Consider the following 57671-nt stretch of genomic DNA (forward strand, 5'->3'; position numbering starts at 1 on the left):
ATTCAAAGTCACAGAATTTGCAAGTGTTCTGGGCAAAATCCAATTCTAAATTACACTCAAGGCAAAACATGGAATCGATGGTGGTCTGATTCTTCTCTGCCATGTTCGACTGAACCATTTCTAAGTAAGCCAGGTCCTTTAATTCGATTTGCGCCTGCTCCTTCAACCAGAACTTCAACAAGATCTTGGCATCGTTACTGGCCATGATCAGCATCCCCTCGATGGCTTTCAGTCTAAAGAGAACCTCACTCTCCTCATAATCACCCTCTTTAAAAGAGAATGCGGCTTGGGCCTTCCCGAGTTTTTCAATCAGGATTTCTGCCTCTTCGATGTGATTCATGCCCTCTCCTTTATCCATTCAGCCACTTCACGGCATCATCATAAGCCTGTTCAAAACCTTCTCCGAATCTCGACCACAGGGCCTGTTTGTACCTGGCCGGAAGGGCCTTATAACAACCGAGACAAAAAGCATTCCTGGCTTTTTTTTCGGCTCCGCACTGGCATTCTTCGCCTTTGAACTGATCGATGTACCATTGCCGGTCCGGGATCAGGGCAGGGGGCGGCCACGGGACATTGAAAACTCCTTGCTGCCCTTTGTAAGGATGAAAAGTCACGGTTTCCGGATCCTCAAAAACATAGCCTTTGGGGCCGCAAAACCATGGTGAGGTATGCTCGGTCACGCAGTCCACCATGTTCACCTTGCCGACGATCCCGCCGCGCAGATCCTTGGAATCCAGGACCGGCTTTTCCAGGTGCGGGAAGTTTTCGATGATCCAGTCAGCTCCGTCATTGTCGAAGGTCAGGGAGGCGTGAATCAGAACCGGTCCCCGGTGGTTCCAGGGCTTGGGCCGGTTCTCTACCGGTTTGTGTCCGAGTACGAGCATGGATGCCCATGGCTGATGGGATGATATTGCTTTTAAAGTAGATTTGTTGTTCATTAATTCCTCCGGATGTATCGCTGTTTTTGATGGTCCCTGCAGCCATCACCATTTTCGACGGGCCTGCAGGATTCCATGGTTTTGTTCAGGGCCTGGAAAATAGCGTTTCTTTCCAGGATAGGGGTCCGGGCCAGGCGATTGACCCAGCGATCCCTTTTCCGCTTGATCCTCTCCCGGTCCCGAAAAGTCTCCCCCAGGTAGGAGTAATCGTGGAGTTTTTCCGGGACCGGGTAATTGAACCAAATCCATTCCGTTGCCGTGCCCTGCCGGGTCTGGGCCTCAAAAGAATAGGTGTTCCACCCTGGGAGCATTTCCTGATATAGCGATGACCAGTACCCGGAGATCATCACCATGCAGGGCAGGATTTTTAGGGTTTTTAAAAGTTCGATGTGCTGTTCCCGGGTGTATTCATATTTATAGAGTCGGCCGCCTTTCCGGGTTTCAAGCAGGTATGGGGGATCGGCATAGACCAGGACATTTCCGTCAAGCTCATTCATCCTCAGTTTTTGCTTTAAGAACCTGGTCGCATCGTCACATACCATGGTGAAGGCCTCCGGTACCGCATCGCCGGTCCCGGGGTGACCGGATCCGGATGTGATTGCCCGGGACCCCACCGCATTTTTGGCGATACCTTCCGGAAGGCAGTTCCATGACCGAAGGACATCCGGATCGATGTCAATTCCGATGTTTGTTTTGGCTGGCCGTTTATATCTCATGATTGCCCCGCTACCACGGTGTGTTTCAATATAGGTGTCATGGGGAGGCATCAGGTTGATGATCCTCTGATAAACCCCAGCCCCGCCTTTGCCGCCCGGGTAGCTCGAGCTGATATCTATGATTTTGTCGGTGCCGGCCATCAATCAACTCCCTGCATAGAGCCCGTCCTAAACGCCTGATCGCACTTGACGCAATCGAACGGGCAATGTGGCCGATCTGGAACTTCAACCGGAACATCGTATTCGCCATAGATATTCGGAAGTGTTTTTTTGCACCCTTTAGGGCATGCAAGCAGACCACAGAACAGGCAACCACAGACTCGGCATTTCTTGATTTTGATGATCATAACAGCCCCAATATCCTGCGGCATGCCGGGCACATGGATTCATCATCCCTGGAACGAAAAACAGCTCCACACTGGACACAAACGCATTCTTTACTGGGTTTGTAATGCTTGAATGATACCAACCAGGCCTTGCCTATGACGTGCTGCCGGCAAAATGCCTGGTAATCAGGCCTGGTCATGGTACCGATGGGTCTGGAAATGATTAAGCAGGGCAGGGCGGCGTAAGCTTCGACGCTACCCGGGGAATTTGAATTTGTGTGGAAACGAAAATGGAAAACCGGTTGATCCTGGACGGATTTTCCGGTTTTTCGTGGTACAGAAGTTTGCATCTCAAGCCCTCCCGATTGGGATGGGCTTTATTGAGATATTTGGCTGTTTTTATTCTCTCAAGAAAGAAATGAGATTGTCAACGGTTTTTTTGTGATATGATTTTGATATGAGAAAAATACTTGTGATATTTCTATTGTTTCCGGCTTTGGTCCATGCAGGACACCTGCATCCGGAAAGATGGTATCAGGATAAATGGTGTTTTGAGCATGGAGGCCAGGCGGAATATCGGTTGCCGGATATGACACGGTGCGATTGCCTGACATCAACCCATAGTGTGGAATTCGATTTCGCGGTGAAGTGGTACGAGGCCGTGGGGCAGGCCCTTTATTATTCCCTACAGACCGGGAAGAGGGCTGGGATTGTTCTGATTATTGAATCCGAGAAAGATCTTAAATACTGGATCAGGCTGAATTCAACGATTGAGCATTTTGGGTTGCCTATTGATGTATGGAAGGTTGGGCCGTGATCCTAAAATTGTTCAAGGATCTCAATAATATCTCCGTCCAATCCAACCTTTGCCTTTACAGAATTTTTAACTACACCACCAAATGCATTCTTCCCCCTGAAAGTTGTGAGCACTACTAAGTGGTCCTTTAAATCCCAATACACAGTTTTTACATGATCATAACTGTCAGGATCGTTCATGCTTTCTTTAATAAATCTTTCAAGGTTTCGATGAGCACCATCCCATGGGCTGAACTGATGTTCTATCCTCTTTTTTCGCTCTTCTTTTGCGATGAGCTCTTGCTGTTGTTCTTTTATTTTTTGAGTATAAAATTCTACTTTATTCGAGAATCTTTCATCTCCAGGGTTTAGCTTCAGGAGCTCTTTATATCTTTTCAGGTTCATATTATATTGAGCCTGAGGGATATCTTTTAGTTCTGCGAGTAATTCGTCAGTTCTTTTTTTTCGATTTAAATCTTTTAATGCAGACTTGGCTGAAGACCTCATTTTTTTTATTTCATCATCGTTTATGAAAGAATACTTTTCTGATTCTGACAGAACATCTTGATAATTTCCGGTTGAGAACAAATTATTCAAAGACGCAATAATTTTATCTCTATTGGAAGCAAAATCATCCATAGCCTTTTGTCTTTGTTTCTGTTCCTCCAGTTTTCGCGCGGTTATTTTTTTTTGTTCTATTTTTTTTCGCTCTGAGGTGGCGTGGTAACTGGTGAATGTTATAAATAAAACAGTGATAGCGATTATCGCTACAGACCTTTTCCCAACAGACAACGATAGGCCTGTTTTTTGGTGGATAATCTTTCTAACTGGAGGTAGAAGAGTGCAACCAATGGTAATTAAGCAAAGCCCGGAAAGGGGGTCATTGAAGAAGAGTAAGCAGCCAGAGAAGAAAGATAAAGATCCGAATAGCCAATTGAGTGACAGGAATACATATTTCACCTAACCCCTCCTTTTTTATCTTATTAAACACTCAATATCATAACATTTTACACGTTCCGCAGAAAAGCTTTGATTCATCAATCCAACCCATCATAATTGGCATTAGAGCATTCTTCTTGACCATTTTTTAAAGGATTTCTTTTGTTTGTAAATCCGTCTCTTACAAATTTGCCTTCAAAAACAGATACGTCTGAAGATGACGGAGCAAATCCGTTATTCATTTTTTCATGTAGGTACCTTTTTTATTAACCTTACCGAAACAAGTCGTCTGTTATCCGGCGGCATCGGAAGGCCTCCATCCCGTTCTTTATTCAACCAATCCTGCCAATGATCGCTGACTGTTTTATTTACTGCATAAACGGATAGGGTAAATGGCTCTTCCGGGCCGCCCTCATATATTTCGGTGCTAAAGCCTGTATTTGACGGCAAGCGTGGGGCTTTCGGCCAGCATAATCCTAGACGTGGTTTATCAACGGCCAGCCAGATATATTGACCAGATTCTATGTTTCTGGTTTCTCCGATTACTTTGACGTGTTCTCCTGTGATGGATCCGGGGGAGGGGGTTGTGATTTTGGCATATGGGACCGTTGGGATCGATGAGGTAAAAAGGCTTGAGGTGGAATAAAGAAAAAGAACGATGCAAAAAGCCGTTAAAGAAGATAAGGATATGGTTTTGTACAAAAATGAATTGTTGGACTTTAAACAATTGGAAGATGGATCTGCATTTTCACGGATAGCTTTAACAATCTCTGATTTAAAGTCCGACATTATTAGAAAGCCTTTAAAATATCTTTAACCTCTTCTTTTATGCTGTTCTGATGCTTTCGGATTATCTGTACTACAGCTTCTCTTTGTTTTTGGTTTAGATCTCTTTCAGCTTCCATTAAGCATTCATTGAGAAGTTGAACAGATGGATCTATGGGAAATATATTGTCAGAATTCCCTTCTTCCAAAAATAAGTCTTTTCCGTATTGCAGAAAAGAAAGGAAGTCAGTACCCATAAAGTCAAATAATTTGTCTCGAGTTCGCTCTGATCCAAAAGAACCATTGCATAAATTATTAACTGTCTGTTGGGTAACTTTTGCCTTTTTTGCAAGCCAATTACGGCTTTTATTTTTTTCTTTTAGATACCCCTTAAAGGCAGCTTTAAAATATTCGGTTTCCAAGCCCATAGTTCCTTTTCACAAATTAAATTTGTAAAAGCAAAAGTTTTTCTAAAAATCATACAAAGATTTCTTGTAAAAAAAACATTGATTTTAACAAGAAACCTTTGTATGATTTTATCTATGAATACAAAGGTGAATATAACTCAAGCTCAAATGGCTGATTTTTTAGGCGTTTCCCAGCAGTATATTAGTTTGTTGATAAACGACAAGATCATTCCGAGAATCAAAAAAATTAAAAGATTTTCTAAAATAACGAATACAGAACTTTCTTTTTGGGTTGATTCAACAGGTGATGAAAAAGAAGCAGTCATCAAGCTATCGATGAAAAAGTCCAAAAATAAATCAGCTCTTCAGCAACCGAACCCAACAAAAGAGAAGGAAACGGCTTAAATATGGCACAAGAAGGATCAATTAATGTTCGTGAATGAGGAATCGTTAATGGACCTGGAAATCGATAAATTGACCGAACAATACACTCTGAAAATCCCTGAGATTTTAAAAGTTGCGATATCGTCTCTAACTCCGGAACAGAAAAAGAAACTAAATCTACAGATTATGTTCGGTATGGCTAAGGCAATTCACGATAGCAGATTTGATCCTGAAGCATATTTAACAGCGAGAGAGGGTTAATTCAATGGAAACAAAGGAAACTTCGTTTGAGAAAGGTGGAAATGTAGGCGGTATTACCAAAATATTACCCAAATATCATCGACCCTTAAACAAAACATAGGAATACTTAAAAACACCAAGGCTTAGCCGCACCGGGTAGACCGGCCTCCGACAAAACGCCGGGCAGGAGCCGGAAACAAAGGACGGACAGGCTGGATAGGATAAGGGCAGAGTTTTAATCAACAACCACAACAAAAGGAGGTCAAATTCTAACATGCACCGAATTGTTCCGAATCCTGGGTTTCCACCGCTTTAACACCCAAAGCCTCGTTACCACACTCCGGGAATCGGAACACCGGCCGCCGGCCATCATCGCGGCCACAAGGTATAAGCCCATCGGCAAGCGCCCAGAAAAGGCCTGGGTCTGCTTTCGATGACTGAATTGACGTCCAGGAGATGGCCCTGGGCGAGATAGAACAAGGCATTACACGCCCCTGGGACCGTCCCGGGGGCGAACCAAAAACAGGGAAGGGCTTTATTGAGATATTTGGCAATTTTTCAAAAGTTATTCCCCCAACCCCGGGCGGCCCGGAGAAATCTGGTGCCGCCCGGAAAGGAGAACATAGTGTTTAAGGCAAAGGCGGCCCAATCCATTCTCGGTATTTTATGGGTCCTGGGATTGATATTGGCCGGAGCACCAACGATGCCGGGATCCCCGGAGTGGTTACAACTCCTTGTTTGTATCTCGGGGGTTGTCATTTTCGCCGGGAGCAGCTTCGGCTTAAATTTTATAGATGGAGGTAAACATGGGCGAAGCAGCAATAAATATTGAGGCCTACCTTGAGGAGGAACGGCAGAAGGGAGCGATTGTTTTTCTCCCATCGGCCATTATTCCGGACAGCTTTTACCGGCCAGTGGTTGAGACTGTTTGGTTGACAGATGACGATATTTACAAATCTCAAGGAAAGTTTCGAATCAAGTACGAGGGCCTGTGCAAACTTTCGGGTAAGGCCGGAATAGAATGGAGCCCAATGGATTCAGGGCGAACAGATGACGGAAGGGATAAACTTTACATTTCATTTCGAGCCGTAGGTTTGATCCGGAAAGCGGACGGAAAACTTTACCCCACGGCGTGCAATTATGAACTGGATCTGGAGCTTGAGAAAGAGGATCTGGAGGAACAGTATCGGAAAAAGGCCGAAGAAAAGAGCTGGAAAGACGATCGGGCTAAAATTATCTGGATCAACGACAAAGTTAAAAGGGATTGGTTCCACAAAAGAAGACACAAGCACTCTCTATCTGAGTCCGGCGCCCGTGCCAGGGTAATCCGTTCAATTCTTGGACTGCCTTCACAGTACCAGAAAAAAAACGAAATTTTGGACAGGCCATTCGTCATTGTCCGGTTTGTCCTGGACCACCAAAACCCGGACATCAAACAGGCGTTGCTCACGGCGGCCCGGGAAAATATGTCGGCAGTTTTCGGCCACGGGTCAATCCCAGCTCTGCCAAAATTTGTGTCAGCTGCCAGCGGAGATGATAATGTCATTGATCTTCCTCATCAGCCGGCTTCCCCTGAACCCCCTGCTGAGGAACAAGGAAATCCATACGGGGATCCGCCTGGCCAGGAACCTGACAGCAGACTTATTGATTTTGAAAACAGTGATCCTGAATCCCAGGTCCAGACCCTTACCTACCTTTTTAAGGCCAGGAGCCAAAACCTCGGCGACTATCTGAACAGAGCCAAAATCAAAAGCCTGGATCAACTTCCGGCCAAAACGAGGATTGAGCTTTTTATTTACCTCAATAATCAAGGAGAAAAAAGATGAGTCTCCAGATTTTTCATACCGCAGACTTGCATTATAACGACAGGGACCACGACGAGATTGAAGAATGCGTGGATTTTATGATCGGAAAGGCCACACTGGATCGCCCCGGCCTATTCGTGGTTTCCGGAGACATAACAGATTCCCAGAACCTGAAGCTTGATTCCCGGTCTGCCAGGACCATTGCCCGGCAGTTCAGTGAAATGGCGGATATCGCGCCGGTGGTGAACATCATCGGCACACCAAGCCATGACGGTCGGTCGGCTGAAATCCTTCGGTATGTCAGGGGAAAGCATCAGATCCATGTAAGCGAAAAGCCCGAACAATTGTTGCTTATAGCTGGCCAGCTGCGCACAATAAATTCGGGCATTCCGGATGATGCCGAGGTACAGGCAGTCATTACCCAGATACCTACACCAACCAAGCAGTTTTTTCAAGCCGAATCTGCCATCGAAGATGGGGATAAGGCAATTTCCAATGCCATGACGGCCATCCTCGGCGCTTTTGGTGCCGTGGCTGAACAGTTCCGGTGTCCCCACATCTTTAACGGTCATTTTCAGGTAGGCGGTGCCTTTATCAGCGACACCCAGCAGCTGGTCGGTCGTGATATTGAAATCAGCACGGACCAACTGGCCATGGCCAATGCCCATGTGACCTGCCTTGGCCACATCCATAAAGCTCAGGAAATGCGGGGCAATGTCTTTTATTCTGGATCTATTTTCCGGAAAAATTTCGGCGAAACCGAGCCCAAGGGATTTTATGTCCATATCTTGGAATCAGAACCTAAGGTCGATCCCCCGTTCACAGACACCCTGAATATTAAATGGGCGCTCACAGAGTCCAGGTTCATCGAAACTCCGACCCGTCAGAAACTCACTATCCGGGAAGATGCCACAAAGACAGATATTTGTGGAGCGTTAGCGTGTTCGCACATGGCGTATAGCCCCGAAGACCTGAAAGACGCATTTTTAAAAGTGGAGTTCAAGGTCTGGCAGGACGAAGCCGGGAAGATCAACCAGGCTGAATTGGAGCGGTCTTTCTTGGAAGCGGGAGCGGCCCGGGCCGATGTCTCCTTGATCCGGATCCCGAGGGAGACGGTCAGAGCGGCCCGGGTGCTGCAGCTGACTTCCTTGAGGGACAAGGTCGAAGAAATGGCGGCCCTGAGGCTTGAGGAGATCAGTGAGGGGATCCTGAACAAGGCGGACCTCTTGGAATCAATGACACCGGAAGAACTGGTGCAGGTTGTGGGGAGGGTGAATTGATGAAAATACATTCTTTGAAAGTGCGCGGAGCCATTGGGATTAAAAAGGGCCTGGGACTGGATGAAATTGAGGTAGATTTTACCGGATTATCCGGACTGATTGCCCTGGCCGGACCGAACGGTCACGGGAAAACCACATTATTGGAGTTGCTTTCCCCGTACCGGATGTTTGCATCCAGAGACGGGGCGATGCGGCACCATTTCTTTCTGAGGGACTCGTTCCGGGACCTGACCTTTGACTTCGGCGGAGACATTTACCGGGCCCTGGTTAAGATCGACAGTAATTCAGATCGGTCTGAGGGCCAGATCTGGAAGAACGGAGAGCCCCAGATAAAAGACAGCAAGGTCACGTACTACGACCGGTACATCTCTAAACTCCTGGGATCCTCCAACCTTTTTTACAACTCTGTTTTCTGTGCCCAGAACTCGGATAAAATCTCGGACCTGACCACGGGCCAGCTGAAAAAGCTGTTTGTTGAGTTTCTGCGCTTGGATAGGCTGTCAGGGTATGAAGCGGCTGCCAAGCAATGCGTGACGGTCTTGAACGGAACCTCCCAGCAGCTTCAGCGAAATATAGACGGCCTTCAGGAGCGTTTGGACTCCTTCTCCGGTTTCGATGAGATGCTCAGGCAAACGGTGGTGACTAAGGATGCCATGATCGACAACATGGCCTTTGCTTTTGAGCAGATTAAAAAGCAGAAAGAGGAAATCGAGCGTTTAATCAATGTCCAGGCCAGAAACTCCGTGAATATCGAACGCCGGGATGAGCTTGAAAAAGATATTCAGAAGTTCAGAGATGAAATGGACGCCCGGTACAAGAGTGACCTCAAGGAGGCGAAACAAGTTAAAAAGTCTCTCTCCGAAAAACAGCTTGAGCTCCATACTCTCCAGGCCTCCATTTCGACCAAAAATCAGGTGATCCAAGCCGCGGATGAGGTCGTTACTCTGGAGGAGGAAATTGCCGGCGCCAGGAAAGTAGATGATGATCTCGGCAGGGATCTGGATTCAAAGTATCAGGAGATGGAGTCCATTGAAAAAGAGATTACCCCTATCCGAGAGGCCATCAAAACGCTCGAAAATGAATGGTTTGTTTCCCATGAAGCTCTTGAGGAAAAAGTCCCGGCCATTGAGGATAAATCAAGACGTGCAGTAGAGGCAATCGGTAAGCTGACCCAGGAAAGGGAAAATGTTCAGCAACCCACGAAACTGGCAAGGCTTGAGTCCGATGTTGAATCCTGTAAGAAGTCCATTGAACTCCTGGAGACTCGTGGGGACTGCCCCGTGGAAAGTCCGAAATGTCGCTTTGTCGTTTCTGCTATATCTGCCCGGGATAATTTGCCTGGTCTGGAAAAAGAACTGACAGACCTCCGTTCTCTTATCAAGGAAAATACGGAATCTATTGATTTTGATATCAATACACAGAAACAAATATGCGCGGAGGGAACTGCCGAACTTGAAAAAATAAGGACGGAACAAAAGGCCCTGAAATCTGAAGCAGATCAAAAGGCCGCTAATTTCCAGATTGAAATTTCCGAGTTGGAAGAAAAAATCGGCACCATCCGGGAGTCAATTCTTGCCGTTCAGCGAATCCGCGGGGAGAAAAGAAAGGTCTTGGAAGATCTGGTTGGTAGGCTTGAAGACAAGCGTGTACTTGCGTCTAAACTCCCGGAGATCCAAAGGGCTGAAGATCAGATCGAGCGGCTGGCAGAAGGAATCGAGGCCCTGGAAACAACCATCCAGGAAAAGAGGGACCAGTACTCCCGGGATGAACTCCAGTCCAAAGAAAAAATTCGGGACCTCGAAAAGCGCCTTGCCGAAGTCCGGTCGAAAATCGATGAGAAAGTTGCCCAGAAGATTCTCGACGCCCGGGCCATTCTTGAATCCAGGGACCTGGAAAAGGACAACCTTGCCCGGAAGATCAAAGCAGAGGATGAAAATATAGCGGTTCTCAAACAACGCCTTGAAGAGAAAGCCGGCATTGAAAAAGAACTGGCCCGGGCCCAGGATGAACTGGGCCGGGTAACGGTGGAATCCTCCCAATGGTTGTATCTGCAAAATGCTTGTGGCAAGAGCGGTCTCCAGGCCCTGGAGATCGACGGGGTTGCGCCTCTTATCACCGGTTATGCCAACGACTTACTGACATCCTCATTCGGCCCGAATTTCAGTGTACGGCTTATTACCCAGGATCCGGAAACAGGTAAGGAAGTTCTGGACATCGTCGTTATCAGAGGTGACGGATCCGAAACCTCACTCGAAAACCTGTCTGGTGGAGAAAAGGTATGGATTCTTAAGTCCCAGCGCCTGGCCATGACCCTTGTGTCCAAAGAGAAGTCCGGCCTCAATTTCCAGACAATCCTGTGTGATGAAGAGGATGGGCCCCTGGATTCCGAAAAAGCCATGTCATTTGTCGGTTTGTATAAGGCGATCCTGGAAGTCGGGGGATTTAATGACTGCTTTTTTATCAGTCATAACCCTGACGTCGTGGCCATGGCAGACCATTGGATCAATTTCTCAGAAAACGGGATCCTGATAAATTAAAAAGGAGGATGACATGATAACCATACATTTCGCAGTCGGGCATGAAAACCAAGTGTCTATCATCACGTCCTCAGACAGAACCCCGGAAAACGGTAAAGACATTGATGCCCTGTACAAGGAGATCGAGGCCGGGTGTCCTACCATCAGAAACTATCGGTTTGTAGAGGGCTTGTTTAAGGCCAGTTATTCCGCGGGATCCGATAAGCTCCACGCCATTTCCCGTTATACCTATGGTATGAGGAATGTCGCATGATGCTCATGCTCAGGAAACATCAGACCCAGTTTTCTGAGGTTATTGACGGCATAATTAACGGATCCGGGGTCCGGGATATTCTGCTGGCCGTAACCCCCGGGGGAGGCAAGAGTTCTATCCCTATCATAGCCGGCAGGCTCAAAGAGGCGGATCTGATCGACGGCCTTGCCTGGGTGGTCCCCAGGCAGGCCCTTCAGGACCAGGGAGAACGGGGTTTCCTGGATCCGTTCTTCCGGCGCATGTTTAACCACGGGTTAACGATCCGGTCGGCCACAAACGACAAGAACCCCTGCCGGGGGACAGACGGTTTTGTCACGACTTATCAGGCTCTTGGGATGGATGAGGGCGGAACCGTGCTCAATGAATTCAGGTGCCGCCGGTACGCCCTGATCCTCGATGAATTCCATCATGTTGAAGAGGGTGGTATCTGGCACCAGGCCCTGGACCCAATTTACCGTAATGCCGAATTTGTCGTGAAAATGACCGGTACTCTGGAGCGGGGGGATGGAAAACCCATTGCCTTTATCCGGTACCGGGGTGGTCATCCGGTTCTCGAAAATGATGACCATACGGCAGTAATCACATACAACCGGCGGGATGCCCTGGCAGAAAAGGCGATCCTGCCGATTTCTTTTTATCTCAATGACGGGCAGTCCAGCTGGGTGAATCAAAACGGGGAAAGCAGGAAAATAGATAGTTTCAGTCAAGCCAAGAAGACCGAAAGGGCAGCTGCCCTTTACACGGCCCTGAAAACTGATTTTGCCTCGGAATTATTGCGTGAGTGTGTGCTGCACTGGAGGGCCTTGATACGGGAAAATCCTAGGGCAAAAATGCTGGTGGTTACGGCTGAATTCGATCAGGCCAAAGATGTGACTTATATGCTGAAGAGGTCAATCGGGCTTAATGCTGAAATCGCCACCAGTCACAACTCCAAAGATGCTGCCCGGGCCATAAAGCATTTTAAAGCCGGAAAGGTTGATGTCCTGGTTACCATTGCCATGGCCTACGAGGGACTTGACGTGCCGCCTGTAACCCATATTTGCTGTCTCACTCATATTCGATCCACACCATGGATTGAGCAGATGGTGGCCAGGGGAGTAAGGATAGACAAAGGCGCGGGTCCCTATGAGTTTCAAAGGTGCCATGTCTTTGCTCCAAAAGATGACCTGTTTGTGGAGATCATGGATCGGATCCGGAAGGAGCAGACTCCGAGACTGAAAAAAGGATCTAAACCAGAAGAATCAGAATTTGAAAAAGCCCAGATCCCGGGAGATGGGTCCGGAACTATCGGACCGGATATAACCCCATTGGGTTCCTCATTAACTGACCGGAGTGAGCATTTTATCGGGCTTGATGGCGTGATTATTCAGGAACAGGCGGAACTGCCTTTAATGGATACCGTATCTGAACGGGAGACTAAGCTCCGTCAGAAGATCGCAAAGCACATTAACTCTTATTCCTACATCCACCGGTACAAGCCGCAGCGCATCAACGCAGAAATAAAACGGCATTTCGGAAAAGCCAGGGATGACATGGGTTTAGAAGATCTGGAGCTTTTGCTGCAACATATAGAAAAATATTACCCATGCGAGATCGTGGACACTTTGACGGAACCTCCTCCAGGCATGGAGGAATACTTAAGGCCCCGGGCCCGAAGGAAGAGGGTATCAAGTAAACCCCAGCACTGGACCCCCAGGTCGGAGATTATGAAGTTCGGATGTTATGACGGGATCAGGGGGAGATATGTCTGATACCTGGATCCTCATAAAACAGGCCCAGGCCACAGGCCTATGTGATTTGTGCGGCTGGAAGGGCCAGGCAAAACACGACAATCCATGTAACTACTGGCATGGGGAGTCTTTGAATTATCGGAAAGTCCAATCCGGCCGGCATTGTGCTTTGCGCCGGGATGAGCGGGATAGGAAAATTGAGGAGACCCGGCCGTATAAGCGGCTGGGTGGTTAGTAATATATAAAATTGCCCGGAATGTACCGGAATTGGAGGAAATATGAAGTGTGTCGTATGTGGAAAAGAGACCCCTGGTATGGGGTATTATTGCTGTTCAACCAGGTGTGAGAATGTTGAACGGGATCATGCTTTAAAGGATCGCTTTGTAGTTGGATTTGCTTTCACCAGAAACAACGAACAAGGAACTTATTCAGTTCTTCTTGTTAAGAAAAAGCGGCCAGAGTGGCAGAGTGGATGCCTTAATGGAATAGGTGGCAAAATTGAACTTGGAGAACTACCTAAACATGCCATGTCCAGGGAATGTTTTGAGGAAACTGGTCTTTCTCTTGACTGGATTCACAGGGGCGTCATGGAGGGAACCAACAACGACGGGGCTCCGTTTGAATGCCACATCTTCTACGCTTACGACAACAGCGTTGTTGACTTCAAACAAATCGAAGATGAACCTCTTGGACTGTATAGCCCTGGTGTGGTCAGAAATCCAAACTTTCGGATAATTTCCAACCTGAATTTTTTGATCCCTTTCGGTTTATCAGACGATCAAAAGCCATTCATGAGGCTGAAATACTAAGGGCGGATAATAGAATATTAACATGAAGCAAAACCTTTCCTTCTACCAACATTTTGTCGAGGCTGATCAGCATCCCAAATTTAAGATGCTGAGGGTTCAGTATGGCTGGGCCGGAGAGGGAAAGTTCTGGGCTCTAAATAACCGCATTGCCATGGCTGAAATGGGCTGGCTTGATATTTCGAAAAAATATAATAAGGCCACTTTTGCTGCCGACCTTGAATTCAATTTTGAAGAATTCGACGAATTCATAAGGTACCTTCATGAGGAGTGTGAATTATTAATTTTTGACGATGAAAAACAGTTTATTTCTACGGAGACAGTCCAGGAAAATCTCGAAAACGTGATGAAAGAACGAGAGGCCTCCAGGAACAGAAAAAACAGGAAAAAAAGTCAAAAAAAGACCGGTTCACCCAAACCTCAAAAAAGTTCGCCCGAACCCAACAATAATTCCCCCGACCAAAACAACAAAGGAAAGGAAAGTAAAGTAAAGGAAAATAAAAGAATACCCCTGCCACAGGTTGAACGGGATCCGGAAAATCAGGGTCCCCCTCTACCCCCGGATCCAGATCCACCATCTCCCCCTTCGGGGTTTTCTTCAAAAAAGAAAAATTCATATCCGGTTTTTGACAAGGGCGGGAACGGGGATTACGAGCAATATTTCCAGGCCATCAACTCAGCTTGTGAACAGATCGGCAGGCTCCCACCTAAACGGAAAAAGTTCAGCCCGGAGAAATGGGCACAATCCAGTATCAACGCCAGGGCACACCCCGGGGCTGTTGCAGAGACCATAGCTGGGTTGCCATTGTACTGGGAAACAACAGGAGATCCTTGGGGATGGTGTGAAGATATTTTGTCAAAGAAAAACGGCAATTGGAACGAGCAGGATGCCATTGCCATTCACGAGAAACTTAAAGCCATGAAGCCAGATAAATTATCGGGTTTTACACATGGTTTGTTTCAGGAGATGCCATGATTGAGTGTAAACGTCACAATGCAAGCTTTTATAAGCCTGACACCTGCATTGAACGGCAGAGAGCTATCGCAAAGGGTGAGGCCATTGAAAACGATCCAGGTAAAAAGATCACCGGCCACCTGGCTGGTGTTTACCACAAATACCAAGCCCTTTGTGGTGGATGTGAGGTCGGGCTAAAATTTTATCAAGACTCTTTGGAAGGAAAAATCATGGAAACAAAGACAGAGACACCGGAAAAAAAGTGTGCCAGCTGCGGAGAAAAGAAACCTGCTACCAGGGAGTATTTTGATTTTGCGCCCAGGGGGAAATTTAAACTCACAAAAGATTGCCTGGTGTGCCTCGGGAGAAAATCTGGTGAGCCTGGCGTCATCTCCAAGAGTACGGATGGGCCCCGGGAAAACTGCCATGGATCCATCACCGGCAAAGATACCGATACAGCCTGCAGTATCCCCAGGAATAGCGATAAGGATCCCATCGTCAAAAACGTGATGGGGTCCCGGGCAACTCTTCCGGGATCCACTCTCCCCGGGAATAGCGATGCGGTACCGGAGGCATCCACCACAGCGGAAACAAAACCCTGCGCCTGGGAAAAATGCGGGAAAATCATCAATAGGAGACCGGAAGACACTGACACAGGCTGGAATAACCGGAAATACTGCCATGATTCAGACTGTGCCCGGAAAGCCGAAAATGCCAAGGATGTTAAGCGCAGGAAAAAATTCCGGGATGCAGCTAAGAAAAAAATAGAGTTTGACCGGGAAAAGGCAACTAAAATTGCAGAGGAAGCCTCCGGGTACATCGTGGACCTGATGACAGCGCTCATTGATATCGATGGCACTGAACTCGACAGGATCAGAAAAGCATCGATCCAGACCGGCATCAAATCCCAGGAACTGGCCATCGAGAGGATGGGGTCATGATCAAAAAAATATTTTTCCTCCTACTTTCAAAAATCCTTCATGCCGCCAACTCGGATGTCACGCGGCCCTTCTGGTTTTATGGGATCAAAGACAGAATATTAAAGAGATTCGGCCGGCGCATAGCATGGGATCAGCAGCACATCGTCAAAAAATGCTGGTCCTGCGTGAACGGCAAATTCAGTGGATTTGATAACGGTTATGACTGGGTGCCTATGCCAGAGCAACCATGCTACCGGTGTTGCGGTACCGGAATTTATGATGAGTTCTGGGTTCTCCTGGAGGTATGGCACTTAGGTGCCCATGAGTTCCACCGGCCAGTCCAACGGATCCGGAAAGGGGAATACTTCACAGCCCCGAATGGTTGGACCTCCATCTGGTGTGATTTTAGAAAAAAGATAGAGGGAAAAATTACACATATCCATCACCCACGGGCCCGGGCCGCATTTTGGACATTGGCCACGGTTTTTACTCCCGGCCAGGTTCTTGTGTGGGTTTGGAAATGGCGGATTTACTATGGGATTCATCGCCGGACAATTAACGGTATTAACAGACTTCGGCACAGATTCAAAATCTGGATACACAGAGATGAAGAGATCCCGTTTTAAGGAGGCCCGTGGAAGAAGAAAACATTGATCAAGGATTCTATCTCGGCATCGATCCTGGGAAGACTGGAGCCGTGGCCAGGGTCCGGTACCCGGACATCGAAATTTTTGACTGGGATGGAGTCCTGAATACGGCGACCAGGATCCGGGAATGGAACTCCAGGTATGAGATTGTCGGGGCATTCATTGAAGCTGTCCACTCTTTCCCGGATGACGGCCAGGCTTCTGCATTTCGATTCGGCAAGAATGCAGGGGCCTGGGAAGGCATGTTGTGTGCCCTAAAAATCCAAATAAAAACCATTTCCCAAGGGCAATGGCGCAAGGGGCTCTATAAGCCCGGGGACCGAAGACCGGTGAAGAAAAGATCCTTGGACAAGGCCAGGGCCCTTTTCCCCGATGTGGCGGAGAAATACTTTTCCCGGGCCATGGATCATGACCGGGCAGAGGCGGCTTTGATTGCCTATCAGGCCGAGCGATTTTTTGAGAATTAAAAGGACCGTCCTGATTTATACATCAAAAGAAACCGTCATTGAAAACTATTCCGGCCACAGTTAGCCTATAACGGCTTGAGGAGATTTTTACATGATCCGTATAAAAAACCCGGACTTCAAGGCTTTGGATTCAAAAATTGCCTACAACTATCGGGATGATCTGTTTTTGGCAGTAGAGGATCATGGTTTCAAGTATCTCTCTGAATTGGTTTTTTATAAGTATTATGAGGAGAATGAATCCGTATCAAAGATTGCAGGGGCCCTGCCCATCACGAGAAGCCAGGTCTGTTTTTGGATGGATAAATGGGGCTTTGAAAGGCGGGAACGTGGCGGAAATACTCGGAACAGTCTTTTGGACATTCCGGAAATCAAGAAGATAATCAAACGCTTTAAGGGTGAGATGGCTTCCACCCGGGTTGCTGAAATTTTTGGTTGTTCGTATTCGACTGTTTTGAATATTTGGGGGGAAGATCAATGCCGAGGAAACTGATTGACTGGGATTCAATTAAGCCCCTTTACCGCCTTGGGACATTATCCAATTATCAAATTTGTGAGCAGTACGAGCAAGATCACAAGAATTCCCAAACCTGGAAAAAGACTGTCACCGAGGCCGCGATCCGGAAGCATGCCAAGATAAAAAAATGGAAAAAGAACCTTGCCGGAAAAGTAAAAAAAGAGATCCAAGAGAAGTTGGTACGCACGGAAGTTCGCACTGCGAACCAGGATAATCTCAGCGATGATGAGATTATCGAAAATGCGGCCGAAGCCGGATCCCAAGTCATATTTAGACACAGGAAAGAAATCCGGTGTCTGATTGAACTGGAGAACAAGTTTCTGCTTGAACTCGGAACCGATCCCACCAAACTTCACTTCGCAACATACCAAGGTGATATATTCTCAGAGGAATGTGACCTCACAGTATCAGAAAAAGCCGCGACATTGAAAAATTTGACAGAGGTCCGGGCTAAACGAATTGCACTTGAACGCCAGGCATATAACCTGGATGAGGAAGGGGCAGAGATTGATTCCGTTAATGTGGAGATGAACTTTTGACGGTCCTGGATATCAAATACAATGCTGAACCAACCTTAAAGCTTTTTCACAGGTCAAATGCTTTTGTCCGGGGGATCAGGGGACCGGTCGGATCCGGGAAGTCTACTGGTTGTTGTGCTGAAATTTTCAGACGATCCAGAGAGCAGGCCCCTTTAAAAGACAAAAAGCGAAGGACCAGATTCGCGATTGTCCGGAACACATATAGGGAGTTGGAAGACACCACTCTTAAAACCTGGACGGACTGGTGGCCAGAGTCTGTTTTCGGGAAAATTAATTACAACTCCATGACCCATTTCCTGAAGTATCAGGACATTGAATGTGAAGTTATGTTCAGGGCCCTGGACAAACCAAAAGACGTGAAAAAAGTTCTTTCCCTGGAACTTACCGGCGCCTGGATAAACGAGGCCAGAGAGGTCCCGTTTGGTATCATTGAGGCCCTGATTGACAGAGTAGGGCGTTATCCGGCCATGAAAGATGGTGGTCCAACGTGGAAAGGTGTCCTGATGGATACCAACAGTCCGGATGATGATCATTGGTGGTATGGCCTGTCAGAAAAAGATAAGAACGTGTGTGAAGTACTCGGAATTGATCTGGATGATTTGAAAGGCTGGGAGTTCTTTACCCAGCCAGGCGGATTAATAGAAACAAGCGATGGCCGATTTGTTCCAAATCCAGAGGCTGAAAATACTTCGAACCTTGTTGATGGCCCCGATTATTATACCATTCGTGCTGCTGGTAAATCAAAGGCCCATAAACGCATTTATTATTGCAATAAATACGGGTTTATTTCAGAGGGAAAACCCGTCATTCCTGAATACAATGATCCCATCCATTTTGATCCCAGCATAACCGGCCCGGTCCCTGGCCTCAAAATCGCATTAGGTCTTGATTTTGGTTTAACACCAGCTGCGGTTTTCGGCCAGGAATTATCCTTTGGAAAATACATTTGGTTTGATGAGTTGGTAACTGAAAGGATGGGGGCCGTCAATTTTTCGAATGAATTGAGAACCAAAATAAATAGAGACTATCCGGATTTCGAGATCGAAGAGATTTGGGGAGATCCTGCCGGGAACCATGAGGTGGAAACAGATGAGAAAACAGTTTTCAGCGTTTTGAATACCCATGGGATACCGGCTATTCCTGCGCCTACGAACGAGTTTACGCCAAGAAGAGAGGCAATAGCGGTTCCATTGACAACTTTGATTGATGGGGTCCCGGCCTTGCGGATTGGTCCGAAGTGCAAGGTGGTCCGAAAGGGATTGGCCGGAGGGTTTTGTTTTAAGAGGATTCAAGTTGCAGGAGAGGCCAGGTACCGAAATGAACCGGTTAAAAACAAATATTCCCATCCCGTTGAGGCCGGTGGGTATTTAATGTGCGGTTTCGGGGTAGGGGACAGAATAGTAAACGGGCAACCAAGTGATAACATAGGATACAGGCCAAAACGATGAACACAATGAATGCACCGAAAAGACTGCGCCAATGGGCCGGTTATGTGGAAGAGGCTCACCTTGCCGGAAGAGTGTGGAGAGCCCAAAGCTGGCGGGATGAAGAAATGTATGATGGAGACCAGGCATCCCCTGAAGATATCGCAAAATTCAAGGAGATTGGTGTAGAGCTCCTGACCATCAACAGGACGTTTCCCGCGGTTAATTTGATCCTTGGATCTCAGGCGATCAATAAAACCCAGATCACGGCAAAAGCCAGGACCGGGAAAGACTCTGAGATTTCCCAGACCATGAGCGAGGCGATACAGTATGTCATTGATTGCAATAATGGAGACCTCAATATTTCCCTGGCCTTTAAAAACCAGGTAGTCCCTGGCATTGGGAATTTGTTTGTCGGCAGGAACCGGGATCCAAGGTATGAAACGGTGAAAGTTGCATATCGGGACTGGAAGGAATGTCATTCGGATCCCTTTGTATCCCCATGGGCAGACGCCGGTCAATGCCGGTACAAGTTCTGGGAGAAATGGGTTGATCTGGATGCCCTGCAGGCCGCATATACGAAGAAGAAAAGCGAATTGGAGGATTTATATCTCACCCTCACAGAAATGGTCCGGGACGGCAACGCCTACACAACGGATGAAGCTGAACTTGTTGAGGAAATGAAGCAAATTGCAGTCGGTGTCCCCTGGGTGGATATCGGACGCAGAAGGGTCCGGCCGGTTGAGATCTGGTACACAAAGCCAAAAGATTGCTTGTTTGTAATGATGCAGGATGGGTGCTGGTATGAACTGGAAGATGACATGGACCCCAGGCAGCAACATGAATTGCTTGTCAACTGCATCCAGTTCACCAGGGTAACCGTGCCGAAAATGTATAATGCCGTTTTTTGTTCATCCGTCATCCTCAAGGATGAATCCCCATCTGACCTCGGGCATGACCTGTATCCGAATGTTCCGTTCGTTGGGTACGTGGATCGATGGGGATTCCCGTATGGAGTTCCAAGGCAGATCCGGGGCCAGGATGAGGAGGTTAACAAGCGGCGGTCCATGGCCTTGGCTTTAATGCGGTCAAGACGAACCATTGCAGAAGATGATATTGCCAAGGACAAAAAGGGTTTTGATAACCTTCACAAGGAGCTGAATGCGATTGACGGCATGGCCATCGTGAAAAAGGGTTCTATATCATCAGGGAAAATCCAGGTCAAAGAGAATACTGAGCTATCCAATGCCCAGTTCGCTATCATGGCACAGTCAGAAAGGGAAATTCAGGAGATTTCCGGCGCCAACGGCGAGGCCATGGGATATCAAACAAATGTCACTGCAAAGGTTGGCTTGGAAAATAAGCAGCAAAGATCCGGGATCATGACGGCCACGCTTTTGAATAACTATCGATTTGCTCTCAAGGCACTTGGGTTAAGGATTAGCGCCGGAATTCAGAAGACATGGACCGGCCCCAAAATATTGAGGGTAACAGACCGGTTGACCAGCCGTGACAAATTCATTGAAATCAACAAGGTTGTTGACGGGGTTGTTCAGAATCATATCAGTAAGGGGCAGTTCGACATGATCGTCACAGATGTTCCGAAGTCCGATACGATCCGGGAAAAGAACCTGAACCTGATCATTGAATGGGTCAAAAAATCACCGCCAGAATTCATTCCTCACTTGATGAACATGGCCTTTGAAATGACGGATTTGCCCAACAAAGACCAGTTCCTTGAAAAGATCAAGCCGTTAATGGGGTATGACCCCATGGAAGAAGACATGACCGCAGACGAACGGAAACAGAAGATCATTGAACAACTGGAGGCTGAAAAACAAATTCAGGCGAAAAAAGCCCAATTGGAAGATGAAAACATCCAGTTGGAGATCAATAAGAAGAGGCTTGAAAACGCTAAAATTGAGGCAGAAATAAATAAGATCCTGGCCGATACCAATAAAATAAATATCGACACTCAGGATAAGGCCAGTGAGTCCGGAAGAAAGGCCGAAAAGCACGAAATGGATAGGGCAAATTTTGTTTTGGATACCACGGCAAAGGGCCTGGATGTTGGCGAAAAAATAGTTGGGAGGGAATCTGAAAATGGAGAATGATTTATTCATAAAAAAAATGACAGAGGAAAAAACTGATTGCCTTGACGCATATATATACACATTTGAGGGAACTTTTCGCGGCCGGCATTTTTATGAAGAAATAAAGATTCCAAGTTTTAAAAATAATTTTGTCAGTATGGAAAACCTGCAAAAGAGATTGAAAAAAAAGCTTTCGGACTCATGGGATGAAGAAAGGCGAGGGAAATATCCTGTTGAAGATTTGAAAATGTTTTAATCAGGGAGAAATAAATGCCATCAGAAAAAATCAAATACGGAATGACCGCAACGGAAGAAAAGGTCTTTGACAGAAAATCGGAACGGCATTTCAAGGGCCAAAGGGAAATTCCGAATGGCCGAGACTTCAGGTGGAATACCTATCGGTTTTCCCAATATGATATGGGCGCTGGGAAGACAGCTGATAAGAACTTCAGGGATAATTTTGACAGGATTTTCCCGAAGGCCCCGGGGGTTGGGATATGAGACAATCTATCTTTGGAGAAACGACTTATCTGCCTCCAGGCCCAGAGAGAGAAGAACCCCTTCTCGATGATGAGGTCAAAGGTCTTGCTGGTGTGTATGATCACGTTAAAGCGGCCAGAATAGCTGAAATACGGGCAATGAGAGAGCAAACCCGTTTTGTCTCTCGAAATAGGGGCCAGGTTTCTTTAATTTGGCATGCCTTCAAAGAGAGAAAACCTCCAAAGCGAGGGCATTACTTGGTCGCTTATAATTCGGACTCAGTCTTTTATTTGGAGTGGTCTGGGGATTCTTTCATAAATCCGGTACAAAAATTTGATGGAGATAGTAGCTATTTCCCAATGGCTGATCCTCTTTTGTGGATGGAGGTAAAGCTTAAATGAAAGACCCTAAAATGACAAAAAATCGGGCGATCAAGACAGCTGAAGAGATCAAAGATTTTTGTAAAAAGAACGGGCTTTGGTGTGAGATCCATCGCGAGTACAAACCGTCATTGAAAAACATAACCATTACAGTTAGCCTGAAGGTGCTTGAATGAAGTAGCGGAAAAGTCCGCATAAGGTAAATAACCAACCAGGATCACCAGAGAAGGGCCGGTTGGGAGCATTAAATATGCTCTCTTCCGGCCCTTCTTTTTTTTAAACCCGCTTCCGGCAGCGTTACCGCCGAGTAAACCAACCTTTCGGGGGCTGACCCGTTAATTTCAGCAAGGAGAAGAGAAATGTCAGGAGAAGCAACACCAGCAGAACTTAACTCAGCACAGGGTATCACGATGGAAGACAGCGGAGACACTGTTACCGGAGAGATCGATTCCCGGGAAAGCCTTTTTGGAGAGACCATCCCTGAACTCAACGAATCAGGTGAAGTAATTACGGCTTCTTCACAGTCGTCAGATTCAAAAGAGGGGGAAGAGGGATCCGCGAAGGAAAAAGAAGGTGAATCCGGGGATGAAGGCCAGGGCCAGGGTCAGGAGGGTGAGGGCCAAGAGAAGAAAAGCCCGGAGGATTCTGAGAAAGCCGGAGAGGAACGGGGATCTGAAGAAGAGAAGGGCAAGGAATCTGAAAAAGACTCTGAATCCGGGAAGGAAAAAGAGGCGCCGGCCGAAGTGGCCCAGCTTACATCTGACCTTGAAAAAATGACCGAGCATAAAACCAACCTGGAAAAAGCCCTTTCTTCGGAACGGGCCAAGGTCCGGTCCCTCCAGTTCGCCCTTGACCAGAAGCCTGTTCAGACCAAGAAAAAGCCGGAGTCTAAAATTGATCCGGAGTTCAAGGTCCTGAGTGATGAAGAGTTTGATGAACTCTGGGAGGAAAATCCCAAAGAGGCTGCAATTTATCAGAGAAAACTCTTTGACCACAAGCAGGCCGTTTCCGAGCAAAAGGCCGAACAAAAACGGATCGATGACGAGGAGAGAGCCGAGCGAGATTTTCATCAGAACATTATCCGGACCAGCCTGGAAGAAGTCAGCCAGGCCGTTCCTGGAATATATGACGATGAATCAATCGGGAAGGCCTTGACCGAGTATGCCGTTGAACAAGGGTTTCAACCGGATGAGCTTGTTGTCCTTTCCAACCCGGCCACCATGGTCATCCCCCAGGGATCGGACAAGCCCCTTCCCCTGGGAAAGGCTGCCGTCTCTTTTGTTAAGTTCTGCAGTGATGCCATGAAATCAAAAGAAGTCGATATTTCTCAAATCCGAGAGGAAATTCGGAAAGAGGAAGCCGACAAGCTTCTGAAAAAATTCAAAGACAACCCGAAAGAAGCCGCACCCGGCCTGGACGAAGTTCAAACCGTAAAGGTTGAGATTCCCGGAGCCTGGAAGCCAAAGACCGAGGAGGAACTTGCGGTCATGACTGAACCGGAGCGGGAAGCGTATTATTCGGGTCTTCAATAGGAGACTTAAAAAATGGGATTCACTGATTTTCCACTTAACAGTGACCTTGCAAGACAGGTATGGGAACCTGGTTTGGCTATTGAGGCCGAGGACCAGCAGTATTTTAAAAAATTCATGGGCAAGGGCAAAAACGCCATCATCAAAGTTGCCACTGACCTGAAAAAATCCAGTGCCGGAGAAAGCATTACAGTCGGCCTGCAGATGAAACTTTCCGGAGACGGTATCGAAGGTGACAACGATATCGAAGGGACCGATGCCGAGGAAGGCCTGTCCCACTATGCGGACAAGGTCTATATCGATCAGAGAAGAAAAGGGACCAAATCCAAGGGCAAGATGTCCGAGCAGAGGGTGCCTTACAATCTCCGGAAAATGGGGCGCGACGCCCTGGCAATCTGGTATGGAGAGGACTATGACCAGCAGTATTTTATGTACCTGGCCGGTGCCAGGGGGGTCAACCCCAACTTCCATTTTGCCACTGACTGGACCGGACGGGCCAACAACGGCATGATTGCCCCCTCATATCAGGTTTATGGCGATGCCTCGGGTGTCCCGGCCTCTTCCAAAGCCGATCTTGATGCGGCTGACTTGATGACCCTGAATACCATCGAGAGATGCCTGGCCATGGCCGAAACAACGTCCCCCCTCATCCGCCCGATCTCCAAAGGGGATTCCGGCAAGTATGTCCTTGTCATGCATACCTTCCAGGCATTTGCCCTGAGGGCCTCCATGTCAACCAATGACTGGCTGGATATCCATAAACACACCGACGGCCCCAAATCCATGATCTACAAGGACTGCCTGGGTGAATGGAATGGAATCATTCTGCACAAGCATCGGAATGTGATCCGGTTTGACGATTATGGAGCCGGTGCAGATGTTGACGCTGCCAGGGCCCTGTTCCTGGGCGCCCATGCCGGACTGGCCGCATGGGGAAAGAACGGAGAATACGGCCGGTATTCCTGGAACGAGGAAACCGATGACCGCGGGAACCGTCTGGTTATTACTGCCGGCTCCATTTACGGCATTAAGAAAGGGACGTTCAACGCCAAGGATGTGGGCGTGATCGGGGTTGATACGGCCTGCATCGATCCCAATGCCTGATCCGTGAACAGAATAATTTAACCAACGGGGGCCTTTGGGCCCCCATCAAACATCAAAGAAAGGGATGAATCATGTTTTTGAAATACAAGGGCAGGAAAGAACAGCTAAAACTGACCCGGCCAGAACTTGAAAAGAAGTACACCTTCAAAGGCGACAAGCCGGTGGATGTCTCGGATAAGGACGGAGAGCTTTTGCTTGAAACTTATCCCAGATCTTTTGAGCTGGTTGAAGAAGAAAAAGACAAGGACAAAGGAAAGGGCAAATAATTCGCCCTTAAGGAGATGCCATGACAACCGCCTCCGACATCATCACAAATGACCTTGAAAAGCAGCTGAACGATACAGGCCAGATATTCTGGGAAAAAGAGACTTTGTTTAAATATACGACAGAGGCCCAGAATGCCTGCATCTTGCTGGGGGTTGACGCCAATATTGTGACATCCGATTTCAATTTGGCACAATCTTCACGGCAGGTCCTTCCTTCTGGCGGTATCCGGTTTGTTGATATCGAGGGGAATGTTGGGGGCGGCCCTGTCACAAGGGTGAAGAAGCAGACCATGGATGAATGCTGTCCGGGATGGCAATCAGAAACCACGGATAGTGAGATCGAGCATTTCCTTTTTGATGAAGAGCAGCCCATGGTCTTCTGGGTTTACAAAAAGCCGTCTGTCAACACATTGCAGGTTTTATTGTCATTCGCCCAGGCAGCCCCCTTGATTACATCGATGGAAGATCCCCTGGTCCTATCAGATATCTATGTGCCGGCGGTCAAAGAATACATCCTTTGGAGATGTTTTTCCCAGGAAGATGAGAACACTGCAATTGCAGTGGCAAACCAGCATCTTTCCAATTTTTTCACCTTCCTGGGGAAGAAATACCAGGGAATCGAAATTCTAAAGGCGATCATGAAAAATGGATAGATTTCTCAATACAGTACGCCGGGATGTTCCGGGCTGCCCCAATCCATTGATCAAAGAGGAGGTTTTAACGGCAGCTATCGAATTTTGCCGACGTACCTGGGCTTATACCGATGATATCAATCAGCCTGTTTTTAAAGGGGATGAAACCATAACGGTTTCGTTGCCTGAAGGAACATGGATCGTTGGCGTCAATCATTACACCTACAGCAACGGAGATAAGGTGTATGAGGTCGATTCATCAGGAAATATCATCACCCTTGAGGATCCAATCCCATATGATTTTGACATGGTTATTAATGTCGCCTTAAAACCTTTGGAGACAGTTTCCTCCCTTCCGAATTTTCTTTTCAATGACTGGTTTCAAACCATTGCGGCTGGGGCTAAAGCCAAGTTGATGATCATGCCCGGGAGGGCATGGAGTAACCCGAACCTGGCCGTTATCCATTCTGATGTGTTCGAAGATGGGGTAGGGGACGCCATGCGGGAACAATTCTCCAAAACCATGCCCACAGAGAAAAGGACGGCCAGAAGGCAATGGCTTTAATTGATATCTCCATATTCAAGGGAGAGATCCCTAGGGTTTCTGAAAAACTCCTCCCAAACGAAAATGCAGCCAGGGCAATAAACTGTGATTTGGCTTCCGGGGCATTGAAGCCAATCAAAGGCCTGGTTTCGAAAGAGACTTTGCAGGTGGGGGCAGAGACTGTTTACCGCCTTGGTGACCGTTGGCTTCAATGGAGAAACAAAGTAGATATCATAGAATCCCTGGTCTACAACTCAGGTGGAAGGATTATTTTTACAGGCGATCATTACCCCAAAGAGACAAATTCAGTCCTGGCTTTGGGAGGGACAACTCCCTATCCATCAGCAACCAGGAGATTAGGAATCTCTGCACCTACATCAGCCCCAAGTCATGCAATATCTTCGGCCGGGTCCGGAACTGTGATCGAAGTATCTTTCTGTTACACCAGGGTGGGAGAATGGGAGGATGACACCATAGTTGAATCAGCTCCGTCTCCTCCTACCAATAACATCAGCACAGAAAACGATTCCACGATTAAAATTGACGACTTCATAGATGCTTCGGAAGAAGGAAGTTTTACGACCCATTATTATATCTACCGCTTGAACGCCGGTGATTCGGGTGCAGAATTCCAATACGCGGGAAAGCTGGCTAAAACCGATGATCCCCTGGAGTTCTACGACAATTTGGGCGTAACTGATTTGGGTGAAGTCTTACCTACAACAGGATGGACTGTCCCAATAGATGATTTGAAGGGGCTCATAACAGGGTCTAACGGTATCGCCTTCGGTTTCAATGATAATACCCTTCACCCATCTGAACTTTTTATTCCCTACGCATTCCCAGATGAGTATAAGCTGCCCGTCGCTTCGGAAATCGTTGGATTAGGATTTAACGGAACGGCTGTTGTTGTATTGACAAAAACAGTGCCTTTCCTGGTTTACGGATCAGATCCGGCGTCCCTGTCTCTCGAAATAAGGCCGGTACAGCTTCCATGCAAGTCTGATAGGTCCATTGTCAGCTTCCCGGGGGGAGTCATCTATTCTTGTCCGGTTGGGCTGGCTTTGGTTAATTCTGATGGGGTTGCTTCAGTCATTACTCAGCACCTGTTTACCCAAGAGCAATGGTCAGCACTCGGACCGGAAAAGGTCTTCGCCTTTTATTATGACGATACATACATCGCTTTTTTCAAGGGCACTTCAATCGGGATTGAATTCAAGCCTGGAAATAACGAGATCAGGCGATTTGATCTTGGTAGGCCGGTTTATGACGGCAGATATGTTTCAACGGTCAGTACGAATGTCTATAGTCTCCTTGATTCCGGAGGAAACACGCTTCTTACCTCAGATGGTTTTGAGATCCATGTTATCGGAGACGAATATTCTCTGACATTTGACACCCTATATCTGATTCAGGCCAACAATGATTTGGATTTTTCCCAAAGGGATTTGGTGGCGTGGCAGGTCGGGGACCTGATGGACTTCGAGTGGGCAACAAAGGTTTTCACCAGCATCAGGCAAATCGTCTTAACTGCCGGGATTCTGATCGGGGATTTCACGAATGGGCCGGTAACTATTGATTTGTTCATTGATGGTGTTCTCGAAGAATCAAAGGTCATCTCAGACAATGAAATTTTCAGATTTACCAATAGAAAAAGAGGTTCTCGGTTTCAGGTCATTCTGAGAGGTAAGGGAAAGGTAGATAGAATCGTTCTTGGTCGGTCTGCATTCGAAATTATGAAGGGCTTTTAAATGACAGCTAATATTCCAAGGGTTTCAGGTCAGACATTTGTTGATGCGGTCAAAGATGTGCTCGATACGCTGACCGGAAAAAAAAGAAAGGCCAAATACGACAGGGCTTTGACTGTCAGGGATTTGGAGCGTCTTAAAATAAACGGTACTCCAATAGATTTGGACAGATTTCTTAAATCCGATAAGCAAAATCCATATTCCATATAGGAAGCAAAAATGAGTAGTCCATACACAATTCCTTATTCAGGAGCACAGATAGCAGAGGCCCTGGCGTCTGCCATGAGATTGCCTTCTTCTTTATCTGGTCTTTCCGGATCCATCATCGTCGTAAATGGTGACGAAGACGGGTTTGAGATCATAGGGCGTGATATTCCGGATGGATTTTCGATTGTTTTTAATAATGCAGCCGTCCCAACTGGATACTCCGCAGATCCCTGGTCCGATAATGTAAGTCTTATTATCGGGCCTACCTATGGATCTGGAAACGCTGCGGGGGCAAGTCCGACCTCTTGGCAAACAGAACTAAGCGTTGGTGAGCATGCCTTAACTGAGGCAGAGATGTACCCACATGCTCATAGCGAGGGGTCCCTTGTTACGGACACAGACACGCATGGTCATACCGTATCTGCCGGGAACGGAACAGTAGATGTGGGTCCAATAGCAGGAAGGGGGCTAGCATCTGCCATTATCTCAGTCGCAACAAGCAGTGATTCTCATGGCCATGGTGTTAATGGAGCCACGGGTTCTATTGGAAGCGGAGTTGGGCACGATCACCCACTCACACAAGACACTTACGACCCCAAATATCAAATCATGATAACCGGAACAAGGGCAGCATAAAGGAGAAAAAATGGCCTTAAAAAATTTTATTAAACCAGATTATTACACCCGGGTAAGCCGGATTGAAGTGAACAAGGAGTCTGATTCAATCTTTTTCTCCGTAACCGTCTTTGAAACAGAGGCTTGTGAGAGGGTTGTTTTCGGCCCTATCGGGTATCAGATCAACCGAGCGGAGCAAGAGCGGGTGTTCCTTTCTGATGCGTCCAAATTCTTTCCGGTTGCTCCAGAATACCCTGAAGTTTGTGCGCAAAGGGACGCCATGGTCCCGGAATGGACTCCAAGCTCCACCCAGGCGGAAAAAGATGAATACAACGCGGCAAGGACAAAGTGGTTATCCGATATGTCAGCGTATAAGGAGGAATTGCAGACCGCTAATACAAATGCCATGGCAAAAGCCAAGACCGACAACGAGTTTGAAAAGCATTTTTCAGACAAGAAAAAATACGATGACAGCAATCCCACGGCCTGCGCTTACAATTATCTGAAAACCCTGCCGGTATTCGAGGGCGTGATTGATGCCTAAAAGACGACCCTGTATACGAGGCTTGAAAGAGTATAAGGGCGGATGCCCAGCACAAGATTGGGATCCAGCTACTGGGAATGGTTGCCCTGCATGGCCGACATGCGAACTTGAGTCTATCAGGATAGATCGAAAAAACCGGCCATGCGTATATGGGTTAAGGCGCTTTGAAAAAAACGGATGCCCTGAAAAATATTGGGATCCATCTGCGGGTGAAGGATGTCCGTTCTGGCGAGAATATATTGTGCCGGATCCGGATGAGGCAAATCCTAAAAAAACCAAAGTAATTCGGGACTGTTCTTTTGGTTTCCTGGAATTCTGGCTTCGGGAATCAGTGAAGATGTCAGAGAGCAACCGGGCCACCACAGAAACATTCAGAAACGGGATGTGTGAAGTTGGGAGTGACGGCAAGGTTTATCCCAAGGCGAGTCCGATTGATGCAGCTATTTTTTCCGCCCTTCAGCCGTTGGTCCAGATTATTCCGGTTCTACAAAGGGCATTGGAAGACAAAGCCCTTCTTGAGGCTAATGGGCTAAAACGAATTGAGACCAAAGAATGAATTTTGCTCTTGTCCCATATACCGAGATCGACGGGCAGATGAATTTCAAGAATTCCAGAATAAAGGAACTGTTTTCCCGCATGCAGGCCGACCATACGGACGGGGTTGTTTACTGCCACGAATACATTAAATCTCCTGAAGAATTCTTGAGATATGTCAGGAGAAGCGATGTCCGCCTGTATTTCATGTTTGTTGATAAAGAAATGGTGGGCTGGACGATTCTTGATCGGATTGAAGGGCGCGTAGCGTTCGGGAGTTTCTGCTATTTCTCTTCGTTCTGGGGAAAGGAGACCGTGTGGGCAAGCAGGAAAATCGTTGAAACGCTTTTTTCCATAAAAGACCAGAACGAAGTCCCATTACTCGATTTGCTGGTTGGATTTGTGGCCACATGGAACAAACACGCGATAATGCACTTAACGGCATGCGGGTGGTTAAGTCTGGGGATTTTGCCGTCTGCGGTGTGGAACCCAAAGGAAAAAAAGAGCGAACCAGCAATGTGCTTTTATTGCGAGAGGGGGGGCCAATGAAAAGATTTAAGTACGACATGAGCAAAGCAGTGAGGGATACCCCTGCCGAGTTTAAGCTTAATTATTTGGAGGGTAGCTTAATCCAGGCGTTTGGAAGTGGCGGTGGGGGCGGAGATAGCTTTGATGCCGCCTATAATGCAAGGATGGCGACTATAGCTGAAGATTATGCCGATCTTTACGGTGAGGACCATGATTTTTATAAGCAGTACTACCAGCCCATGGAAAAGGCTCAAATTGCGGCAAACATGGAGTTGATTCCATCTGAAACAGCCCTTGCAAAAGCCGGAAATGAGTCCGCACTTTCTTTGCTTCCGACACAGACTGAATTGACGCAGGCCCAGAACGAATCGGCTCTTTCACTCATCCCGGGTCAAACGGAACTCGCCCAAAAAGAATTGGAATACGGTTCAGCGGCCATCGATGCAAAAACTCCTGTCATGAATGCATTTTATAAAGAATCACTGGAAGGAGTTGATGTAGAGGACCGGGCAAACAAGGCGGCGGCCTACGTGTCCCAGGCATTTGATACATCTAATGCCATACTTGGCAGGAGCACGGCCAGGATGGGTGTTAATCCGAATTCTGGAAGGTATGCTTCACTGACCACAAGCAATGCCCTGGACCGGGCCAAAGCCGTTGCATCCGCCAAAACAACGGCCCGCACAAATGCTGAAGATGAAAACTATCAACGGCTTACCAATGCTATGGGGTATTAATCATGCCACTTTATCAGGTTGAAAATCCAATGGGCCGGGCGATGAGCAGTCTTGACGCGTCATCAAATGCCTATAAATCAATGATGCCGAATATTCCCGCGAATCAGAAGCCTGGGCCGACGCCTGGTGGGGCTATTCTGTCTGGGGCTGGGGGGGCTATGATGGGGGCTCAAGTAGGAGCAATGACGGCAGCCGAAGGGGCAAAAGGCCTTGCAGCTGTCGGAGGTCCATGGGCACTTGGGATTGGTACAGGTATTGGTCTTTTGTCGTATTTCTTATCGTGATGGCATGGGAATGGCAATAGTAACACCGCCAACAATGATTTGTTTCTGTCCCCTTATTTCTTCCCATCCAATTAAGCTGTCATTTTGGTTGAAAACAAAATAATAAGGCCGAGTTCCGATGTCATGTGAGTCATACATGGGGTACTTAAGGAGAAAACAGCCATCAATAAAATCAGTGCTTACAGGAGCCTTATCATTAAAGAATTTAGCCAATTCAGATCGAGAAATTCCAGGCTGAAGAGAGTTTAATTTTGAAAGGTCAGGACCCTTTGAGGCACATCCAAAAATGAACAAAGAAATGCAAGCAAACAAGAAACATTTTTTCATAACGCCCTCCTTTTTCAAGGAAAGTAATATCAGGGAAGTCAAAAATCAAGGAGAATATCATGCCGGATAAATGGGGAAGGGTAGGATACAACGATTTCATGGGCATTGCCAATGTGTTTGGGCAGATCAATAACTTGAACAAGCAGAATCAGTATTATAACCGCCAGAACCAGGAGCAAGCCAAGAAGGATCAGACTCACAAGGATGCCGTGACCAATTACGCCATCTTGGGAAAGGATCCGGAATCCCAGAATTTGGTGGGGGGGCCGGAGGCCCAAGTACAGGCCCGGGACTGGATAGATCGCGGCAACAAATACATGGAATCCATTTCGGACGCCAAAGAACGGAAGCAGGCCAAAGAGATTTCAGAACTTTATCTTTCCGGACAGTGGGAGAATCTGTCTCCGGAAAAGAAAAAGAAATATTCGGCTTCAGCTGTGGCCCAGGGGGAGATAGTTGCAGCTAACTATTTTAAGGGCCAGACAGATGCAAGAAAGGCCATTGAGGAGACAAAAGAAGCCTTGGCAAAGGAAGGTTATAATAATCTCCTTGAATATCGGAAATATATCAGCAAGGCTCTGCAATCAGGGGATCAGGCCGGGGCTGCCACCCTTATCTCCGATTTGTCAAAGAAAATGAATCATCCGTATCAATATGAATACGATCCGCAAACAGGACGGTTAAAGGAATACTATCTTCATTCCGGATCCGGCCGGCACGAACCGACAGGCGGAAATCTTTCAATGGAAGATGCGGTCAATATGATTATGAATATCACGCCTGAACAGTTCAAGGTCGCTCAATATACCCACCTGGAATCGATTACCGGTTGGAACGAGGAGGCCCGGAAACCTTCCGGGAGTTCCGATGGTGGCCGTGGCCAGTACTACACCAAGGGGGGAAAAGAGTATTACATTTATCCTCAGAAAGCCATTGAGAACGGAGTCCAGCAACACTATGTGGTTATGGATGACGAAAACAATAAAACGGCCTACAAGTCAATGGCCGAGCTTCAACAGGCCGGTTTCCGGTACCAGGATCTGAAGAGGGAAAAAGATAAGGCTGATATTGAATCTACCCAGGCATTGACCGCCAACAGGAAGGCAGAGAAGGCATACCACGACAAGAGAACCGCAACCCTGGGCCAGGGGAAATTCACTGAATGGAAACTCTATGACCCGAAAACCGGGAAAGAATATACGGCCAAGGATAAAGGGCAGTTTGATTATTATCAGAAACAGGGCCTGGTTCCCATCGATACCAGTCAAAAGACCCTGACAAAGGCAGAAGTCGATCAGTATGAAAGGAGTTCAAAGGCTTTTTTCCAGGATACCCGGGACCTGGGCATGGCCATGGATGAAGTCAGCGGGAACATTCGGGGCACGATTAAAAAGGATAACTGGGAAAATATCCGGAAGATCGCCAAGCACCACGGGGTTTCACTTAAAAACAGGCAGGGAGAGCCGGTCGACCTGAACGGATGGTGGCCTGGAGGAAAAGCGGACACCATGGATGTTGAAGTCATGCCCTTTGGTACCAGCCAGTATAGGGACCAGGCGTCAATCGACCAAAAGGGCGCAAAATATGAGACATCAGCAACCGGAGAGAATGCCTTTTCTGGCCCAGGCGGGTCTGGCAGGGGCCCTGCAATTTCCCAGATGACCCGGGACGAAATAAAAAATGCATATAAGTTCAGTTCCATGGGGGGATCAGACGAACCGGGGAAAACCCCCGTCACCTGGGTACAGGAAAAAATGGGCACAGCCCAACCGAACAACGCAGGATATGAAAAAATAGGTGAAGGCCCCATTGAAATGACACTGAGGCTGACCGGAATTGAAACGGATCTCACCAAACAGAAAGCCATTGCCAAAAATCTGAGAAGCCGGTTCCCGGATGCCACGGAGGAACAAATCGTTGTCATGATTCAACAGGCCGCAAAGCCTGGCCTCTAGAATCCTTTATTCCCGGGAAAGGTATGAATATGCCATTTGATTTAAAATCTGCCCTGAAAGAGATGTCTGAGGAAGAAGTAGCCAGATATCTTACCCATGCCAGTAATTTGGATTACGACCTGTTGAAAGAGCAAAATTTTACGGATGCCCAAATCAATCAGGGGATTCTGGAGATGGCTCCTGAAGATTATGAGACCCTCGCAAGTCAGAGTTTCAACGAAAAAAACTATGGGGATGTCCAGCGGGGCCTTATACGTGGAGGTCATAACGTGGCTTCTTCATACGGAGGCATGGCCGCTCTTGGAGGGGATGTCCTTGAACGGGCCGGCGCCGAAAGCCTCGGAAAATCTGTTCAGGATTACGGTATGGGGGTCTACCAGGAGCATGAAAAGGAGGCCTCCCTTTTTCCCAAAGATAAATTCTCTGACAGCAAGTTTGGATGGGCCTTGGGAACTTTTGCTGAGCAGGTGCCGGTCATGGCTGAGATTACCATCGGTGCGGCTTTGTCTGGTGGAGGCGGGGCCCTCCTGGGGAAAAAGATTCTCCAGGAAGGTGTTGAAGCGGCGGCAAAAAAAGCAGTGGTCAAGAAGATGGCTAGCCGGGGTGCAAAGGCCGGGATGGCGGCAACTGTGTTCCCACTTGAAACCGGATTAAATTATGGGGAACTTCGGAATGAGCACGGCGTCAAGGCACCTTTGTCCTCTGTTTTTTTTGGGTCCCTGGCCACGGCCATGGAGTTTATTCCCGGCGGAAACATTAAAATTGTAGACTCGCTCCTGGACGCCGCAAAAAAAGGAGATGGCGGAGTAATGAAAACCATTGCCCGGGAACTCCTTGCATCCATGCCGTCTGAGGCAGCACAGGAAGCAGGCCAGGAAACTATGTCTGTTCTCAATGTGGTGGCCAATACCGACGAAAAGTTTTTGACCCGGGATAATTTTCTGCGGATTCTGGAATCGGCCGGCGCCGGCGGTATGATGGGTGGTGCAGGCGGCACGGTCAAAGGAGGAATAAATGCCTTCAGGCAGGGGCGGGGCCGCGGTGTCTCTTCCGAAGAGGGGTCACCCGGGCCTGTGAACGAACCTGAGTCCGGGCAGACCGGTACCGCCCCGAGGGCCGAGCCCGGGCCTGTCGATCCGGATGCCGGTACCAACGCCTTCAATGCGCTGTCCCACGAGACAAAAACAGGCCTTGAGCAGATCCGGGATGATTCCATAGGCCGGATGAATGCCTTTGCTCAGCCAGTTGTACAAAGATCGGCTCCGGAACAGGCCATCGAACAAACTCCCGTTCAGCCCCCTGGACAAATGTCTACCCCCCCTGGACAAACTCCCGTCCAGCCATCAATTCCTGATGATGAATTAAACCGAATGGTGAATCAGGAACACATCGAAATGCAAGATGAGGTTGACCGGATCAATGAGGTCATCGATAACAGTGATGACCCTTTTCTTAATCCAGTCAAAAGGGTACCCCAGGAGAATCAGAAAACCTCGGGATATCAGCGAAAAGCACAGAAGACTTTTGAAAAAATATATCTCGGCCAAAATCATGGCGATATTAAAAAGAGTCTGGATGTGATTGAAACCACAAACAGGTATCGGGAAGAGCTTCTTTCAGACAAGGGTGCGCTTGAGGCCAGGGCCAAAGAAACAAGGATGTCCCCTGAAGACCTTAAGAGAAACTTGGAACTGGACCTTGCAGAGAACTTACCATTAGAAAATATCATAAGGGAGCATTTAACAAAGGCCTCTCCAAGGAAAGGCATGGAGGAGGAGTCCGACGCCAAAGACAGGGAACTTTCCCGGGTAAACACAGATCCCTCAGAGGCTCAGAAGGAGGCAGGAAACTATAAGAAAGCCCACATCAATTTCATGGGTTTTGATGTCTCCATTGAAAATCCGGCCGGCAGCACCAGAAAAGGCGTGGACGGATCCGGCAAGGCCTGGGAATCCACCATGCAGAGTCATTACGGATACTTCAAGCGGTCCCTGGGCAAAGACGGGGACCAGGTGGATGTCTTCATCAATCCGGATTCCAGAGAAGACGGAAAGATTTTTGTCGTTGATCAGGTAGACCCTGGGACCGGCAAGTTTGATGAACACAAAGTCATGATGGGTTTCGGCTCCCCGGAAGATGCTAAAGCTGCTTACCTCTCCAATTATGAAGATGGGTGGCAGGGCCTGGGTGAAATTACAGAGGTCGGGCGCGATGATTTCAAGGCCTGGCTGGGAGACCGGAAGCGGACCAAGAAACCATTTGCCTTGGGGAAAAGCACGGTTTCCCCGGAAAAAATCACGGAATCAGGGGAAAATGTTACAGAAAACCTGGAAAATATCACAGACCTTTCTCCCGGGGATCCTGTTCAGTGGTCCACCAAGACCGGAAAAATTTTCACCGGGAAACTGACTACAAAGAGAAGTGATGGGAGATGGGATGTCACCAAGGATCAGGATGACCGGAACTCGATTGTCGATGAATCGATGCTTGAAAAAGTGGTTCAAAAGCAAGTGGTGGCGGCGGATGAGGTAACAACCCGATCGACCACCGATAAAAATACAGATACGGCCGGCCGTATCCCCGAAAATAATGATGAGGACCTCATCGCCAAAGATGATGGTTCCCCCCGGGAGAAGACATCAAAATCCGTTGGATCCGAAATCGGTAAAACAGATGATAGGGCCCCTGGGTCTACCGAGAAAAAGAGCGATGCTCCCGGACGCATCACCGAAAAAGACGATCCTGCAGAACGTTCAACATCTGAGTCTCCTTCAAAAATAGAAGACTTTGGAGAAAAAATAGGCGGTGCCAGAAAAGACATTGCTGTTAAAACCGGATCTTCCAGTAAAAAGAAAGAGCAAAAAGACACCGGCTGGAAGGCCAGATACCAAGTATCAAAAATTGAAAACGAAACCGTTCGGCGCAATGGAGAGTACGTTGACAGCGATAGAAACGGGAAATGGGGTATCTGGGATAAACGAAAAAAAAAGAGTCGTTGGGGTCTCCCTCAGCCGATAGGCGGTAAGGTTTTCGATTCAGAGGAAGAGGCAAAAGCAGCACGTCCACTCCTGGCCTTGGCAGAGAAACATTCAATCTATTCTGTTGGGGAAAACAGGTATTCCATATTCCGTAAAATCAATGATCGAAAACGTGTCAGAGTAGTGAAAGAGGACTTTGAAAGCCGGGATGCAGCCAAGGAATACATGGTCAAAAATGCGGATGAAATTCTTTCCTCCAAGCTTTCCTTCGGAGAGGAGGTTTTACCAAAGCCAGAGCAAGTTTACAGATACGGCAAAGAGAGAAGACAGGGTGATATTGCACCAGACGCATTTTCCAATGTTTTTGGTTTTCGTGGAGTTGAGTTCGGCAACTGGGTATCCAAAACAGAGGAGCGCCAGGAGGTCATGAATCATGCCTATGATGCCCTTCTTGATATGGCAGAAATCCTGAATATCCCACCAAAGGCTGTCTCATTAAATGGGGAACTCGCTCTCGCTTTCGGGGCCCGGGGGAAGGGCTTGTCCGGAGCCGCCGCTCATTATGAACCGGCGTATGCCGTCATTAATCTAACCAAAATGGCCGGGGCCGGGCATCTTGCCCATGAATGGTTTCATGCATTTGATCACTATCTTGGACGGCTTGATGGAAAAGCCGAGACTGAAAAAATTACGAATAGCCGTGGGGATTCTGTTTATAAAAGACAAACAGAGCAAATGACTTTTGCTACTCATGGTTTCCAGTTTTCAAAAAGCGGGGCCAGGGAAGAGCTCAGGGAAGCCTATAAAAAGTTCGTTAAAACAATGCTGGTTAAAGGAGAGAAATATGTTGATGATACTCAGCAAGTTGAACGATTTCTTTCCAGAGCAAAAGACGCTTTAAAATCCAGACTTGATAATATCAGGGACGGGCTATCAAAGCAACTCGATAAACGGTATTGGAAACGGAAAAACGCTCCTGCCACTCCAGAGCAATTATTAAGGTTTGATGAGCTTTCAGACATGCTCATAAATGGGGAGCAACTGGAGCTTGAAACAAAAGTAGTGGATTCGAAACGGAGAAGTCACTTCCCGGCCACACGCCACACAAACGCCATCCTGGATGAGATGAGCAATATCTATAAGGCCGTTCGTGGCCGTACCGGTTTTTCTGAAAACGGAGATAATACAATCGGTAAATTGGCTGGTCCCATTGGTGCATACCGGCAAAGAATCAAACTCCTTAAAGAAGCTGAAAGCGGCAAGGAAAAAATAAGGACAATCCCCACCAAATTTGTCATGCAGGCCAAGGAAGCGGATCAGGCAAGATCAAAGTCATACTGGTCAACCGAGCATGAATTGGCGGCCCGGGCTTTTGCTGCATACTTGGAAGACAGACTGTCGGATAAAAAAGCACAGAACGATTTTCTTGCCTACCATGCCCATGGCGCTGTTATCGTCCCTGTCTACCCGGAAGGGCTTTTCATGCCATATCCGGAAGGCGTCGAACGGCAGGAGATTAATAAGGCTTTCGATAATCTGTTCGATGAGATCAAAACCAAGGAAACCGATAAGGGGGTTGCTCTTTATTCTGTCTCAGATGATTTTTCGCTAAATGGAGATGATTTCAGGGAGCAACTCCAATCTTTTTTAAAAAGCCCAGATGGCTGGAAGAAACCCTTAAAAATTAAAGGGACTCCGAAGGTCCTACAGATCTTGGGCGCTGAGAATCATCCTATTCTGATAAACCCATCCACGTTGAAAAAAGTTTTATTTGAAAAACATGGCCTTCCAATTGACCTGATAAAACAAATTCCAGAAAAAATATCAGACCCTATAATGGTTTTTGACTCCGCTACTGTCCCTGGATCTCTGGTGGCTATGACAGAATTAAATCATGATGGAAAGACCCTTGTTGCTGCTATCCATTTGAATATCAAGAAAGGGAAGCATTTAATAAACAGGATTTCAAGTGTCTATGGCCGTGAAAAAGATTCTCACTTCACGAATTGGATCAAAAGGGGACTGCTGAGATATCAAAATACTCAAAAAACAAAAGACTGGTTTCACTCCAGGGGGCTACAATTGCCCAAAGGGGAAAACAGCCTTTTGAACAGTAATAAAATACTGACTGAAAAGGATCTTGTCAAGAATATTCAATATTCAATAAACCAAACCCCCGGGCAGGGTGTAAGCTTTCAAGACATCCAGTCAAGATTCAAAGGTCAGGACGTTTTTCTTTCCCCGGACGGATCCATTTCTATTCGTTTAAAAAATGGAACCGGCGTTCAAATCACACAGGTCCAGGAAATAGGAGGTAAGGATGTCCGGTTGGCCATGAAAGCCGGCAGGGTGGCCAAAGACGGTATAATCCTGGGAAAATACAAGAATAAAACGATAACCCTGAACAAGGACCTGGCCAGCAACTTCACCCGGGATCACGAACTCTATCATTTCCTGGTAGATATGGGCATGATCACAGAAGGGGAGCGTCTCAGGCTGTTGGCTAAATTTCAGGCTCTGAAAAAAAAGAACCAGATCCGGTTCAAACCTTCCGACCTCCGGGAAGAGAACGAAGCCAATATGTTCGCCCAGATTCTGGAAGACAGAGAAGCATATCGGAAAACTCCCCTGGGAAGGCTTATTCAAAAAATAATGGATTTTGTGAATGGGCTTTTGTATATTGGTCGAAAATCGATCCGCAAGTTAGCCAGGTCCGTTGAATCTGGAAAAATCTTTGATAGAGACACCGTAACTACACCGGTATATGAAGTCTCTGCCGGTAAAGGATCATTCAAGGAAAATGGAAAGCCGTCCAGAATATCTGATGCCAAATTCCCCGATGTGGAATTACGGCAAACAGGGGAAATTCAAGTCCCCAACAAAGGAAAGATTGGAGGCGCTGGCGAAATTGCCGCCATCTTTTCCTCCCTATCAGACGCCGCACAAGAAGAAGCCTGGGGAGTTGCCCTCGACAAATCCAACCAAATCATAGAAGTTCATAAATTTTCCAAGGGCCTTGCCGATGAGGCCCCTGGCCATGTCAATCAAATGACCGGCCACCTCTTGAAAAACGAAGATGTCCATACGGTTTACCTTGTACACAATCATCCAGGAGGGACGGTCTTTCCCTCTCCGGCTGACAAGGCAACGATCAAAAGTGTTGATGCTTCATTGCGGCTGAATAAGATCACGACAAAGGGCGTGGTTATTTCGGATGGAGAGTATATTGAATTCGATAAGAGAGATGTCGATATTCCGGAAAAAATTCCTGCCAAGGATATGGATTCCACGGCGCCGGTCAGTGAGCGAAGAATAGCGAAAAGAAGCCCTCAACCAGATTTTATCATAAATGAGGATGATCCATTTACCCAGCTCATGCGTTTTGATGGGGAAAGGGATGGTATCCTGTTGGCAGACGGTGGCGGCCAGGAGATAGCTTTTATTCCCTATGAAAAGGGGAAGACGATTCGAGAGTCGACCATCGACATTTTGGCAGCTGCCGCCAGGCATAACGCAACTTACGCCGTGATCCATGCCAAGACCCTGGACAATACCAATCGCTGGAAATTATACGGCCGGCTTGCGGAGGGCCTGAGGTCTCAGGGGATAACCGTCCTGGATGTCATAACGGAGCACCCGGCCACCGGGCCCATGAGTTTGGTTGAAGCCAAAAAAATGTATGGGCCCAGAATCGAAGGCATGGAGGCCCTTGACTCCGATGAGGTTCTCTACCAGACCTCTGAAGATTTGGTCTATGGGCTGGCGCAAGACACATATTTTCAACAGGCAGTTGATCTTGTGACCGGGACCCTAAAATACCGGAAAGATAAAGGGGAGGGGCATAGAGACGATATTTCGACCCTGGCATCCATATTCAAAACCACAATGTATAATGCTGATAAGATCGGAGGTGCCGCAAAACGGGCGTTTGACATCTTCCGGAAACAGCCGGATTGGAAGTTTGAAAAACAGCGGGAACTCCTCTTTGACGGTGATGAGTCCCTGCAGGCCAGAATTGAAAATTACAGGAAAAAAGACAAAGCCGGGTATCAAAAACTGAATGATTACATTGTAAATCAGGATGTCATGGGCAGGGGGCATATCGTCAGGGAAGAGGGCGATGTGTTTGTTCTTTACCACTGGAAAAAAGAGGGTGGGGCGAAGAAAAGACTGGGTATCTTCGAATCAGAGGATGAGGCCTGGGAATACAGCCGGGAAATCGAGGCCCAAGAGTCCGGATTGAATGAAATGGGGCAGGACGCCCTTAAGGCGACCCGGATGATCACCAGGAAAATGTATCTGCATTATGCCCAGGATATGAAGGCAGCAATAGAATCTTATAAAGCTGCAAACCTCCCCCTGCCCGAAATCACAACGGTCAGGAACGGGAAAGAGGTTCAAATTGACCTTGAAACCCTGTCAAAGGAACTTGGGGACCGACAGGGGTATTATTTCCCCAGGCTGAGACAATCCGGACAATGGAAGGTTTCGGGCAAGAAAAAAGGTCGGAAGGCGCATCAATATTTTGATTCCCGTGTGTTGGCAGATAAATATAGGGCCGGCCTTGACAGAAAAGGGTTTAAAACAGAGCTTACGCAGGTCGGGAAACTCAGTGAGGATGTTTATCAGGCCCTGGAACCGCTTCTTTCCCTGCAGCAAACTATCAATAAAACCCTGAGGGAAATGTCCAATAAGGACAAGGAAAGGGTGCTTGAGGATAGAAATCTTTCAACTGAGTGGCGGGGTGAAACCTTTGTAGTCAAGGGTCGGGGGATAGGTGTTGATGTGGAAGAGGTATTGACCCCCCTGGGTGGAAAATATAAGGACCATTTCGTGAAAACAGCCCGGGGAGAAAAATATTCTCCGGAGATCCATTTTGAAAACGTGGATCCGGCGGATGTGGAAGCCCTTGAAGAAAGGATACTTAAATCCGTTCTTTACTCCGGCCACCTTTTCAAGGATATGGATGTTGAGTTTGCCACTGCGTTTGCAAAGCAGTTTGACGCCGTACTCAAGGGCAGAGGTTCCCGGGCCCGGATGATCGCCAGGACAGATGCCGTGGGAGAAGATGTTTCCAGAGGGTATGAAGAGGATCTTATATCGGCTTTGGTTCAGGCCGCTAACTCAGCGGCCGGCGGGTACGCGAAGGGCCAGGTGGCACAGCAGGCCACGGCGGCCATTATGGGCCGCGACATCTCATGGCAGGATTTTCAGGAACAACATGGCGGCGGCATTATCCAGGACCTGGAAAAGGAATTGGCGGACCTTGAAATATACAGCCCGAAAGAGCTTGAACAAAAAAAGATTTATCGGGAAGACCTCAGAAAGCTCAGGGGCAGCTTGTTCAATAGAAAATTTATCTCCCTGGAGGAAGTCGAGGACATCCAAAAACAGGCCGCCACCCTGCAGAAAAAGATAGACTCCATCACCAAATACAGAGATCCAGCCCTGGCCCAAAAGATTCAGGCCAGATTGAACGAGGCCAGGACTGGCCTCTACGAGCAGTACCAGCATATGACCCGTGAAAGGAGCCTGCAGGAAGACAAGCAGGGGAAGATTTACCGGGACATCACGGCAACTCTAAAAGATATTTTGAGAAATGAAGAGGCCGCTGACCGGCTGATCGGCATGGTCAAAGCAGCTGCCGTTTTTAAATACCTGGGATTCAGGGTCAGTTCCGCCCTGATCAATGTGACAAACATGATTACAGGCGTGCCGGCTGTAATGAACGGTGAAACAAAGGACGGGATCAGCATTACATCTGCCTTAAAGCATGTGGCTATCGGGATCAAAGAATACAGTCTTTCGCGGCGTGGCAAATCAAAATACCAGGATCTTTTCGACGAAATTGCCAAAAAGGGGTGGGATGAACCAAAGTTCAACCGGGAGGCCTTCAGCGCACTTCAGGGCCGCCTGGGCAGGGGCTGGAATTTAGCAATGGAAACCTCAATGTTCATGTTCGGTGTAACTGAAAAAATGAACAGGGCCGCCACCATTGCCGGGACTTATCTTGCCATGAAAAAAGCCAACAATGGGAAAAAGGTCTGGAACCACGATGCAATGATGGAGAAGGCAAAGGATATTTCCGATAAAGCCCACGGCGTTTATGAAAAATCCAACCGCCCGTTTCACATGCGGGGACAGAACATCGGGGCCCGTACCTTGCAAATGGCCTATGTTTTTCAGACGTTTCAACATAACTACATTCAGGAAATAGTCCGCCTTGGGGTCGATAAAAAACAGGCAAAAGCGGCCCTCTATATGCTGCTTTCTCCGGTTGTTTTCGGGGCAGGGGCAACTTTACCCATGGGGCTTGCGAAGCTGATCTCAAAACTTCTTGACTGGGACGATCCAGACGAGGGCTTGGCCCAATTTATGGAAAAGAACCTTGGCCCAGGAGCGGGGAATCTTTCCAGATACGGAATCACGGGCATTGGAGGTCATGGTGTCAGTCTAAAAGGATCCCTTGCATTTAGGTTTGGTGCCCCCGGATCTTTCGTTGATATTTTTGGGGCTCCGGGATCCGTGGTAAGCGATATCTGGGAAGGTGGAAAAAATGTTGTCAAAGGACACTATCAGGAGGGGTTTGAAAAGCTGGCGCCGGCAGCTCTGGGGAATGTGTCCAGAGGAATCCGAGAGTCAGCGTCTGGAGTTACAACTCGGTCCGGCAGTCCAGTGTTTTTTGGTGATGAACCATTGAAAGGAGATACTATTGACACGATCCTTCGCGTGCTTTCTTTCAATCCAACCCATGTCGCAAAAAAACGGGATATCCAGTGGAATGAATACCAGGTTCAGACCCGATTCAAAAATCGAAAGACGGAAATTTACAAAAGACTGAGACTGTTTTACAGCCAGCCTCCCGGGAAAAGAAGCCGACACGAGAGAATAAAGATTGAATCGGATATCCGGGATTTTAACAATGAAGTGAGGGAAAAAGAGATTTCCAGATATGTCCCGTTGATAACCGGACAATCAATCAGAAATGCGGTTTCCAAAAAGCCGTCTAAAAAGGAACGATTAAGGGCGAGCTAAACTGTCATTGAATAACATTGGATTTTAACTAAAAATAACACTGAATCTCGTTATTTGGATTGTTCCAAATGCGGCTTTTTGGACTGATCATCTGAAGAGCAAAAAATAAAGGGCAATTACGGTGCCGTAATCATCGTGATTGCCCTTTATTTTTTTTAGGGAAGAAAAATTAAAGGAGAAGTGAAATGAAAAAATTGAGGTCTTTGTTCATAATATTATTTTTTTTAACGGTTCTTATAGAGTTAGCATATGCCACGATCCGGGAACCCATTGTCACGCCGCTGAACACATCTACATATACCGCTATTGTGGCGGTATATCCGTGTCCAAACGGTTTCACAGTCTGGGTGGAAGATGAAACCGGATACTACTATGCCACTGACCAGGCCGGAACAAATCCAGTCGAAATGAACGGAAGAGGGGCCATGACCTTCCCTGATTCTACCGTGAAAGGAGAAACAATCATCTGGATAAAGGCCAAAACCGGCACCCCTAATTTCATTCTCCAGCCGGCCAGGAGAGGAGGCAGATAATCCGTGAAAAAGCTTTTCTTTCTTCTCTTTGTTTCCCTTCTCGTCATTTCCTCGGCCTGGTCTGGGGGGATTGTTCTTGATGATAGTCCTCTTCAGATTGGTGGCGGCATAATCAGATCTCGTTTTGACGATGCGGGTCTTTACAAATACGCATTCTATTTTGAGCCGAAAAAAATCTTAATGGACCAGGTGTCCGGCCAGCCAATGATCGTCCAGGATCTCCTTGCCGGTCGGCCCGGGTATAATGGTACCGTTCACGGGGTAGGGGAGGCCGTTGTTGATTCGGATGGGCTTTTGACCTATGGGGCTTATACGAATCTCATTTTTTGGTCTGAAGATATCAGTAATGCTTTATGGTGGACATTTGGGGCTAGTAAAGAGGCGCCAAACAGATTCGTGGGGCTGGAACAGGGAGCCCTTGTTGCCCAGGACATAACAACTATTGAGGGCATGCTCTATACGTTCTCATTTGTTGCGTCAATACCTCCAGGGGCACAGACAGACAACTATCGTATTGCCCATTATGGTTCAGCATCTGCCTCTTGGACAGCACTGCCCATAACGACATTCCCCAAACCGTTCTCGGTTACTGTTCTCGGTAAAGAAGGTGGCGGTATTGTAAATTTTGGAATCCAGGACTGGAACACATCAGACTGGGCTGAAATCACAGTCACTGATTTTCAGGTCACAGAAACACCCTATGCCCTCCCATACGTCAGAACAGAGGGATCCGCAGTAAGTGTTCCTGAGAACTACAGTGATGCCGACCAGGGGCTTAAGTTCCAGATGGTTCCTGATGAGGTCGGAAGTGTTTATACAGGACCAGTAATAGGACAAGAACTAATTGTTAATGGCCAATTTACTGACACAACATCTGTAGATACTACCGTTGCACCGTTTACGGGATGGGATAATTTATCTACTCATGATGCAAATAATAAATGCACAATTGAAAATGGAGCTTGTCGCTTAATATCAGACGGAACCTATACCGGTATCGGGGCGCCACCGTCAGTAATAGGTAAATGTTATGAACTGAATATTGAAATTGTAGAAGTAATTTCTGGTCAACTTGCTGTGCTAGATGGGTTCTTAAATACTCTTGGTCTATTAGATTCGCCTGGAACATATAAATTTAGATATAAAGCTACAGAAGAATGGGGTGTTCATCTTAAAAGGTATATTACAGATGGACCGACAAACATCGTTTTCGATAATGTTTCATTGAGAGAGGTATCTCGAAACATGGGGATGCCCAAGTTATTTGGTGCGCTGGATGGGACTTATACGAATCTTATGCTCTGGTCTGAAGATATCAGTAATGCAGCATGGGATGGCTATGAGGTAAATGTTGCCGGGCCTAATAAGTTCACGGCGACTGGTGTTACTGGTGGGATGTCCCAGGACATTGAAACCACAGAAGGGGCTTTATACACATTTTCGTTTGCAGCATCAGTCCCCGTAGGTGCCCAAACAACCGGTTATTACATAATGCATTATCAAAGTGGCACACTCAGTGATCCAGGATATAATATTACCAATCTTGTCCTCACAAATGAGCCGACTCGTTATTCTGTGACTGTTTTAGGCAGACCAGGAGGTGGGGCGATTTCATTTGGAATTGAGGATGATAACGAAGCTAACTGGGCCGAAATTACAGTTACAGATTTCCAAGTTACCGAAACCCCATGCATCATGCCTTATGTAAAAACAGAAGATTCTGAAGTTTCTGCGGGACAGACTTCTGGAGAAATGGTGATTGAGTGGGTGCCGATGTTTGATTATGATGATGGGATAACCTCAGCCACTGAATCCATTGGAATTATTTCTTCCAGAAATGAAGAACAAAATTTCGTCTACTTACAGCGAGATAGCGATTGGGCAACAAAATCAACTATCCGTATTTCAGATGAAACTGGATCAGCCACAGCGGTTGATTTCCAATGGCAAAAAGCGGTCCCATATACTCTCCGTATTATCTATGGCCCTCATCCTGGGTATAGCAATGCTCAGAAAATGCAGGTGGTTGTTACCGATGGAACCACAACCTGGGATTCTGGGGTTGAGGATTTCGATGAATCGTTTGACCCCGAAGAATTCCTGTCCATGGCCTTTGGTAACGGATTCCCTCAATACATAAAATCCATCAAAATCTACAAGGAACCTAAGTCATGGTTGACAAATTAATGCGGCATAAATGGGCTTGTGAATAGGAGGAGCGGGGCATGGGTCAACCGGTTAGTTATGAAGCTATCGTGATATCTGGACTCTGCGGTGTTGGGCTTAAAATTGTCTGGGATTGGGCAATTTCTGGAAGGATCAAAAAAGAAGCCCCATACGTCACATCTAAAGAGTGCGAAACCCATCGGGAGAAATGCTGTATCGCCCAAACTAAACGAGATGTTTCAAATCTCAATGTCCGTGTCACTGGCACTGAAAAGCAACTTGACGAAGGGAAAAAAACATTCAGTGAAATTCAAACGGATATAAAGGGCATTAACAAGTCAATAACCAAGATTGCCGCGACAATGGAATTCTTGAAACCGGAAAAAGTGGTAACCCATGGATCACATCGAAATTGACAGGAAAGAGTCCTCTGCCACCGAAACAATCAGTTTCATGACGGTTAACGGCCAGGCCTTCGGGGTTGTCCTGGAACCCCCAAAAAAAGGCAATGAACAGGATATTTCTTGTATCCCCACGGGCGTTTATAAGGCCAGAAAGTATGAATCCCAGAAATTCGGGCGGACCTGCATCGCCCTCTATGATGTTTACGGACGGGAATACATTTCCATTCACAACGGGATCCACCATCTCCATACCAAGGGATGCCTGATTGTCGGGCTATATTCCGGGGAGTACGACGGGAAACGGGCCGTCATGAAGTCCAAGGCGGCCCTTAAAATGCTCACCGATATGGTGGGCGATGATATCAGGGTAACGATTAGGGAGGCTTTTTAAAATGAATTTGACCCCATGGACCAAACGCTTTGCACTGGTCTGCCTGGCTACATGCATAACCACTGCTATTATTTGTCGGGAAAGCCACATTGCCGCTTTTTTAGCTGGGGGCATGCTGACCATAATTAATCCGGAGAAGAAAAATGGATAAAGAACTCCTGCGCATTGCCGGCCGTGCAATCAAAAGAGTCTATGACGGTGAATGCCAGGACATGGGTTCTACAGAATGTGCTTTAACCCTTGAAATCTACCGGGGAAACCCCATCCAGGTCCTGGCTATCGGTGGCTCAAATGAGGGGATTGACTGGTTCTGGAATGCGCTCATGGTGTCATGGGACGGTGTGAAATACTGCTCTTATCTGTCCGCCCAGAGGATAGCAAGGCGTTTTTCCCGGGATAAGACAATGCCCTTACTGGTGACCGGGCACTCCAAGTCTGGACCCACCGCCTTGTACTGGAAAAAACGATATGGTGCCGATTCCTGCATTTCCTTTTGTCCGGCCAGGGGCTTCCGAAAACCGATTCCCCTAGACAACACGATCATTGTAATTGATCCGGACGATCCGGTACCCAAACTCGGGGCCCTGAACTTCAGGCACCCCATTTGTGAAAAAATAATTCTCCCGGATGACCATAAGGGGCTTTCCGTGGGGGATCATTTTATAGACCATATAATCAATTATTTTGAAAAGGAGGAAGGAAATGAGTGTATTGAAGTGGCTTGAAACCCTGGTTATTTTGGCCCTGGTTTCTATGGGTTTGACATTGATGATGGGATGCTCTGGAAAAGGAGGCCTCTCAGTAGCGGATATCTACCCCAATGCCTGTGATTCCATTGAGCCCGGGGAATCCTATTTCTGTGATTGGGCAAAGGAACTCGGGATCGATAATTTAAGCTTGTTTGTTGACGGGATCATGGTTGCCAATGTCTTTGTCATTGAAAGCGGTAAAGCCTATACAAAAGAGGAATGTATTGCTGCCGTGAAAAGCCTGCGTTCCTTTGTGGAAAATCCGGTATCATACTTCGCCCTGGCAACGCAGCTCGGTAAAATCGTGGATAAGTACCCGCTTGTATTTCAGGCTTCAGCGGATATTATGGGTAAAATGGTGGTCAATACCATGATCATGAAGACCAAGGACCGTGAACTGGCTTTAGCCCGGCTTGATCAAGTGCTTGCCGGCCTTGGCACATGACCGAGAAAATGATAAATTGAATTTGCTCCAGGCGGTCTGGGGCAATCAGCTTTTAAAAAGAGGGGGACTACTTGGTCCCCCTCTTTTTTTATGGCGAATTTGATATTCAAGTTTGTTATGTATAAACCTGATTTTTTCGGATGGGCTTGCAATGAAATCAAAAATAAGGTTACTCTCCAATAATCTTGCTTCTTTTCAATCACTTAATTCAATTAAGGAGATTTCATGAAGATTAAAAAATTTCAGCAATTAAGGTTAGTGGCCATTTTAATATTTGCTATGGCCATTTCTGGGTGTGCAATCAGCAAAAAGACGTATCTGCCTGATGGAAGTGAAGGATATAGTATTAGCTGTGACGGGGCGGCAGTTGGGATAAATGTTTGTTTTGAAAAAGCCGGGGAACTGTGTGGTTCAAAAGGCTATGAAATTTTTAATCGGGAAGGTCAATATGTGCCCTTTGCGATGGGATCAGTAAATGGGAATCAGGCCTTTGTAACCTATGGTTCTTTCAACACAAAAAGTATTATGATTAGGTGCAAAAAATGAAGTCAGAAGTGGAATTTTATCAGCTAAAAAAATATTGGATAACAGGGAAAGAATTTGAACTCAATGGGGAAAAAGTTACTGTTAAGGTTGTTGGATTATATGTTGATACCGAGAAGATGTGGAGTTACGAGTTAAGCAACGGCGAGATTTTATATAGAAAAAAACCAATCTGTCTTTGTTGTGAAAAAAACATACCAGATGAAAGGCCACGGATTTGTCCAATTTGTGATCATACATTCAAAGGAAATGGATGGGACGGTATTGACAGCCATTGGCGTGCTGAACATGAAGACATAATGATATATGAAGATTTTTGGGATTCCCTTTGTCCGAAACATAAGGAATAGAGCGAAATCTAAGAGTAAAGATTATACATTATTATCCGCCCTTTTCGAGATCTTAGCGGTAATCCACCAAATTCAATTTTATAGAATACAAACTTGATTTTAAAAATCATGGTTGCAATAAGTCCAGAAATCAAGTTACTCTCCAATAAACCTGAATCTTGGGTTTCTGGCACGGCCACTATATCTTGCGATTTGACAATTTCAGAAAAAGAGATCAATTATACCATAAATGCTCTCCCTGGTATTGCTTGTCTTGGGGAGATCATGCAAATAAATGTTTGGGTAAGAAATTTAGATTAATTCAAATATATTTACTTCTGTCGAATACATTTTCAAAACATTCTACCTCGAATTTTCTTTACACCCCCCGGCCATGCTGATATGCAATTCGAACAGACATTATAAATGATAGCTGTTTCGGTTCTCAATCCTTCTGGCATGATATGCGGCAAGATATCAGATCGTCGAAGATGACCGGACGGGGGCAACCGCTTGTTATGGTCTGTGAAAATTCTCGTAAATTACAGTGCTCATCTTAGTTGAGATGGAGGTATTTTCATGAGTCAAAATAGTCGATTAAAAATTTTTATAAGCTATTCACATTTGGATGAAAATCATATCGATTTATTTCTTAAACATATAGCCCCCTTAAAAAGAAATCAGTCAATCGAAAATTGGTATGATCGAAAAATACTCGCAGGGAAAGATTATCAAGACGAAATCGATAATAACCTTGAAGATGCAGATATCATTTGCCTTTTTATTTCAGCCAATTTTCTTGCATCCAATGCATGTATGGAAGAACGCGATGTTGCTATAGAGTTGGTAGAGAAAAAAGGGATTACTGTTATCCCTATCATCCTATCTCCATGCGGTTGGTCAGATGACCACGAGTTAAGAAGGCTTTTGGCCTTACCTACAGACGGAAAACCTATAACAAAATTCGATGATGATAACATCGCATGGAATGATGTCTATAAATCGTTAAGGGATGTAATAAATAATCTTTTTAAGATAAAGGAACTCAAAATAAACGATGGTTTCAGGGAATTCTTAAATAATGCCGATCTTTTGTCGAAGGCTCATTCCCAGAAAGATCAAGTCCTGTTGGAAGACATTTTTGTCCATACTGAATTATCAAAGTTTGATTATCTTAGGGAATATGAAAAAAAAATAACCTCCCACGAGTTAATTGAACAGTTCTACGGATATTCAAAAATTTTAATAGCAGGGGAGAGTCAATCTGGAAAAACAACATTATGTAAGCAAATTTTCGTATCTTTGCGAGAAATGAATTTTGTTCCCATTTATATTTTCGATAGAACTTTTCAATTCCAAGGAAAGATGGAGAATAGAATAGCCGCAGCTTTCAAAGACCAATACACAGATATAAATTTAGATGAAATCGATCCAAAACGTATCGTCCCAATCATAGATGATTTTTTTATGGCAAAGAATAGAGAGAGGCATATACGTGATTTATCGATTTATAAATTTCAGGTAATCGTTGTTGATGACATCTTTAATTTAAACCTTAAAGATGAAACTTTAATCAAACAATACATCCATTTTAGAATTGAAGAGCTCACACCATTATTGCAAAATGAGTTAATAAAAAAATGGGCATATTTATCAGATGAGAAAAATGGAAATCACAGTCAAGACAATTCACTATACAAACAAATAGATGAAAAAACTGAATTGGTTAATACGACTTTAGGGAAGATCTTTGGGAAAGGCATTATGCCTGCATATCCATTTTTCATACTTTCTATTATCAGTACATATGAAACTTTTGCAAAACCACTTGATCAAGAAATAACCTCTCAAGGTTATTGCTATCAAGCTTTCATTTATATGTACCTTAGAAAACAAGGTGTAAAGAATGAGGATATAGATACCTATATAAATTTCCTGACAGAATTATCCTTCTTTTTTTATTTAAAGCATAAAAACGAAATATCTATTGATGAATTCTCTCAATTTATCGAATCGTACTTGGAGGAATTTAATCTTCCAGTTGAACAAAAAATACTGATTGAGAGGCTTCAAAAATCACACATAATTGCTATCGATAGTTTTAATAATTGTTATTTTTGTTACAAGTACCTCTATTATTTTTTTGTAGCTAAATACCTGGCTGAACACGTTGGAGAAAACAGACATATTATTGATGATCTTATTAAAAATCTGCATAAAAATGAAAATGCCTATATTTCAATATTCATCTCTCATCACTCTAAGGAGACAGTAATTTTAGACGAAATTGTTCTAAACGCTCTCTGTTTATTCGATAATTATGAACCTGCAACTTTAAGTGATAAAGAACTCAATTTTTTTGATGATCAGGTAGATGAAATAGTAAATGCAGTGCTGCCTCCACCTAATGTGACTCCTGAAATGGTACGAGAAGAAAGACTAAATGGTCCTAAAGAACATATTGAAGACAAGATACAGGCGGATGCTGTTGGGGTTTTTGAAGAAGATCAAGAATTAGTAAGCAATTTACGAAGAAGCATTAAAACAGTAGAGGTGATGGGCTGCATCATTAAAAACCGTGCAGGCTCTTTGAACCGTGCGAGACTTGAGTCAATGTTTGAAGAGGCGATGGACGTTCATTTAAGAATCCTGTCCTCATTCTTTAAATTAATAAAAACAGAGGAAGAACAACAAGAAATCATAAATTATATCTCTGAAAATCTGAAATTATTTATCGAAGATACGCTTGAGAAAAAAAGAAAAGAAGGCAAGAAAGAGAGAGAACCAACGCATGAAGAGCTTGAAAAACTCTCTAAAAATATATTTTGGAATATTAATTTTATGACAATATTTGGACTGGTGAACAAAATAATTACATCTATCGGGTCAAATAAACTCTTACAAATAGCGGATTCTGTCTGTAATCGAAGAGATACGCCAGCGGCGTTTCTAATAAAGCATGGCATTTTTATGTGGTATAATAAAAATTTACAATTGGATGAAATTACAAAAAAAATTGACCAAGATGGGTTTTCAAGGATTGCTAAGAAAATAATGAACTATTTAATAGTAGATCATTGTTCAATGCATAGCATCAGCTACAAGGACAAACAAAGGATTGAGCAGAAATTCGGTGTGTCGTCTAAAAAACTTTTAGAGTGTGTACTTAGAGAGTAATTACCTTTTTAAGCTGAATGCAGACAATAATCACCTTATGGCCATCTTAGAGCAATTCGACAATCAACATGCACCAGATTTCACCGGTGATGTTGGCGTTAGGAATTGGCGACCCCAGAATATGTCTATTATCCGTCGCTTTCACCCAAATATATTGCCCACTACATCTTGGGGGTGCCTCTTCCGGATGAGAATTCAACTTTAGTATCCTGCTTTTCGAAGGCTTATCAGAAATCCATAAAAATTATTTTTTAGATTTTCGAAAAGAGAGGAGGCTCACATAGTCCCCCCTCTTTTTTGGGTGGTGTCAAAAGTAGAGGGAAAAATTGTCTCATTTGAATAAAAGGTCACACTAAAGGTCACACTGAGACAACAAAAAGGGCCTTAAATCAAGATCAGATTTAAGGCCCTATTGCTTATTTGTGGCGGAGAAGGAGAGATTCGAACTCTCGGTACAGGTTTCCCCGTACACTCGCTTAGCAGGCGAGCACCTTCAGCCAGCTCGGTCACTTCTCCGTGTCAAATCTGGCGGAGGAGGTAGGATTCGAACCCACGAAGCTGTTACACTTAACGGTTTTCAAGACCGCCGCCTTCAGCCGCTCGGCCACTCCTCCCAAATTAACCAGGGTTATATATCATCTTGGGTAGGGCAGGTCAATATAAAAAAAATAGCGAGAACGGCGAGAACAGCTGGGACAGCGAGAACAGCAAATGAAGAAAACTGATTTTAACGGGGGCCAGTTTCCGGTTGTATATCAGGGGAGAAACCGGACAGGGAATCCAGTTTGCCGGAGCGTTTGTTTGGATCGATCAGGAAAAGAGCAAGGCTGGAAAAACATGGCCCGGCAGATAAAAGGCCTGTCTCAATTCGTCCAAAAGGAGCCGGAGTTACGCCCAAAGACAGGGATTGATCAATCAGAAGCGTTTTTTATGTGCTGCCGGGAGAATAAGAAGGGCGCAGGACAGCGGCTGTTCTCGCCGTTCTCGGTGATAAATGGTTCTTGCCGGGTCTTCCTGGAGACGCTTTTAAATCATTGACATGGAGGCCGGTTGAGCTATATTAAAAAGTTTCAGGTTTACTTTTAAAGGAGAGATTGAATGAGACAGAAAATGACGTTTGAAAGAAATATAAAAGATGGGATCCTCACGGTACTGGAGTTGAGTGAGGTGGATCCGGGTGTGGTCATGCCCCTCCATGAAGAGGATTATGATCTGAGGGAGATCGTCGAGGCTTCGGGCCAGGGTCTGGAGCAGTTCAAGGCGGTCTTGAGGCGGAAAAGCCTGTTCCCTACCCACGACCTTTGCGCCAAGCTTTTTGAAGGAACCAAGGGCTTTTTTAAAAACGAGTCCGAGGAAAAGATCACCATAGAGTATAATGATACGGAATCCTTTCCCGTTGAGGAGGAGTTCCACCTGGAAGAAAGCGATGTGGAGCTGGATGCCCTTCTTGATGAGGACGGGGATACCAAAGAGGACGAGATCAAGGAGATCGATTCCGAAGACGACACACCCAAGTTCACCCCTGAAGACACGTCCGAACATGAAAATTAAAGATCAAATCAAAGAGCTTGTCCTCAATGCGGCAAAGTCCGCCTTTGAGAACGGGAGCCTTACCTCGGGCCAGGTTCCGGACATGGAAGTTGAGGAGCCCAAACACCAGGCCCAGGGAGATCTGTCCACCAACTTTGCCATGGTTTCCGCCGGGGTTCAGAAAATGCCCCCCCGTAAAATTGCCGAGGCCGTGGTTTCTCAACTGGAACCCCTCAGTTTTATCGAAAAAGTGGAGATCGCCGGTCCCGGGTTTATCAATTTCTTTTTGTCTGCTTCGGCCTGGCAGCCGGTTGTAGAAGAGGTACTTGGGCGGGACAGGGACTATGGCCGGTCTGACATGGGCCGGGAAAAAAAGGTCCAGGTGGAATTTGTCAGTGCCAATCCCACGGGTCCCCTTCACGTGGGACACGGACGCGGGGCAGCCGTGGGTGATTCCGTGGGAAATATTCTTTCCTTTGCCGGATTTGACGTCCAGAAAGAGTACTATATCAATGATTCCGGCCGCCAGATCCGGACCCTTGGCACCTCGGTATGGCTCAGACTTAAGGAAAAGGCGGGTAAGAGTCTTGAGTATCCCGAGGACTGCTACCAGGGAGTCTATATCAAAGATCTGGCAGACAAGATCCTTGAACGGGAAGGGGAGGATTTCCCGGACCAGGATGATGAGGAGGGAATTCAGATCTGCGCCCGGTTTGCCGCCGGAGAGATTCTGGCCGGCATCCGTCAGGATCTTGAAGACTTCGGCGTCGGTTTTGATCAATGGTTCAGCGAACAGAGCCTCTATGACTCCGGCCGGGTGGAAAAGGCCATTCAAGATCTTCAGACCCGGGATCTGGTCTATGAAAAAGAAGGAGCCCTCTGGTTCAGGAGTACGAATTTCGGGGATGAAAAAGACCGGGTGGTGGTGAGAAACAACGGTTTGACCACCTATTTCGCTTCGGACATTGCCTATCATATGGAAAAATTCGAGAGAGGATTTCACCGGGTCATTGATGTCTGGGGAGCCGACCACCACGGATATATCAAGCGGCTGGAGGCCTCTGTGGTTGCTTCGGGATATAAAAGCGAGCAATTTGACGTGATTCTGGTTCAGCTGGTCAACCTTCTGCGCGGGGGCAAGCCGGTTCAGATGTCCACCCGGGCCGGGGAATTTGTCACCCTTAAGGATATTGTGGATGAAGTGGGCAGGGATGCGGCCAGGTTCATGTTTTTAAGCCGCAGCTATGATTCGGGCCTGGATTTTGATCTGGAAGTGGCCAAACAGAAAAATTCCGATAACCCGGTCTACTATGTCCAGTATGTCCATGCCAGGATAACGGGAATTCTTTTAAAGGCAAAGGATCAGGGCCTGATCCCGGAGATCGATTTTAACAGGGGCATGGATCTTTCCCGCCTGGAAGAGGCAGAGGAGATCAAACTCATCAAGATCCTGGCCGGTTTCAGGGAACAGGTGGAAAAGAGTGCGGAGACCCTTCATCCTCACGTGATTTTTACCTATCTTTCAACCCTGGCCTCGGCATTCCACGGATATTACAACCGGCACAAGGTAATCACGGATGACCCGTCCCTGTCCCTGGCCAGGCTCAGCCTGGTCCTGGCCGTTAAAAAGGTAATCCGGAACGGCCTGGGGCTTCTTGGGGTCACGGCTCCGGAAAGAATGTAGGATCTTTGATGAAGGGGATTTTGAAATTTTCCATCTACGTGTTTATCGGGGGATGGATGTTTCTTCTGGGGATCATGGTGGGCCGGGGAAATTCTCCGGTGACCTTTGATACCCGGGGATTTCAGGAGAGACTGGCCTCCATTGCCCGGGAGTACGGGAAATCCTCTGAGGCCGGGGAAAAGCTTGAGCTTGAATTTTATGATGCCCTGAATGAATCAGCGGATTCGGTTGAGTCCGAGGTCCTGGAGGGAAAGATCAAGCCCAGAAAGACTTCTCTTATTGAAAAACCGGTCCTGACCCCTTCGAGTTTAAAGGATCCCGTGCCGGATCCTGAGAAATCCGAAACGCCGGTCAAAAAGAACTCTTCCAAAAAGAGCTTTGATGATCAAAAAGCCGCTGGGAAAAAGGAGAATCAGGTTCAGGATTCCCTGCCCTTAAAAGTCAGCAAAAAAGCCGCCACCCTGAACCGGGCCGCCCTTGCCCGGTCAAAAGCCGGCAGGACCGGTGAATCATCTCCGGCAAAGACAGACCCCCGGAAAAAGGCCGAGCCGGCTAAAAAAACAGCGGCCATAACATCCGGACCGACCCTTGGGAAGGAAACCGGACAAACCCCGGTTAAGAAGAAAGAACCGGTCGCTAAAAAGGCGGTTCGGTCCTATTATACCATCCAGGTGGCCTCCTATAGGGCCCTTAAAGATGCCCTGAGCCAGATGGCCCAGCTGGACAAGAAGGGGTTTTCATCCCGCCGGACCGAAAAGAAGATCAAGGAAACGGTCTGGCACAGGGTGAGATGCGGTTCCTTTGCCACCCATGAAGATGCCGCCGTATTTCTGGCCCAGCTGAAAAAGGCCGGATTTGACGGTTTGATTATAAAAAAGGAATAAAAATGAAGATATCCACGGATGAAGTTGAGAAGATCGCCCACCTTGCCCGGCTGGAAATTGATGAGGACCGGAAAAAATCCCTTGCCGGGCAGCTGAGCCATATCCTGGACTACATAGATAAGCTTAAGGACGTGGCCGTTGAGGGGGTAAAGCCTTCTTCAGGTGCGGCCTTTATCAATAACGTGCTCCGGGAGGATGAGGACAAGCCGTCCCCGGGGCCGGATGTGACCCTTGCCAATGCGCCGGAGAGGGATGAGGACTTTTACCTGGTTCCCAGAGTCGTTAAATAATGTTTTGGGGGGAATCTTCACCCATCTGCGGCGTTGCTGCAAAAATTTAAGATCCTCACGGACAAGAGTACGCTCCGGTCTTAAAATTCTTTGCGCCTTGACCTGGGCAAATCTTCACCCCAAAATCGGAGACTCGGCACGGGGAGAATTTTGAATGACGAGCGACGAATATTGAAAGTCTTCCCTTGGGCTTTCACAAATATAAACGATTAGGAATCGATTGAAATGGAACTTCATGAACTGACAATAAAACAGGCATCGGACCTGCTTGGCGAAAAAAAGATCTCCTCCAGGGAGCTGACCCGGGCTTTGCTGGACCGGATTGAGGCCCACGAGGGGAAGATCGACGCATTTGTCACCGTGGATCGGGACAAGGCCCTGGCCCAGGCGGATCAGGCGGATCAGGCCATTGCTTCGGGACAGGGGAAAATTTTTACCGGTATCCCCGTGGCTTTGAAAGATCTTCTCTGCACCCGGGGGATGAGAACCACCTGTTCCTCAAAGATCCTGGATAATTTTGTTCCCCAGTACGACGCCACCGTGGTGGAAAAGCTTAAAAAAGAGAAGGCCGTATTCATCGGGAAGACCAATATGGATGAGTTTGCCATGGGCTCTTCCACGGAAAATTCAGCCATCAAG

Annotated in this window: 57 protein-coding genes and 2 tRNA genes (2 of these 59 only partly in view); 50 read left to right on the forward strand and 9 right to left on the reverse strand. The window is 46.7% G+C overall.

Annotation, left to right across the window (positions count from 1 at the left end):
- The 3 genes in view from F608_RS0122085 to F608_RS37005 are tightly spaced (at most 10 nt apart) and all read right to left on the reverse strand, a layout consistent with a single transcriptional unit that may run on beyond the window.
- Positions 1 to 340: the 5' portion of a hypothetical protein gene (locus F608_RS0122085; protein WP_022667881.1), read on the reverse strand. It extends 14 nt beyond the left edge of the window; only the first 340 of its 354 coding nucleotides appear in the window; its start codon is at positions 338 to 340; the stop codon falls past the left edge of the window.
- Positions 341 to 350: 10 nt separating this feature from the next.
- Positions 351 to 938, reverse strand: a complete 588-nt coding sequence (locus F608_RS35240; RefSeq protein WP_022667882.1) for an ASCH domain-containing protein — start codon at positions 936 to 938, stop codon at positions 351 to 353.
- Positions 938 to 1795, reverse strand: a complete 858-nt coding sequence (locus F608_RS37005; RefSeq protein WP_022667883.1) for a DNA adenine methylase — start codon at positions 1793 to 1795, stop codon at positions 938 to 940. Before F608_RS37005 ends, F608_RS35240 begins: the two co-directional genes overlap by 1 nt.
- Positions 1796 to 2437: 642 nt before the next feature.
- On the opposite strand from F608_RS37005, the gene F608_RS0122105 reads away from it, so the two are divergent.
- Positions 2438 to 2797, forward strand: coding sequence for a hypothetical protein (locus F608_RS0122105; RefSeq protein ID WP_022667885.1), 360 nt, complete (start codon positions 2438 to 2440; stop codon positions 2795 to 2797).
- Positions 2798 to 2799: 2 nt separating this feature from the next.
- Here F608_RS0122105 and F608_RS35245 read toward each other — a convergent pair whose 3' ends face one another.
- The 3 genes from F608_RS35245 to F608_RS0122115 all read right to left on the reverse strand — a co-directional run bounded on the left by F608_RS35245 (position 2800) and on the right by F608_RS0122115 (position 4901).
- Positions 2800 to 3735 carry a hypothetical protein gene (locus F608_RS35245; RefSeq protein WP_022667886.1) on the reverse strand — a complete coding sequence of 312 codons (936 nt, stop codon included), beginning with the start codon at positions 3733 to 3735 and terminating at the stop codon, positions 2800 to 2802.
- A gap of 225 nt (positions 3736 to 3960) precedes the next feature.
- A complete protein-coding gene (locus F608_RS35900) occupies positions 3961 to 4503 on the reverse strand; it encodes a hypothetical protein (RefSeq protein WP_084681226.1) in 543 nt (180 codons plus the stop codon).
- Between the two features lie 2 nt (positions 4504 to 4505).
- The gene (locus F608_RS0122115) at positions 4506 to 4901 is read right to left on the reverse strand and encodes a hypothetical protein (protein ID WP_153307561.1); all 396 of its coding nucleotides are present in this window, start codon (positions 4899 to 4901) and stop codon (positions 4506 to 4508) included.
- Between the two features lie 108 nt (positions 4902 to 5009).
- Between F608_RS0122115 and F608_RS0122120 the strand changes: the two genes are divergently transcribed.
- From F608_RS0122120 to F608_RS0122290, 32 genes are all read left to right on the forward strand, one after another.
- Complete coding sequence (locus F608_RS0122120) at positions 5010 to 5291, forward strand: helix-turn-helix domain-containing protein (RefSeq protein WP_022667888.1); 282 nt, start codon at positions 5010 to 5012, stop codon at positions 5289 to 5291.
- Positions 5292 to 5339: 48 nt separating this feature from the next.
- Positions 5340 to 5531 (forward strand): hypothetical protein, encoded by a 192-nt coding sequence (locus F608_RS0122125; protein ID WP_153307562.1) that lies wholly within the window; start codon positions 5340 to 5342, stop codon positions 5529 to 5531.
- A 785-nt stretch (positions 5532 to 6316) separates the two neighbouring features.
- Positions 6317 to 7336, forward strand: a complete 1020-nt coding sequence (locus F608_RS0122140) for a hypothetical protein (protein ID WP_022667893.1) — start codon at positions 6317 to 6319, stop codon at positions 7334 to 7336.
- A complete protein-coding gene (locus F608_RS0122145; RefSeq protein ID WP_022667894.1) occupies positions 7333 to 8595 on the forward strand; it encodes a metallophosphoesterase family protein in 1263 nt (420 codons plus the stop codon). Before F608_RS0122140 ends, F608_RS0122145 begins: the two co-directional genes overlap by 4 nt.
- Entirely contained in the window at positions 8595 to 11132 is a 2538-nt protein-coding gene (locus F608_RS0122150) for an AAA family ATPase (RefSeq protein WP_022667895.1), read from the forward strand. The genes F608_RS0122145 and F608_RS0122150 overlap by 1 nt, the downstream gene beginning before the upstream one ends.
- A 13-nt stretch (positions 11133 to 11145) precedes the next feature.
- The gene (locus F608_RS0122155; RefSeq protein ID WP_022667896.1) at positions 11146 to 11385 is read left to right on the forward strand and encodes a hypothetical protein; all 240 of its coding nucleotides are present in this window, start codon (positions 11146 to 11148) and stop codon (positions 11383 to 11385) included.
- A complete protein-coding gene (locus F608_RS0122160; RefSeq protein WP_022667897.1) occupies positions 11382 to 13136 on the forward strand; it encodes a DEAD/DEAH box helicase in 1755 nt (584 codons plus the stop codon). Before F608_RS0122155 ends, F608_RS0122160 begins: the two co-directional genes overlap by 4 nt.
- Positions 13129 to 13350 (forward strand): hypothetical protein, encoded by a 222-nt coding sequence (locus tag F608_RS0122165; RefSeq protein ID WP_022667898.1) that lies wholly within the window; start codon positions 13129 to 13131, stop codon positions 13348 to 13350. Before F608_RS0122160 ends, F608_RS0122165 begins: the two co-directional genes overlap by 8 nt.
- A 43-nt stretch (positions 13351 to 13393) precedes the next feature.
- Positions 13394 to 13924, forward strand: a complete 531-nt coding sequence (locus tag F608_RS0122170) for an NUDIX domain-containing protein (RefSeq protein ID WP_027363021.1) — start codon at positions 13394 to 13396, stop codon at positions 13922 to 13924.
- A 22-nt stretch (positions 13925 to 13946) separates the two neighbouring features.
- A complete protein-coding gene (locus F608_RS0122175; protein ID WP_022667900.1) occupies positions 13947 to 14897 on the forward strand; it encodes a hypothetical protein in 951 nt (316 codons plus the stop codon).
- A complete protein-coding gene (locus tag F608_RS0122180; RefSeq protein ID WP_022667901.1) occupies positions 14894 to 15817 on the forward strand; it encodes a hypothetical protein in 924 nt (307 codons plus the stop codon). The genes F608_RS0122175 and F608_RS0122180 overlap by 4 nt, the downstream gene beginning before the upstream one ends.
- Positions 15814 to 16422, forward strand: coding sequence for a hypothetical protein (locus tag F608_RS0122185; RefSeq protein WP_022667902.1), 609 nt, complete (start codon positions 15814 to 15816; stop codon positions 16420 to 16422). The genes F608_RS0122180 and F608_RS0122185 overlap by 4 nt, the downstream gene beginning before the upstream one ends.
- An 8-nt stretch (positions 16423 to 16430) precedes the next feature.
- The gene (locus F608_RS0122190; RefSeq protein WP_022667903.1) at positions 16431 to 16910 is read left to right on the forward strand and encodes a RuvC family protein; all 480 of its coding nucleotides are present in this window, start codon (positions 16431 to 16433) and stop codon (positions 16908 to 16910) included.
- A gap of 91 nt (positions 16911 to 17001) precedes the next feature.
- A complete protein-coding gene (locus F608_RS0122195; protein WP_022667904.1) occupies positions 17002 to 17400 on the forward strand; it encodes a hypothetical protein in 399 nt (132 codons plus the stop codon).
- Entirely contained in the window at positions 17385 to 17963 is a 579-nt protein-coding gene (locus F608_RS0122200; RefSeq protein WP_022667905.1) for a hypothetical protein, read from the forward strand. The genes F608_RS0122195 and F608_RS0122200 overlap by 16 nt, the downstream gene beginning before the upstream one ends.
- Positions 17960 to 19411 (forward strand): hypothetical protein, encoded by a 1452-nt coding sequence (locus F608_RS0122205; RefSeq protein ID WP_022667906.1) that lies wholly within the window; start codon positions 17960 to 17962, stop codon positions 19409 to 19411. The genes F608_RS0122200 and F608_RS0122205 overlap by 4 nt, the downstream gene beginning before the upstream one ends.
- Positions 19408 to 21501: a portal protein gene (locus tag F608_RS0122210; RefSeq protein WP_022667907.1), complete on the forward strand. Its 2094-nt coding sequence runs from the start codon at positions 19408 to 19410 to the stop codon at positions 21499 to 21501. Before F608_RS0122205 ends, F608_RS0122210 begins: the two co-directional genes overlap by 4 nt.
- Entirely contained in the window at positions 21491 to 21736 is a 246-nt protein-coding gene (locus F608_RS0122215; protein ID WP_022667908.1) for a hypothetical protein, read from the forward strand. Before F608_RS0122210 ends, F608_RS0122215 begins: the two co-directional genes overlap by 11 nt.
- A 241-nt stretch (positions 21737 to 21977) precedes the next feature.
- Positions 21978 to 22361, forward strand: coding sequence for a hypothetical protein (locus F608_RS0122225; protein ID WP_022667910.1), 384 nt, complete (start codon positions 21978 to 21980; stop codon positions 22359 to 22361).
- A complete protein-coding gene (locus F608_RS36320) occupies positions 22358 to 22516 on the forward strand; it encodes a hypothetical protein (protein ID WP_022667911.1) in 159 nt (52 codons plus the stop codon). Before F608_RS0122225 ends, F608_RS36320 begins: the two co-directional genes overlap by 4 nt.
- A gap of 234 nt (positions 22517 to 22750) precedes the next feature.
- Positions 22751 to 23872 carry a hypothetical protein gene (locus F608_RS0122235; protein ID WP_022667912.1) on the forward strand — a complete coding sequence of 374 codons (1122 nt, stop codon included), beginning with the start codon at positions 22751 to 22753 and terminating at the stop codon, positions 23870 to 23872.
- A 12-nt stretch (positions 23873 to 23884) separates the two neighbouring features.
- The gene (locus F608_RS0122240) at positions 23885 to 24973 is read left to right on the forward strand and encodes a N4-gp56 family major capsid protein (RefSeq protein WP_022667913.1); all 1089 of its coding nucleotides are present in this window, start codon (positions 23885 to 23887) and stop codon (positions 24971 to 24973) included.
- A gap of 71 nt (positions 24974 to 25044) precedes the next feature.
- On the forward strand, positions 25045 to 25239 hold the full coding sequence (locus F608_RS0122245; RefSeq protein WP_022667914.1) for a hypothetical protein: 195 nt from the start codon (positions 25045 to 25047) through the stop codon (positions 25237 to 25239).
- A gap of 20 nt (positions 25240 to 25259) precedes the next feature.
- On the forward strand, positions 25260 to 25892 hold the full coding sequence (locus tag F608_RS0122250; RefSeq protein WP_022667915.1) for a phage adaptor protein: 633 nt from the start codon (positions 25260 to 25262) through the stop codon (positions 25890 to 25892).
- Positions 25885 to 26436 carry a hypothetical protein gene (locus tag F608_RS35250; RefSeq protein WP_022667916.1) on the forward strand — a complete coding sequence of 184 codons (552 nt, stop codon included), beginning with the start codon at positions 25885 to 25887 and terminating at the stop codon, positions 26434 to 26436. The genes F608_RS0122250 and F608_RS35250 overlap by 8 nt, the downstream gene beginning before the upstream one ends.
- Positions 26427 to 28166 (forward strand): hypothetical protein, encoded by a 1740-nt coding sequence (locus tag F608_RS0122260; protein ID WP_022667917.1) that lies wholly within the window; start codon positions 26427 to 26429, stop codon positions 28164 to 28166. Before F608_RS35250 ends, F608_RS0122260 begins: the two co-directional genes overlap by 10 nt.
- Positions 28167 to 28373, forward strand: a complete 207-nt coding sequence (locus F608_RS0122265) for a hypothetical protein (protein WP_022667918.1) — start codon at positions 28167 to 28169, stop codon at positions 28371 to 28373.
- A 9-nt stretch (positions 28374 to 28382) separates the two neighbouring features.
- Positions 28383 to 29006, forward strand: a complete 624-nt coding sequence (locus tag F608_RS0122270; RefSeq protein ID WP_022667919.1) for a hypothetical protein — start codon at positions 28383 to 28385, stop codon at positions 29004 to 29006.
- 67 nt (positions 29007 to 29073) lie between these two features.
- A complete protein-coding gene (locus F608_RS0122275; protein ID WP_153307563.1) occupies positions 29074 to 29529 on the forward strand; it encodes a hypothetical protein in 456 nt (151 codons plus the stop codon).
- On the forward strand, positions 29522 to 30085 hold the full coding sequence (locus F608_RS36325; protein WP_161626889.1) for a hypothetical protein: 564 nt from the start codon (positions 29522 to 29524) through the stop codon (positions 30083 to 30085). The genes F608_RS0122275 and F608_RS36325 overlap by 8 nt, the downstream gene beginning before the upstream one ends.
- Entirely contained in the window at positions 30082 to 30612 is a 531-nt protein-coding gene (locus F608_RS0122285; RefSeq protein WP_022667923.1) for a hypothetical protein, read from the forward strand. The genes F608_RS36325 and F608_RS0122285 overlap by 4 nt, the downstream gene beginning before the upstream one ends.
- Positions 30609 to 31328 carry a hypothetical protein gene (locus tag F608_RS0122290; RefSeq protein WP_022667924.1) on the forward strand — a complete coding sequence of 240 codons (720 nt, stop codon included), beginning with the start codon at positions 30609 to 30611 and terminating at the stop codon, positions 31326 to 31328. Before F608_RS0122285 ends, F608_RS0122290 begins: the two co-directional genes overlap by 4 nt.
- A gap of 275 nt (positions 31329 to 31603) precedes the next feature.
- Here F608_RS0122290 and F608_RS0122300 read toward each other — a convergent pair whose 3' ends face one another.
- Positions 31604 to 31939 carry a hypothetical protein gene (locus F608_RS0122300; RefSeq protein WP_022667926.1) on the reverse strand — a complete coding sequence of 112 codons (336 nt, stop codon included), beginning with the start codon at positions 31937 to 31939 and terminating at the stop codon, positions 31604 to 31606.
- 59 nt (positions 31940 to 31998) lie between these two features.
- Between F608_RS0122300 and F608_RS0122305 the strand changes: the two genes are divergently transcribed.
- From F608_RS0122305 to F608_RS0122355, 11 genes are all read left to right on the forward strand, one after another.
- Complete coding sequence (locus F608_RS0122305) at positions 31999 to 33894, forward strand: hypothetical protein (RefSeq protein ID WP_022667927.1); 1896 nt, start codon at positions 31999 to 32001, stop codon at positions 33892 to 33894.
- A 23-nt stretch (positions 33895 to 33917) separates the two neighbouring features.
- Entirely contained in the window at positions 33918 to 43907 is a 9990-nt protein-coding gene (locus F608_RS0122310; RefSeq protein WP_022667928.1) for a PLxRFG domain-containing protein, read from the forward strand.
- Between the two features lie 185 nt (positions 43908 to 44092).
- Entirely contained in the window at positions 44093 to 44440 is a 348-nt protein-coding gene (locus tag F608_RS0122315; RefSeq protein ID WP_022667929.1) for a hypothetical protein, read from the forward strand.
- 3 nt (positions 44441 to 44443) lie between these two features.
- The gene (locus F608_RS0122320) at positions 44444 to 46627 is read left to right on the forward strand and encodes a hypothetical protein (protein ID WP_022667930.1); all 2184 of its coding nucleotides are present in this window, start codon (positions 44444 to 44446) and stop codon (positions 46625 to 46627) included.
- Between the two features lie 38 nt (positions 46628 to 46665).
- Positions 46666 to 47022, forward strand: a complete 357-nt coding sequence (locus tag F608_RS0122325) for a hypothetical protein (RefSeq protein WP_022667931.1) — start codon at positions 46666 to 46668, stop codon at positions 47020 to 47022.
- Positions 47003 to 47401 (forward strand): DUF5675 family protein, encoded by a 399-nt coding sequence (locus F608_RS33025; RefSeq protein WP_022667932.1) that lies wholly within the window; start codon positions 47003 to 47005, stop codon positions 47399 to 47401. Before F608_RS0122325 ends, F608_RS33025 begins: the two co-directional genes overlap by 20 nt.
- Positions 47402 to 47544: 143 nt before the next feature.
- On the forward strand, positions 47545 to 48126 hold the full coding sequence (locus F608_RS0122335; RefSeq protein WP_022667933.1) for a hypothetical protein: 582 nt from the start codon (positions 47545 to 47547) through the stop codon (positions 48124 to 48126).
- Positions 48104 to 48595: a hypothetical protein gene (locus tag F608_RS0122340; RefSeq protein WP_022667934.1), complete on the forward strand. Its 492-nt coding sequence runs from the start codon at positions 48104 to 48106 to the stop codon at positions 48593 to 48595. Before F608_RS0122335 ends, F608_RS0122340 begins: the two co-directional genes overlap by 23 nt.
- 225 nt (positions 48596 to 48820) lie before the next feature.
- Positions 48821 to 49141: a hypothetical protein gene (locus tag F608_RS33030; RefSeq protein WP_022667935.1), complete on the forward strand. Its 321-nt coding sequence runs from the start codon at positions 48821 to 48823 to the stop codon at positions 49139 to 49141.
- On the forward strand, positions 49138 to 49488 hold the full coding sequence (locus F608_RS0122350; RefSeq protein ID WP_022667936.1) for a hypothetical protein: 351 nt from the start codon (positions 49138 to 49140) through the stop codon (positions 49486 to 49488). Before F608_RS33030 ends, F608_RS0122350 begins: the two co-directional genes overlap by 4 nt.
- Before the next feature lie 558 nt (positions 49489 to 50046).
- Complete coding sequence (locus F608_RS0122355; RefSeq protein ID WP_022667937.1) at positions 50047 to 52644, forward strand: NACHT domain-containing protein; 2598 nt, start codon at positions 50047 to 50049, stop codon at positions 52642 to 52644.
- 423 nt (positions 52645 to 53067) lie between these two features.
- Here the strand turns inward: F608_RS0122355 and F608_RS0122360 are convergent.
- A tRNA-Ser gene (locus F608_RS0122360) sits at positions 53068 to 53160 on the reverse strand.
- A gap of 10 nt (positions 53161 to 53170) precedes the next feature.
- A tRNA-Ser gene (locus F608_RS0122365) sits at positions 53171 to 53258 on the reverse strand.
- Positions 53259 to 53445: 187 nt separating this feature from the next.
- Here F608_RS0122365 and F608_RS0122375 point away from each other — a divergent pair.
- From F608_RS0122375 to gatA, 6 genes are all read left to right on the forward strand, one after another.
- Positions 53446 to 53682 (forward strand): hypothetical protein, encoded by a 237-nt coding sequence (locus tag F608_RS0122375; protein ID WP_153307565.1) that lies wholly within the window; start codon positions 53446 to 53448, stop codon positions 53680 to 53682.
- Positions 53683 to 53742: 60 nt separating this feature from the next.
- A complete protein-coding gene (locus F608_RS0122380; RefSeq protein ID WP_022667940.1) occupies positions 53743 to 54195 on the forward strand; it encodes a hypothetical protein in 453 nt (150 codons plus the stop codon).
- Positions 54191 to 55858 carry an arginine--tRNA ligase gene (gene argS, locus F608_RS0122385; RefSeq protein ID WP_027363024.1) on the forward strand — a complete coding sequence of 556 codons (1668 nt, stop codon included), beginning with the start codon at positions 54191 to 54193 and terminating at the stop codon, positions 55856 to 55858. The genes F608_RS0122380 and argS overlap by 5 nt, the downstream gene beginning before the upstream one ends.
- 8 nt (positions 55859 to 55866) lie before the next feature.
- Positions 55867 to 56742 (forward strand): SPOR domain-containing protein, encoded by an 876-nt coding sequence (locus F608_RS0122390; protein ID WP_022667942.1) that lies wholly within the window; start codon positions 55867 to 55869, stop codon positions 56740 to 56742.
- Positions 56743 to 56744: 2 nt separating this feature from the next.
- Entirely contained in the window at positions 56745 to 57032 is a 288-nt protein-coding gene (gene gatC / locus F608_RS0122395; RefSeq protein ID WP_022667943.1) for an Asp-tRNA(Asn)/Glu-tRNA(Gln) amidotransferase subunit GatC, read from the forward strand.
- 225 nt (positions 57033 to 57257) lie between these two features.
- On the forward strand, positions 57258 to 57671 hold the beginning of the coding sequence (gene gatA / locus F608_RS0122400) for an Asp-tRNA(Asn)/Glu-tRNA(Gln) amidotransferase subunit GatA (protein WP_022667945.1). It continues 1059 nt past the right edge of the window; only the first 414 of its 1473 coding nucleotides appear in the window; it begins with the start codon at positions 57258 to 57260; the stop codon falls past the right edge of the window.

The sequence above is a fragment of the Desulfospira joergensenii DSM 10085 genome, assembly GCF_000420085.1.
Lineage (GTDB): Bacteria > Desulfobacterota > Desulfobacteria > Desulfobacterales > Desulfobacteraceae > Desulfospira > Desulfospira joergensenii.

Excerpts from the sequence above, each read along its gene's own strand:
- F608_RS0122270 (WP_022667919.1), top strand. The coding sequence starts at position 28,383 with ATGAGTAGTCCATACACAATTCCTTATTCAGGAGCACAGATAGCAGAG.
- F608_RS0122225 (WP_022667910.1), top strand. The coding sequence starts at position 21,978 with ATGAGACAATCTATCTTTGGAGAAACGACTTATCTGCCTCCAGGCCCA.
- F608_RS37005 (WP_022667883.1), bottom strand. The coding sequence starts at position 1,795 with ATGGCCGGCACCGACAAAATCATAGATATCAGCTCGAGCTACCCGGGC.
- F608_RS0122355 (WP_022667937.1), top strand. The coding sequence starts at position 50,047 with ATGAGTCAAAATAGTCGATTAAAAATTTTTATAAGCTATTCACATTTG.
- F608_RS0122195 (WP_022667904.1), top strand. The coding sequence starts at position 17,002 with ATGATCCGTATAAAAAACCCGGACTTCAAGGCTTTGGATTCAAAAATT.
- F608_RS0122175 (WP_022667900.1), top strand. The coding sequence starts at position 13,947 with ATGAAGCAAAACCTTTCCTTCTACCAACATTTTGTCGAGGCTGATCAG.
- F608_RS0122200 (WP_022667905.1), top strand. The coding sequence starts at position 17,385 with ATGCCGAGGAAACTGATTGACTGGGATTCAATTAAGCCCCTTTACCGC.
- F608_RS0122235 (WP_022667912.1), top strand. The coding sequence starts at position 22,751 with ATGGAAGACAGCGGAGACACTGTTACCGGAGAGATCGATTCCCGGGAA.
- F608_RS0122305 (WP_022667927.1), top strand. The coding sequence starts at position 31,999 with ATGCCGGATAAATGGGGAAGGGTAGGATACAACGATTTCATGGGCATT.
- F608_RS0122120 (WP_022667888.1), top strand. The coding sequence starts at position 5,010 with ATGATTTTATCTATGAATACAAAGGTGAATATAACTCAAGCTCAAATG.
- F608_RS0122380 (WP_022667940.1), top strand. The coding sequence starts at position 53,743 with ATGAGACAGAAAATGACGTTTGAAAGAAATATAAAAGATGGGATCCTC.
- F608_RS0122150 (WP_022667895.1), top strand. The coding sequence starts at position 8,595 with ATGAAAATACATTCTTTGAAAGTGCGCGGAGCCATTGGGATTAAAAAG.
- F608_RS35250 (WP_022667916.1), top strand. The coding sequence starts at position 25,885 with ATGGATAGATTTCTCAATACAGTACGCCGGGATGTTCCGGGCTGCCCC.
- F608_RS36320 (WP_022667911.1), top strand. The coding sequence starts at position 22,358 with ATGAAAGACCCTAAAATGACAAAAAATCGGGCGATCAAGACAGCTGAA.
- F608_RS0122290 (WP_022667924.1), top strand. The coding sequence starts at position 30,609 with ATGAAAAGATTTAAGTACGACATGAGCAAAGCAGTGAGGGATACCCCT.
- F608_RS0122285 (WP_022667923.1), top strand. The coding sequence starts at position 30,082 with ATGAATTTTGCTCTTGTCCCATATACCGAGATCGACGGGCAGATGAAT.
- F608_RS0122325 (WP_022667931.1), top strand. The coding sequence starts at position 46,666 with ATGGGTCAACCGGTTAGTTATGAAGCTATCGTGATATCTGGACTCTGC.
- F608_RS35900 (WP_084681226.1), bottom strand. The coding sequence starts at position 4,503 with ATGTCGGACTTTAAATCAGAGATTGTTAAAGCTATCCGTGAAAATGCA.
- F608_RS0122185 (WP_022667902.1), top strand. The coding sequence starts at position 15,814 with ATGATCAAAAAAATATTTTTCCTCCTACTTTCAAAAATCCTTCATGCC.
- F608_RS0122250 (WP_022667915.1), top strand. The coding sequence starts at position 25,260 with ATGACAACCGCCTCCGACATCATCACAAATGACCTTGAAAAGCAGCTG.
- F608_RS0122215 (WP_022667908.1), top strand. The coding sequence starts at position 21,491 with ATGGAGAATGATTTATTCATAAAAAAAATGACAGAGGAAAAAACTGAT.
- F608_RS0122245 (WP_022667914.1), top strand. The coding sequence starts at position 25,045 with ATGTTTTTGAAATACAAGGGCAGGAAAGAACAGCTAAAACTGACCCGG.
- F608_RS0122170 (WP_027363021.1), top strand. The coding sequence starts at position 13,394 with ATGAAGTGTGTCGTATGTGGAAAAGAGACCCCTGGTATGGGGTATTAT.
- F608_RS35240 (WP_022667882.1), bottom strand. The coding sequence starts at position 938 with ATGAACAACAAATCTACTTTAAAAGCAATATCATCCCATCAGCCATGG.
- F608_RS0122300 (WP_022667926.1), bottom strand. The coding sequence starts at position 31,939 with ATGAAAAAATGTTTCTTGTTTGCTTGCATTTCTTTGTTCATTTTTGGA.
- gatC (WP_022667943.1), top strand. The coding sequence starts at position 56,745 with ATGAAGATATCCACGGATGAAGTTGAGAAGATCGCCCACCTTGCCCGG.
- F608_RS0122310 (WP_022667928.1), top strand. The coding sequence starts at position 33,918 with ATGAATATGCCATTTGATTTAAAATCTGCCCTGAAAGAGATGTCTGAG.
- F608_RS0122350 (WP_022667936.1), top strand. The coding sequence starts at position 49,138 with ATGAAGTCAGAAGTGGAATTTTATCAGCTAAAAAAATATTGGATAACA.
- F608_RS33030 (WP_022667935.1), top strand. The coding sequence starts at position 48,821 with ATGAAGATTAAAAAATTTCAGCAATTAAGGTTAGTGGCCATTTTAATA.
- F608_RS36325 (WP_161626889.1), top strand. The coding sequence starts at position 29,522 with ATGCCTAAAAGACGACCCTGTATACGAGGCTTGAAAGAGTATAAGGGC.
- F608_RS0122340 (WP_022667934.1), top strand. The coding sequence starts at position 48,104 with ATGAGTGTATTGAAGTGGCTTGAAACCCTGGTTATTTTGGCCCTGGTT.
- F608_RS0122165 (WP_022667898.1), top strand. The coding sequence starts at position 13,129 with ATGTCTGATACCTGGATCCTCATAAAACAGGCCCAGGCCACAGGCCTA.
- F608_RS0122315 (WP_022667929.1), top strand. The coding sequence starts at position 44,093 with ATGAAAAAATTGAGGTCTTTGTTCATAATATTATTTTTTTTAACGGTT.
- F608_RS0122240 (WP_022667913.1), top strand. The coding sequence starts at position 23,885 with ATGGGATTCACTGATTTTCCACTTAACAGTGACCTTGCAAGACAGGTA.
- F608_RS0122265 (WP_022667918.1), top strand. The coding sequence starts at position 28,167 with ATGACAGCTAATATTCCAAGGGTTTCAGGTCAGACATTTGTTGATGCG.
- F608_RS0122180 (WP_022667901.1), top strand. The coding sequence starts at position 14,894 with ATGATTGAGTGTAAACGTCACAATGCAAGCTTTTATAAGCCTGACACC.
- F608_RS0122105 (WP_022667885.1), top strand. The coding sequence starts at position 2,438 with ATGAGAAAAATACTTGTGATATTTCTATTGTTTCCGGCTTTGGTCCAT.
- F608_RS0122160 (WP_022667897.1), top strand. The coding sequence starts at position 11,382 with ATGATGCTCATGCTCAGGAAACATCAGACCCAGTTTTCTGAGGTTATT.
- F608_RS0122390 (WP_022667942.1), top strand. The coding sequence starts at position 55,867 with ATGAAGGGGATTTTGAAATTTTCCATCTACGTGTTTATCGGGGGATGG.
- F608_RS0122125 (WP_153307562.1), top strand. The coding sequence starts at position 5,340 with ATGGACCTGGAAATCGATAAATTGACCGAACAATACACTCTGAAAATC.
- F608_RS0122140 (WP_022667893.1), top strand. The coding sequence starts at position 6,317 with ATGGGCGAAGCAGCAATAAATATTGAGGCCTACCTTGAGGAGGAACGG.
- F608_RS0122145 (WP_022667894.1), top strand. The coding sequence starts at position 7,333 with ATGAGTCTCCAGATTTTTCATACCGCAGACTTGCATTATAACGACAGG.
- F608_RS0122155 (WP_022667896.1), top strand. The coding sequence starts at position 11,146 with ATGATAACCATACATTTCGCAGTCGGGCATGAAAACCAAGTGTCTATC.
- F608_RS0122260 (WP_022667917.1), top strand. The coding sequence starts at position 26,427 with ATGGCTTTAATTGATATCTCCATATTCAAGGGAGAGATCCCTAGGGTT.
- F608_RS0122335 (WP_022667933.1), top strand. The coding sequence starts at position 47,545 with ATGGATAAAGAACTCCTGCGCATTGCCGGCCGTGCAATCAAAAGAGTC.
- F608_RS33025 (WP_022667932.1), top strand. The coding sequence starts at position 47,003 with ATGGATCACATCGAAATTGACAGGAAAGAGTCCTCTGCCACCGAAACA.
- F608_RS0122210 (WP_022667907.1), top strand. The coding sequence starts at position 19,408 with ATGAACACAATGAATGCACCGAAAAGACTGCGCCAATGGGCCGGTTAT.